48 protein-coding genes and 1 other RNA gene (2 of these 49 running past the window's edge) are annotated in these 57,671 nt (G+C 66.2%); 20 read left to right on the forward strand and 29 right to left on the reverse strand.

The window, feature by feature from the left end; genetic code table 11:
• The 14 genes from ftsW to IB243_RS14720 form a co-directional block, all read right to left on the reverse strand.
• Positions 1–555, reverse strand: partial view of a putative lipid II flippase FtsW gene (gene ftsW / locus IB243_RS14655; protein WP_010462341.1) — the beginning only. The gene continues 720 nt to the left of window position 1, outside the view; 555 of the gene's 1,275 nt are visible here — the first part of the coding sequence; its start codon is at positions 553–555; its stop codon lies off the left edge, out of view.
• Complete coding sequence (gene murD, locus IB243_RS14660; protein ID WP_192427917.1) at positions 552–2,561, reverse strand: UDP-N-acetylmuramoyl-L-alanine--D-glutamate ligase; 2,010 nt, start codon at positions 2,559–2,561, stop codon at positions 552–554. Before murD ends, ftsW begins: the two co-directional genes overlap by 4 nt.
• A complete protein-coding gene (gene mraY, locus IB243_RS14665; RefSeq protein WP_010462345.1) occupies positions 2,558–3,736 on the reverse strand; it encodes a phospho-N-acetylmuramoyl-pentapeptide-transferase in 1,179 nt (392 codons plus the stop codon). Before mraY ends, murD begins: the two co-directional genes overlap by 4 nt.
• Before the next feature lie 48 nt (positions 3,737–3,784).
• Positions 3,785–5,248, reverse strand: a complete 1,464-nt coding sequence (murF, locus tag IB243_RS14670) for a UDP-N-acetylmuramoyl-tripeptide--D-alanyl-D-alanine ligase (protein ID WP_192427919.1) — start codon at positions 5,246–5,248, stop codon at positions 3,785–3,787.
• Complete coding sequence (locus IB243_RS14675; protein ID WP_010462350.1) at positions 5,245–6,753, reverse strand: UDP-N-acetylmuramoyl-L-alanyl-D-glutamate--2,6-diaminopimelate ligase; 1,509 nt, start codon at positions 6,751–6,753, stop codon at positions 5,245–5,247. Before IB243_RS14675 ends, murF begins: the two co-directional genes overlap by 4 nt.
• Positions 6,750–8,495: a penicillin-binding protein 2 gene (locus tag IB243_RS14680; RefSeq protein ID WP_010462353.1), complete on the reverse strand. Its 1,746-nt coding sequence runs from the start codon at positions 8,493–8,495 to the stop codon at positions 6,750–6,752. The genes IB243_RS14675 and IB243_RS14680 overlap by 4 nt, the downstream gene beginning before the upstream one ends.
• Positions 8,492–8,818, reverse strand: a complete 327-nt coding sequence (gene ftsL, locus IB243_RS14685; protein ID WP_057229089.1) for a cell division protein FtsL — start codon at positions 8,816–8,818, stop codon at positions 8,492–8,494. Before ftsL ends, IB243_RS14680 begins: the two co-directional genes overlap by 4 nt.
• A gap of 1 nt (position 8,819) precedes the next feature.
• Positions 8,820–9,746, reverse strand: a complete 927-nt coding sequence (rsmH, locus tag IB243_RS14690; protein ID WP_010462357.1) for a 16S rRNA (cytosine(1402)-N(4))-methyltransferase RsmH — start codon at positions 9,744–9,746, stop codon at positions 8,820–8,822.
• 8 nt (positions 9,747–9,754) lie between these two features.
• On the reverse strand, positions 9,755–10,183 hold the full coding sequence (mraZ, locus tag IB243_RS14695) for a division/cell wall cluster transcriptional repressor MraZ (RefSeq protein ID WP_057271900.1): 429 nt from the start codon (positions 10,181–10,183) through the stop codon (positions 9,755–9,757).
• 253 nt (positions 10,184–10,436) lie between these two features.
• Positions 10,437–11,762 (reverse strand): ATP-dependent protease ATPase subunit HslU, encoded by a 1,326-nt coding sequence (gene hslU / locus IB243_RS14700; RefSeq protein WP_010462361.1) that lies wholly within the window; start codon positions 11,760–11,762, stop codon positions 10,437–10,439.
• A 106-nt stretch (positions 11,763–11,868) separates the two neighbouring features.
• Complete coding sequence (hslV, locus tag IB243_RS14705) at positions 11,869–12,435, reverse strand: ATP-dependent protease subunit HslV (protein ID WP_010462363.1); 567 nt, start codon at positions 12,433–12,435, stop codon at positions 11,869–11,871.
• A 272-nt stretch (positions 12,436–12,707) separates the two neighbouring features.
• The gene (locus IB243_RS14710) at positions 12,708–14,471 is read right to left on the reverse strand and encodes an STAS domain-containing protein (RefSeq protein ID WP_010462366.1); all 1,764 of its coding nucleotides are present in this window, start codon (positions 14,469–14,471) and stop codon (positions 12,708–12,710) included.
• Positions 14,472–14,514: 43 nt separating this feature from the next.
• Complete coding sequence (gene dksA, locus IB243_RS14715; protein ID WP_029413941.1) at positions 14,515–15,312, reverse strand: RNA polymerase-binding protein DksA; 798 nt, start codon at positions 15,310–15,312, stop codon at positions 14,515–14,517.
• Between the two features lie 177 nt (positions 15,313–15,489).
• A complete protein-coding gene (locus IB243_RS14720; RefSeq protein WP_057229093.1) occupies positions 15,490–16,554 on the reverse strand; it encodes a GTP-binding protein in 1,065 nt (354 codons plus the stop codon).
• Positions 16,555–16,767: 213 nt separating this feature from the next.
• On the opposite strand from IB243_RS14720, the gene IB243_RS14725 reads away from it, so the two are divergent.
• The 3 genes from IB243_RS14725 (at position 16,768) to IB243_RS14735 (ending at position 20,972) form a co-directional block, all read left to right on the forward strand.
• Positions 16,768–17,691 carry a helix-turn-helix domain-containing protein gene (locus IB243_RS14725; RefSeq protein ID WP_192427921.1) on the forward strand — a complete coding sequence of 308 codons (924 nt, stop codon included), beginning with the start codon at positions 16,768–16,770 and terminating at the stop codon, positions 17,689–17,691.
• 171 nt (positions 17,692–17,862) lie between these two features.
• Complete coding sequence (locus IB243_RS14730; RefSeq protein ID WP_192427923.1) at positions 17,863–18,846, forward strand: Bug family tripartite tricarboxylate transporter substrate binding protein; 984 nt, start codon at positions 17,863–17,865, stop codon at positions 18,844–18,846.
• Positions 18,847–18,866: 20 nt separating this feature from the next.
• Positions 18,867–20,972 carry an acetoacetate--CoA ligase gene (locus IB243_RS14735; RefSeq protein ID WP_192427925.1) on the forward strand — a complete coding sequence of 702 codons (2,106 nt, stop codon included), beginning with the start codon at positions 18,867–18,869 and terminating at the stop codon, positions 20,970–20,972.
• A 43-nt stretch (positions 20,973–21,015) separates the two neighbouring features.
• Here the strand turns inward: IB243_RS14735 and IB243_RS14740 are convergent, their stop codons facing one another.
• The 5 genes from IB243_RS14740 to dapF all read right to left on the reverse strand — a co-directional run bounded on the left by IB243_RS14740 (position 21,016) and on the right by dapF (position 25,916).
• Positions 21,016–22,251, reverse strand: coding sequence for a class I SAM-dependent rRNA methyltransferase (locus tag IB243_RS14740; RefSeq protein ID WP_192427927.1), 1,236 nt, complete (start codon positions 22,249–22,251; stop codon positions 21,016–21,018).
• A gap of 85 nt (positions 22,252–22,336) precedes the next feature.
• Positions 22,337–23,008 carry a signal peptidase I gene (gene lepB / locus IB243_RS14745; protein WP_192427929.1) on the reverse strand — a complete coding sequence of 224 codons (672 nt, stop codon included), beginning with the start codon at positions 23,006–23,008 and terminating at the stop codon, positions 22,337–22,339.
• 243 nt (positions 23,009–23,251) lie between these two features.
• A complete protein-coding gene (locus IB243_RS14750; protein ID WP_192428056.1) occupies positions 23,252–24,220 on the reverse strand; it encodes a tyrosine recombinase XerC in 969 nt (322 codons plus the stop codon).
• Between the two features lie 128 nt (positions 24,221–24,348).
• Positions 24,349–25,038 (reverse strand): DUF484 family protein, encoded by a 690-nt coding sequence (locus tag IB243_RS14755; protein ID WP_010462386.1) that lies wholly within the window; start codon positions 25,036–25,038, stop codon positions 24,349–24,351.
• On the reverse strand, positions 25,035–25,916 hold the full coding sequence (dapF, locus tag IB243_RS14760; protein WP_192427930.1) for a diaminopimelate epimerase: 882 nt from the start codon (positions 25,914–25,916) through the stop codon (positions 25,035–25,037). Before dapF ends, IB243_RS14755 begins: the two co-directional genes overlap by 4 nt.
• Positions 25,917–26,032: 116 nt before the next feature.
• Here dapF and IB243_RS14765 point away from each other — a divergent pair, with 116 nt between their 5' ends.
• Positions 26,033–26,737 carry a glutathione S-transferase N-terminal domain-containing protein gene (locus IB243_RS14765; protein ID WP_192427932.1) on the forward strand — a complete coding sequence of 235 codons (705 nt, stop codon included), beginning with the start codon at positions 26,033–26,035 and terminating at the stop codon, positions 26,735–26,737.
• On the opposite strand, the gene IB243_RS14770 is transcribed toward IB243_RS14765, so the two are convergent.
• A complete protein-coding gene (locus IB243_RS14770; protein ID WP_192427934.1) occupies positions 26,734–27,618 on the reverse strand; it encodes a LysR family transcriptional regulator in 885 nt (294 codons plus the stop codon). The two genes, IB243_RS14765 and IB243_RS14770, sit on opposite strands and share 4 nt — an antisense overlap.
• Positions 27,619–27,731: 113 nt before the next feature.
• On the opposite strand from IB243_RS14770, the gene IB243_RS14775 reads away from it, so the two are divergent.
• From IB243_RS14775 to IB243_RS14795, 5 genes are all read left to right on the forward strand, one after another.
• Positions 27,732–28,934 carry an MFS transporter gene (locus IB243_RS14775; RefSeq protein ID WP_192427936.1) on the forward strand — a complete coding sequence of 401 codons (1,203 nt, stop codon included), beginning with the start codon at positions 27,732–27,734 and terminating at the stop codon, positions 28,932–28,934.
• 90 nt (positions 28,935–29,024) lie between these two features.
• Positions 29,025–30,704, forward strand: a complete 1,680-nt coding sequence (locus IB243_RS14780; protein WP_192427938.1) for an MBL fold metallo-hydrolase — start codon at positions 29,025–29,027, stop codon at positions 30,702–30,704.
• 171 nt (positions 30,705–30,875) lie between these two features.
• Positions 30,876–31,661, forward strand: coding sequence for an rRNA pseudouridine synthase (locus tag IB243_RS14785; RefSeq protein WP_057271910.1), 786 nt, complete (start codon positions 30,876–30,878; stop codon positions 31,659–31,661).
• A 251-nt stretch (positions 31,662–31,912) separates the two neighbouring features.
• Positions 31,913–33,175, forward strand: coding sequence for a YjgN family protein (locus IB243_RS14790; RefSeq protein ID WP_029413947.1), 1,263 nt, complete (start codon positions 31,913–31,915; stop codon positions 33,173–33,175).
• Positions 33,176–33,177: 2 nt separating this feature from the next.
• Complete coding sequence (locus IB243_RS14795) at positions 33,178–34,407, forward strand: M48 family metallopeptidase (RefSeq protein WP_192427940.1); 1,230 nt, start codon at positions 33,178–33,180, stop codon at positions 34,405–34,407.
• Positions 34,408–34,482: 75 nt separating this feature from the next.
• Here the strand turns inward: IB243_RS14795 and rnpB are convergent.
• Positions 34,483–34,923, reverse strand: an RNA gene (gene rnpB, locus IB243_RS14800) — RNase P RNA component class A.
• A 10-nt stretch (positions 34,924–34,933) separates the two neighbouring features.
• On the reverse strand, positions 34,934–36,568 hold the full coding sequence (gene rtcR / locus IB243_RS14805; RefSeq protein WP_192427942.1) for an RNA repair transcriptional activator RtcR: 1,635 nt from the start codon (positions 36,566–36,568) through the stop codon (positions 34,934–34,936).
• Positions 36,569–37,292: 724 nt separating this feature from the next.
• On the opposite strand from rtcR, the gene IB243_RS14810 reads away from it, so the two are divergent.
• The 10 genes from IB243_RS14810 to IB243_RS14855 all read left to right on the forward strand — a co-directional run bounded on the left by IB243_RS14810 (position 37,293) and on the right by IB243_RS14855 (position 48,924).
• Positions 37,293–38,432, forward strand: coding sequence for a slipin family protein (locus IB243_RS14810; RefSeq protein WP_192428058.1), 1,140 nt, complete (start codon positions 37,293–37,295; stop codon positions 38,430–38,432).
• Positions 38,433–38,441: 9 nt separating this feature from the next.
• Positions 38,442–39,248 carry a hypothetical protein gene (locus tag IB243_RS14815; RefSeq protein WP_192427944.1) on the forward strand — a complete coding sequence of 269 codons (807 nt, stop codon included), beginning with the start codon at positions 38,442–38,444 and terminating at the stop codon, positions 39,246–39,248.
• Positions 39,249–39,275: 27 nt separating this feature from the next.
• A complete protein-coding gene (locus IB243_RS14820) occupies positions 39,276–40,496 on the forward strand; it encodes an RtcB family protein (RefSeq protein ID WP_192427946.1) in 1,221 nt (406 codons plus the stop codon).
• Between the two features lie 39 nt (positions 40,497–40,535).
• Positions 40,536–41,186: a hypothetical protein gene (locus IB243_RS14825; protein ID WP_225584956.1), complete on the forward strand. Its 651-nt coding sequence runs from the start codon at positions 40,536–40,538 to the stop codon at positions 41,184–41,186.
• A 7-nt stretch (positions 41,187–41,193) separates the two neighbouring features.
• Positions 41,194–42,279: an RNA 3'-terminal phosphate cyclase gene (rtcA, locus tag IB243_RS14830; protein ID WP_225584957.1), complete on the forward strand. Its 1,086-nt coding sequence runs from the start codon at positions 41,194–41,196 to the stop codon at positions 42,277–42,279.
• 169 nt (positions 42,280–42,448) lie between these two features.
• Complete coding sequence (gene cysK, locus IB243_RS14835) at positions 42,449–43,366, forward strand: cysteine synthase A (protein WP_010462416.1); 918 nt, start codon at positions 42,449–42,451, stop codon at positions 43,364–43,366.
• Between the two features lie 590 nt (positions 43,367–43,956).
• Positions 43,957–44,721 (forward strand): endonuclease/exonuclease/phosphatase family protein, encoded by a 765-nt coding sequence (locus tag IB243_RS14840; protein ID WP_057271916.1) that lies wholly within the window; start codon positions 43,957–43,959, stop codon positions 44,719–44,721.
• Positions 44,718–45,956, forward strand: coding sequence for a cardiolipin synthase ClsB (gene clsB, locus IB243_RS14845; protein ID WP_192427948.1), 1,239 nt, complete (start codon positions 44,718–44,720; stop codon positions 45,954–45,956). Before IB243_RS14840 ends, clsB begins: the two co-directional genes overlap by 4 nt.
• A 20-nt stretch (positions 45,957–45,976) precedes the next feature.
• Positions 45,977–47,026, forward strand: a complete 1,050-nt coding sequence (locus tag IB243_RS14850) for a lysylphosphatidylglycerol synthase domain-containing protein (protein WP_192427950.1) — start codon at positions 45,977–45,979, stop codon at positions 47,024–47,026.
• Between the two features lie 176 nt (positions 47,027–47,202).
• Positions 47,203–48,924: an NAD(P)/FAD-dependent oxidoreductase gene (locus tag IB243_RS14855; RefSeq protein WP_192427952.1), complete on the forward strand. Its 1,722-nt coding sequence runs from the start codon at positions 47,203–47,205 to the stop codon at positions 48,922–48,924.
• 34 nt (positions 48,925–48,958) lie between these two features.
• Here the strand turns inward: IB243_RS14855 and IB243_RS14860 are convergent, their stop codons facing one another.
• Positions 48,959–50,302, reverse strand: a complete 1,344-nt coding sequence (locus tag IB243_RS14860; protein ID WP_010462424.1) for an amidohydrolase — start codon at positions 50,300–50,302, stop codon at positions 48,959–48,961.
• 127 nt (positions 50,303–50,429) lie between these two features.
• On the opposite strand from IB243_RS14860, the gene IB243_RS14865 reads away from it, so the two are divergent.
• Positions 50,430–51,515: a GlxA family transcriptional regulator gene (locus IB243_RS14865; RefSeq protein WP_192427954.1), complete on the forward strand. Its 1,086-nt coding sequence runs from the start codon at positions 50,430–50,432 to the stop codon at positions 51,513–51,515.
• Between the two features lie 78 nt (positions 51,516–51,593).
• Here IB243_RS14865 and IB243_RS14870 read toward each other — a convergent pair whose 3' ends face one another.
• The 6 genes from IB243_RS14870 to IB243_RS14895 all read right to left on the reverse strand — a co-directional run.
• Positions 51,594–53,171 (reverse strand): methyl-accepting chemotaxis protein, encoded by a 1,578-nt coding sequence (locus IB243_RS14870; protein ID WP_010462428.1) that lies wholly within the window; start codon positions 53,169–53,171, stop codon positions 51,594–51,596.
• 203 nt (positions 53,172–53,374) lie between these two features.
• Entirely contained in the window at positions 53,375–54,256 is an 882-nt protein-coding gene (gene htpX / locus IB243_RS14875; RefSeq protein ID WP_010462430.1) for a protease HtpX, read from the reverse strand.
• A gap of 195 nt (positions 54,257–54,451) precedes the next feature.
• Positions 54,452–55,222: a DUF3025 domain-containing protein gene (locus IB243_RS14880; protein ID WP_192427956.1), complete on the reverse strand. Its 771-nt coding sequence runs from the start codon at positions 55,220–55,222 to the stop codon at positions 54,452–54,454.
• On the reverse strand, positions 55,207–56,259 hold the full coding sequence (pyrC, locus tag IB243_RS14885) for a dihydroorotase (protein WP_192427958.1): 1,053 nt from the start codon (positions 56,257–56,259) through the stop codon (positions 55,207–55,209). Before pyrC ends, IB243_RS14880 begins: the two co-directional genes overlap by 16 nt.
• A 107-nt stretch (positions 56,260–56,366) precedes the next feature.
• Positions 56,367–57,377, reverse strand: coding sequence for a tripartite tricarboxylate transporter substrate binding protein (locus IB243_RS14890; protein WP_192427960.1), 1,011 nt, complete (start codon positions 57,375–57,377; stop codon positions 56,367–56,369).
• A gap of 120 nt (positions 57,378–57,497) precedes the next feature.
• Positions 57,498–57,671: the 3' end of a M20 family metallopeptidase gene (locus IB243_RS14895; RefSeq protein ID WP_192427962.1), read on the reverse strand. It continues 996 nt past the right edge of the window; the window shows 174 of its 1,170 coding nt (coding positions 997–1,170); its start codon lies beyond the right edge, outside the window — the gene reads right to left on this strand; it ends in the stop codon at positions 57,498–57,500.

Consider the following 57,671-nt stretch of genomic DNA (forward strand, 5'->3'; position numbering starts at 1 on the left):
GCGCTCCTTCACCTCCATCTTGCGCACCATGTAGTCGGCCGCATAGATGAGCACCGCGAACTTGGCCACCTCGGACGGCTGGAAACCGATGGGCCCGATCGACAGCCAGCGCCGCGCGCCGTTGACGACCTTGCCCACACCGGGGATCAGCACCGCAATCAACAGCAGCAGCGCCACCACGAAAAGCCAGGGCGCCATGCGCTCCCACAGCGCCATGGGCACCTGGAAGGCCAGCAGCGCCACGACAAAACCCACCACGAGGTACATCATGTGGCGGGTCAGGAAATGGGTCGACGCGTAATTGGCAAAACGCGGGTTGTCCGGCATGGCGATGGAGGCCGAATACACCATCACCAGACCCCAGGCCAGCAGCGCGACCACCACCCACAGCAAGGCCTGGTCGAAGCCCAGCACACTGGCCGGCGTGCTGGACGACTGGCGGTACTCCGTGCCGCCAACGCGCACGGGCAATACATCCGCAGCCTTGCCAGGCAGGCCTCCAAACCAGCCGGTCACCCGCTGCAGCAACGTGGAATTGCGCACGTCGGCCGTCATGCCATACCTTCCGCGGACTGCCCGGCGTCGTCGGCCAGGGCGCGCACGGTGTCGCAGAACACCTGGGCGCGGTGCTCATAGCCCGTGAACATGTCAAAGCTGGCGCAGGCGGGCGACATCAGCACCGCATCGCCCGCATGGGCGCGCTGCGAGGCCAGCGCCACCGCCTGGGGCAGTGTCTCGGCATCCAGCAGTGCCACGCCGCAGTCCTGCAGCGCGGCGCGGATCTGCGGCGCATCGCGCCCGATGAGCACCACCGCACGTGCATAGCGCGACACCGGCGCTGCGAGCGGCGAAAAGTCCTGTCCCTTGCCATCGCCGCCCAGGATGACCACGATGCGGCGCTCTGCGCCCAGGCCGATGAGGGCCGCCACCGTGGCGCCCACGTTCGTGCCCTTGCTGTCGTCAAAGTATTCCACCCCGTGGATGATGGCCACGGGCTCCACCCGGTGTGGCTCGCCCCGGTACTCGCGCAGGCCGTACAGCAGCGGGGCCAAGGTGCAGCCTGCAGCCGAGGCCAAGGCCAGTGCGGCCAGCGCGTTCACCGCGTTGTGGCGGCCCCGGATGCGCAGGGCATCGGCCGGCATCAGGCGCTGGATGTGCAGGTCCTCGGCCACTTCATTGCGGCCGCGCTTGCGGGTTTCATCCGCATCCATGGCACGCACCAGCCAGGGCATGCCACTGACGACCTCGATACCGAAGTCGCCGGGGCGCTGGGGCATGTCGGCACCAAACGTCAGGTGCTCGCGCACCTGGGGCTTTTGCAACTTGACCTTCACTGGAGGTGGAAGCATGCGCATGACCTCGGCATCTTCGCGGTTCAGGACCATGAGCCCCGTCTGGCCAAAGATGCGTGCCTTGGCCGCCGCGTAGGCGGCCATGTCGCCATGCCAGTCCAGGTGGTCCTGCGTGATGTTGAGCACGGTGGCCGCCGTGGGTTCAAAGCCCGTGACACCATCGAGCTGGAAGCTCGACAGCTCCAGCACCCACACACCGGGCAGCGTGCCAGCGTCGATGTGGCCCGCCAGGGTATCAAGCAGCGTGGGGCCGATGTTGCCGGCCACGGCCACGCTTTGGCCCGAACGCTCCACCAGCTGGCCGGTGAGCGATGTGACCGTGGTCTTGCCATTGGTGCCCGTGATGGCCAGCACGGACGGTGCGTAGCCGTGCGAGGCACGCAGCGCGTCCAGCGCCATGGAATACAAGCTTAATTCACCTCCAGCGCTTACTCCACATGCGCTAGCAGCTACCAAAATAGGAGCAATTGTCTGAGGACTCAAACCCGGCGAGCGGTAGACCGCGTGCAGGTCTTTGCCTTCGACCAGACTGGCATCAAAGGCACCCGCGACAAAACGCGCCTGGGGCAGCTCTTGCTGCAGCGTGGGCAGCTGTGGCGGCGCGGCGCGGGTGTCGGCCACAGTGACCTCGGCACCGCAGCGCACACACCAGCGGGCCATGGCCAGGCCCGAGGCGCCCAGGCCCAGGATGAGGATGTTCTGGTCCTGCATCGGACGCAGGTCTTCACCGGGCCGGCCCAGGGGCTGGGCAGCTTCATCGGTCGCTACTGCCTCGGCGGTTTCTTCTTTGGCCTCATGCAGTGGGGCCGACGCAGCTTCGGGCGCGGCGACCTCGGCAAAAATCTGCGCCACGAAATCAGCGGCGGCCTTGGCGGCAGACACGGCCGGGGGCTTTTCTGGGTCCCAGGCATTCGCCGCCGCGTTGCCAGCGCGTGCGCCTGTGGCGGGCCCGGGTGCCACCGCCGTACCCTCGCTTGTGGCCGCAGGCTCCGTCATGTCGGTCGTGGCGTCCTGGGGTTCAAAGAAGGACTGCGTATCGGGCAGGGCAACGCCGGTCTCGTCAGGCACCACGCCCTCCATCGATTGCGCTGGTGGCATGTCCACATCCGGCTGCCCGGCAGGCGCATCCACACCCGCCGCCGCAACGGAAGACTCTGCCACCGGGGGAGCGGGTGGCGCAGCGGGGATGAGGGGATCGTCCGGGTTCATCGCAGCTTCAGGGTGGACAGGCCGACAAGGCACAGCAGCATGGTGATGATCCAGAAGCGCACGACCACCTGTGTTTCCTTCCAGCCGCTCTTTTCAAAGTGGTGATGCAGCGGCGCCATCTTCAGCAGGCGCCGGCCTTCGCCGTAGCGTTTCTTGGTGAACTTGAACCAGGTCACCTGCAGCATCACCGACAGCGCCTCGACCACGAAGATGCCGCCCATGATGGCCAGCACGATTTCCTGGCGCACGATGATGGCGATGGTGCCCAGGGCCGCGCCCAGCGCCAGCGCCCCCACGTCGCCCATGAAGACCTGGGCGGGGTGCGCGTTGAACCACAGGAAGGCCAGGCCCGCGCCCGCCATGGCCGCGCAGAAGATCAGCAGCTCGCCCGAGCCGGGGATGTGCGGGAAGAACAGGTACTTGGAATACACCGAGCTGCCTGTGACATAGGCGAACACGCCCAGGGCCGAGCCCACCATCACCACCGGCATGATGGCCAGGCCATCGAGCCCGTCGGTCAGGTTCACGGCGTTGCTGGAACCCACGATGACGAGGTAGGTGAGGATCACGAAGCCCAGCACGCCCAATGGGTAGCTCACTTCCTTGAAGAACGGCAATTGCAGGCCGGCCTTGGGCGGCAGGTCGAGCGAGAAACCCGACTGCACCCAGCCCACGAACAGCTCCCACACCTTGGCGTTGGAGCTCTCAGAGATGCTGAACACCAGGTACAGCGCGGCAATCAGGCCGATGACCGATTGCCAGAAATACTTCTCGCGCGAACGCATGCCCTCTGGGTCCTTGTTGACCACCTTGCGCCAGTCGTCCACCCAGCCGATGGCACCAAAGCCCAGCGTGACGATGAGCACGATCCACACGAATCGGTTGGACAGGTCAAACCACAGCAGCGTCGAAATCGCAATCGACAGCAGGATCAGCACGCCGCCCATGGTGGGCGTGCCGCTCTTGGACAGGTGCGATTGCATGGCGTAGCCACGGATCGGCTGTCCGATCTTGAGCGAGGTGAGCACGCGGATCACCTTGGGGCCTGCGATCAGGCCAATGAGCAACGCCGTCATCGCCGCCATCACCGCACGGAAGGTGAGGTACTGGAACACGCGGAAGAAGCCGAACTCGGGCGACAGGCCCTGCAGCCATTGCGACAGCATCAGCAGCATGAGGCCTCCCCGGCTTGCCCAACCTGCGATGTCGCCACGCGAGCGGTCTCAATGTGTTGCGCCATGGTGTCCCTCCAGTGCCCGGTTCTGCTTTTGTTGTTGTTCTTGCGGCTGCGCTGCGGCGGTCGCTGTGGCGGAAATGGCCTCCACCACCTGTTCCATCTTCATGAATCGAGACCCTTTGACCAGCACACTGCCCACGGTGGACAGGGCATCGCGCACGGCCGTCAGCAGCGCGCTCATATCGTTGAAATGCCGGGCACCGCCGTAGGCCGTGGCGGCATGCACCGACTGCGTGCCGAGCGCGAACAGCAGGGGGATGCCCGCAGCACGGGCATGGGCACCCGCCTCGGCGTGAAACTGCGGGCCCTGATCGCCCACCTCGCCCATGTCGCCCAGCACCAGCAGTTGCGGGCCGGGCAGCTCGGCCAGCACGTCGATGGCGGCACGCATGGAGTCGGGGTTGGCGTTGTAGGTGTCGTCCACCACGGTGATCTCCCGGCCAGCGCTGTGCACGCTGAAAGCACGCGAGCGGCCCTTGACCGGCACAAAATCGTTCAGCCCTTGCGCAATGGCGGCCAGGGGCGCGCCCGCTGCCAGCGTACAGGCCGCAGCCGCCAGTGCGTTGGTCACGTTGTGGCGCCCTGCAATATGCAGGTGGGTGGCCACTTCGCCTTGTGGCGTGGCCAGGGTCACCGCCCAGGCGCCCTGGCCCCACGCAGCCTGTGCGCAAGCCACATCGCCGCCATCGCCAAAGGTGACGGTGCGGCGCCCCGCTGCCAGCGAGCGCCAGAGGCCCGTGTAGGCATCGCCCGCAGGGAACACGGCCACGCCGTCGGCGGGAAGGCTGGCAAACACCGAGCCGTTCTCGCGGGCCACAGCTTCCACCGTGTGCATGAACTCCAGGTGCTCGCGCTGTGCGTTGTTGACCAGCGCCACCGTGGGCTGCGCCATGGCAGCCAGCAGGGCGATCTCGCCTGGGTGGTTCATACCCATTTCGATCACGGCGGCGGCATGGCTGGCGCGCAGGCGCAGCAGCATCAGCGGCACACCGATGTCGTTGTTGAAATTGCCCTGCGTGGCAAAGGCAGCTTCGCCCTTCCAGGCGCGCAGGATGGACGCGATCATCTGCGTCACCGTGGTCTTGCCATTGCTGCCCGTCACGCCGATCAACGGAAGACCCAACTGCGCACGCCAACCCGCAGCCAGCGCGCCCAACGCTGCGAGGCTGTCTGGCACCTCAATGCCCGGCAGGCCTGCGGCTTGAAGGCCACCGTGGGCGATGGCAGCGGCTGCGCCACCGGAGCGGGCGTCGGACAGGAAAGCGTTGGCGTCAAAACGCTCGCCCTTGAGCGCCACAAAAAGATCCCCCGCCTGCAGCGTCCGCGTGTCGGTATGCACACGCACCAGCGGCGTGGCGCCATCCCCCACCAAGCGTGCCGAAGGAATGCGCGAGGCAAGCAGCGCAAACGCTTGCTGCAAGGTCATCATCACACCTGGGGTGGCGGTCATGTGCGGGCTCCTCGGGCCTGCAACGCGCCCTGCGCGTGGGCCATGTCGGAGAACGGCAGGCGCACACCAGCCGTCTCCTGGGTGTCTTCGTGGCCCTTGCCAGCGATCAGCACCACATCGGCGGGCGCAGCCTCGGCCACGACCAAGGCAATGGCAGCGGCACGGTCGGGCTCGGCGCGCACCACGCTGCTGGCGATGGTGCCTTGCAAAATCTGGTGCAGGATGGCCGCGGGGTCTTCGCTGCGCGGGTTGTCGCTGGTCACCACCACACGGTCGGCCTGGTGCTGCGCCACAGCACCCATCAGCGGGCGCTTGCCTGCATCGCGGTCGCCACCGCAGCCGAACACACACCACAGCTCGCCGCCACGTTCCTGCGCGATCGGGCGCAGGGCCTGCAACGCCTTCTCCAGTGCGTCGGGCGTGTGCGCGTAGTCCACCGCCACCAGGGGTTGGCCAGGGCTGTGGATCTGCTCCATGCGGCCCGGCACGGGTGTGAGCTGGGCGCAGGCATACAGCGCGTGCTGGAGCGGCACGCCCAGCGCACGCAACCCGGCCAGCACACCCAGCAGGTTGGAGACGTTGTACTGCCCGATCACGCGCGTCTGCAGCACATGCGTGTGCACGCCTTCGGCCACCGTGAAGCGCAGCCCACCGTCCCCCATGCAGATGTCGCGCGCCGCCAGGCGGGCCGGGCCGGTGATGGAAACACTCCACAGGTCCAGCGGACGGTCCGCCAGCGTGGCATGCAACTCCGCGCCGCGCGCATCGTCGATGTTGACCACGGCAGCCTGCAGGCCAGGCCAGTCGAAGAGCATGCTCTTGGCCTGCCAGTAGGCCGCCATGCCGGAGTGGTAGTCCAGATGGTCCTGCGTGAAGTTGGTGAACAACGCGACACGGATGCGCGTGCCCGCCATGCGGTGCTCGGCCAAGCCAATGGACGAGGCCTCAATGGCGCAGGCCGTGCGGCCGGCATCGGTGAACTGCTGGAACGCACGCTGCAGCCGCACCGGGTCGGGCGTGGTCATGCCCGTGCTGGTGAGTGCGGGCGGTGTCCCCATCCCCAAAGTGCCTACCAGCGCGCATCCACCTTGCGGAATAAGCTCATTTTCTGATAGCACATTAAGTGCCTCGGCCAGCCACCAGCTCGTGCTGGTCTTGCCATTGGTACCCGTCACGGCTAACACATCCAGATGCTGCGTGGGTTGCTCGAACCAGTCGGCCGCAATGGGGCCGGTGGCGGCTTTCAGCCCATGGAGCGCCGCCACAGGCAAGCCTTCGAGCACAAACGCGTCGGCGCCCTCGTGCTCCACCAGGCAAGCCACAGCCCCCCGCGCAAACGCATCGCCGACGTGCGCGCGGCCGTCGGTGGCAGCACCCGGCCAGGCGATGAAACCATCGCCGGGGCGAATCTGGCGGCTGTCGGTCTGCAGCGTGCCGGTCACCCGTTCGCGCAGCCAGGTCACGGCGTCGCGCACCGAGGCGAGCAAAGGCAATGCCGTTGTCATAGCGATTCCTCCACCTCTTTGGCCACAATTTGCGGCTTGACCGCCATGTCCGGCTGCACGCCCATCATGCGCAAGGTCTGTTGCACGACTTCGCTGAACACCGGAGCAGCCACCGCGCCACCGTAATACACCCCGTTGTTGGGCTCGTCGATCATCACGGCCACGATGATGCGCGGCTTGTCGATGGGTGCCATGCCCGTGAACCACGCGCGGTATTTACCCGAGGCGTAGCTTTTGCCCACCTGCTTGCGCGCGGTGCCGGACTTGCCGCCCACCGAGTAGCCCAGCGTCTGCGCCTTCTGGCCCGTACCGCCCGGGCCTGCGGCCATCTGCAGCATCTTGCGCACCTGGTCGGCCGTGCGCTCCGAAAACACGGGCACGCCCACTGCGGGCTCAGCAGTCTTCAGCATCGTGGCCGGAATCACGCGGCCGCCATTGGCAAACACCGTGTACGACCGCGCCATCTGGAACAGGCTGGCCGACAGGCCATAGCCGTAGGACATGGTGGCCTGCTCCACCGGGCGCCAAGTCTTGTACGGGCGCAATCGGCCAGTGACCACACCGGGGAAATGCAGCTGCGGCTTCTGTCCAAAACCCGCAGCCGAGAAGGTTTCCCACATCTCGCGCGCAGGCATCTGCATGGCGATCTTGGTGGTGCCCACGTTGCTGGATTTCTGGATCACACCTTCCACCGTCAGCACCCCATGGTTGCTGGTGTCGGAGATGGTGGAGCCCGTGATGTTGATCCGGCCAGGGTTCGTGTCCACGATGGTGTCCGGGCGCACGCGGCCCGTCTCCAGCGCCAGGCCGATGGTGAACGGCTTCATGGTGGAACCGGGCTCGAACACGTCGGTCAACGCGCGGTTGCGCAGTTGTTCGCCGGTCAGGTTCTGGCGCTTGTCGGGCACATAGCTCGGGTAATTGGCCAGCGCCAACAGCTCGCCCGTGTGCGCATCAAGCACCACCACACTGCCCGCCTTGGCCTTGTGCGCGGCCACCTGGTCGCGCAGCTTCTGGTAGGCAAAAAACTGCACCTTGCTGTCGATGGAAAGCTGCATGTCCTTGCCATCCACGGGTGGCACAGTTTCCCCCACACCTTCGACCACCCGGCCCAGGCGGTCCTTGATCACACGGCGCGAGCCCGGCTTTCCTGCCAGATCCTTGTCGAAGGCCAGCTCCATGCCCTCCTGGCCATGGTCTTCCACGTTGGTGAATCCCACCACGTGCGCCGCCGCCTCACCCTCGGGGTACTGGCGCTTGTATTCCTTGCGCTGGTAGATGCCCTTGATGTCCAGGGCCGCAATCTGCTGGCCCACATCCCAGTCGAGCTGGCGCTTGATCCAGACAAAGGTCTTGTCCTCATCGGCCAGCTTTTTCTGCAGCTCCGCCTGGGGCATGTCGAGCAGCTTGGCCAGCTGCTTGAGCTTGGCGCGCACTTCTGGCTTGTCCTGGTCCACGTCTTCCGGAATGGCCCAGATGCTGGAGGCCGGCACGCTGGATGCGAGGATCAACCCATTGCGGTCCACAATCTTGCCGCGGTTTGCGGGCAGCTCCAGCGTGCGCGCAAAACGCACTTCACCCTGGCGCTGAAAAAACGCGTTGCCAAACACTTGCACATAGGCGGCGCGCCCCGCAAGCCCCAGAAAGCCCAACGCAATCACGGCTACGATGAACTTGCTGCGCCAGACGGGCGTCTTGCTGGCCAGCAACGGGCTGGAGGTGTAGAGCACACTGCGGCTCATGGCTGCGCCCCCTCGGACCGGGGCGGAACACCGCTGGCAGCCGCTGCGGCCGCCACCCCCTGTGGGTCAGACACATACTGCGTGATGGCCGGCGTGGCCGTGCGCATGTTGAGTTGAGCGCGGGCGATCTTCTCCACCCGCAGTGGCGTGGCCTGCGCGCGCTTTTCCACCTGCAGGCGCTGGTGCTCGGTCTCCAGGCGGCGGGCCTCGGCAATGGCACGGTCCAGCTCGGTGAACAGGCGGCGCGACTCGTACTGGGTGTGAACCAGATAGATCGCGCTGGCCAGTACCGCCAGCAGCAGGACCACGTTGAGCCGCGTCATGTCAGACCACCGCCGTGCGCTCAGCCACGCGCATGATCGCGCTGCGCGAGCGGGGGTTGCCGGCCACCTCGGTGGCGCTGGGCTTGATGCGGTCCAGCGCCACCAGTTTCATGGCCTGGGGGGCGGCAAAGGGCGCGCGGCGGTCGTAGACCTCCTTGGAGTGTTTGGCGATGAACTGCTTGACGATGCGGTCTTCCAGCGAATGAAAGCTGATCACCACCAGGCGCCCGCCCGGCTGCAGCACCGAGAGGCTGGCCTCTAGCGCCTGTTGCAGCTCTTCAAGCTCGGCGTTGATGAAAATCCGAAGAGCTTGAAATGTGCGCGTTGCAGGGTTCTGGCCCGGCTCGCGGGTTTTGACCGTGCCAGCCACGAGATCGGCCAGTTCTGAGGTGGTTGAAAGAGGACCCCGTTCTTCGCGCCGAGCAACAATCGCCTTTGCAATGGGGCCAGCAAACCGTTCTTCACCGTAGTCACGTATCACCTCCGCAATCTGACCGACTTCGGCCGTGGCCAACCAATCGGCCACGCTTTCGCCGCGCGTGGTGTCCATGCGCATGTCCAGCGGGCCGTCAAAACGGAAACTGAAGCCCCGCTCGGGGCTGTCGATCTGGGGCGAGCTCACACCCAGGTCCATCAACACGCCAGCGGCGCTGCCAGCAGGCAGATCGGCCAAATGGCGAAAACCTTCGTGCCGAATGGAAAAACGCGCATCGGTGATGCGCGTTGCTTCGGCGATGGCTTCGGGGTCCTTGTCGAAGGCCACAAGGCGCCCCTGTGGCCCCAGCCTGAGCAGGATGAGACGAGAGTGCCCGCCACGGCCAAACGTCGCATCGACCCAGGTGCCTGCAGGCTCAGGGCCTGCGCCGCCCAGGAGAGAGTCCACAGCCTCGTTGAGCAGGACGGTGGTGTGTTGCAAGGAAGATGTCACGGTGCGCCTTAAAAGGAGAAGTCCTTGAAGACATCCGGCATATCGCCCTGCATGGCCTTGGCCTCCTGCTCGTCGTACGTGGCCTTGTCCCAAAGTTCGAAATGATTGCCCATGCCCAAAAGCATGGTGTCCTTGGAGATACCGGCCGCTTCACGCAGCTCGGGCGAAACCAGCACGCGGCCCGTGGCGTCCATGTCCACATCCATGGCATTGCCCAAAAAGATGCGCTTCCACCACTGGGCAGACATGGGCAACTGGGCAATGCGCTCGCGGAACTTCTCCCACTCGGGGCGGGGGAAGACCATGAGGCAACCGTGGGGGTGCTTGGTGATGGTGAGCTGACCGGATGCCGTGGCCGCGAGGACGTCACGATGCCGGGTCGGCACAGACAGCCGACCCTTCGCATCGAGACTCAGCGACGAGGCACCTTGAAACACGGACAGATTCCCAATTCGGTTTTGCGCCTCGCGGGTCCGTGCAATGGACCTTGAGGGCACTTTTCACCACTTAATTGCACTTTTTTGCACTGTAGCAGGAAAAGCACACCGAACAAGGGGGTGTCCAACAAACTTTTGCAATGAAATCAACAACTTAGACGCGACTTTGCAGCCACCAGAAAGCCAAAAGTCGTTGAAAAAGAAGCACTTAGAGAGGCCTATGAAAGTGACCTCTCAAGGCTTGACCGAGTGGTCACAGGATGTAGCGCGAAAGATCCTCGTCCTGGCTCAGTGTCTGCAGGCGGGCGTCCACATAGGCAGCGTCAATGGTGATGGTCTGACCCGATAGGCGGGTCGCATCAAAACTCACCTCATCCAGCAAGCGCTCCATGACGGTGGACAGGCGGCGCGCACCAATGTTTTCGGTGCGTTCATTCACCTCGAAGGCGATGTGCGCCAGGCGCGTGATGCCCTCGGGAGCAAATTCGAGCGTGACACCCTCGGTGGCGAGCAGGGCCTGGTACTGCTTGACCAGTGATGCGTGGGTCTGGGTCAGGATGGCCTCGAAGTCCTTGACCGACAGGGATTCCAGCTCGACCCGGATGGGGAACCGTCCCTGGAGCTCCGGGATCAGGTCGCTGGGCTTGGACAGGTGGAACGCCCCCGACGCAATGAACAGGATGTGGTCCGTTTTGATCATGCCGTATTTGGTGGACACCGTGGTGCCCTCCACCAGCGGCAGCAGGTCGCGCTGCACGCCCTGGCGGGACACATCGGCACCGCTGGTTTCCTGGCGCGCAGCCACCTTGTCGATCTCGTCGATGAAGACGATGCCGTTCTGCTCGGCATTGGCGATGGCCCGGGCCTTGATCTCTTCCTCGTTGACGAGTTTTCCGGCCTCCTCGTCGGCGAGGAGCTTCAGGGCCTCGGCAATCTTGAGCTTGCGGGTCTTGCGTTTGTCCTGCCCCATCTGGCTGAACATGCCACGCAGCTGCTCGGTCATCTCTTCCATGCCCTGGGGCCCCATGATTTCCAGCGAGGGGCGGCCTTCGGCCACGTCGATCTCGATCTCCTTGTCGGCCAGCAGCCCTTCGCGCAGCTTCTTGCGAAACACCTGCCGGGCCGTATTGTCGGCGGCGGGCTCGGTGCCTGCCGCCGCCCGGGCCGGGGGAATCAGCACGTCGAGGATCCGCTCTTCTGCGGCATCTTCGGCCCGGGCACGCACTTTCTTCATCTCGGACTCGCGGGTCTGCTTCACGGCCATCTCCGCCAGGTCACGGATGATGGAATCCACATCCTTGCCCACATAGCCCACCTCGGTGAACTTGGTGGCCTCGACCTTGATGAAGGGCGCGTCCGCCAACTTGGCCAAGCGGCGCGCAATCTCCGTCTTGCCCACGCCGGTCGGGCCGATCATGAGGATGTTCTTGGGCGTGATCTCCTGGCGCAGGCTGCCTTCGACCTGCTGGCGGCGCCAGCGGTTGCGCAGTGCAATGGCCACGGCACGCTTGGCGCTGGCCTGGCCCACGATGTGGTGGTCCAGTTCGGAGACGATTTCCTGGGGGGTCATGGACGACATGGCGAAAATTCCAGTCAAATTTGGCTCTAGCGCTTATCTATCAAGCGCTAGCAGCTATCAAAAACGTATCAAATGCGGTGAAAACCGCCTTGCAAAACCAACCGACCTACAAGGTCTCGATGGTGTGGTTCATGTTGGTGTAGATGCACAACTCGCCCGCAATCTCCAGCGACTTTTTGACGATGTCCTGCGCAGAGAGGTCGGTGTGGCTGAGCAGCGCCTTGGCGGCCGAGTGCGCGTAGGCACCGCCCGATCCAATCGCCACGATGCCCTGCTCGGGCTCCAGCACGTCGCCGTTGCCGGTGATGATGAGCGAGGCTTCGAGATCGGCCACGGCGAGCATGGCTTCGAGGCGGCGCAGCACGCGGTCGGTGCGCCAGTCCTTGGTGAGTTCAATGGCGGCCCGCACCAGGTGGCCCTGGTGTTTTTCGAGCTTGGCTTCAAAGCGCTCGAACAGGGTGAATGCATCGGCCGTGGCGCCTGCAAAACCCGCCAGCACCTTGCCGTGGTGCAGCTTGCGCACCTTGCGCGCCGTGCCCTTGACCACGATGTTGCCCAAGGTGACCTGGCCGTCCCCGCCAATCGCCACTTGCACGCCCTGGGGCGTCTGGCGGCGTACGCTCAGGATGGTGGTGCCGTGGAACACCGGGTGGTTGTCGTTTGATGAGTCCATAGCTGCGGCAGTTGAGGGCGCGTGCACTGCTTTCAAGCCAAGGCGGAGCTGCGTGTTACCAGCACATCCACACCACTGCACGCAGGCCATGAAATCGAAGCGGCCCAGGCCAGCACCGCCGCGCAGGAGCCGCCAAGCCGCGTATGAGGCGCTTCGCTTGCGTGCACTTGGGGCATCCCCCTACCACGCAGCGAGAGAGGCACGAAGAGGCGCAACTCCAAGGGCCACAGCCCCAGCCGGAGGCGCCGAGGCGCAAAGCGACTCCAGGGGAGTCAATTCTTCCGGGGCACCACCCAGGCGTGCTCGTTGATACCGATCACGTTGAAGAAAATCGCCACCAGCCTCTGCAGGTTGTGGAACTGGATCACATGGCCATGGCCCTGCTGCTCGGCCGCCCAGTTGAGCACCGAGCCCGCAGCGGCAAAGTCCACACGGATCAGCTTGTCGCAGGCGATCGTCAGGGGCACCCCTGGGCGCAGGAAAGCCTGGAAAGCCTCCAGCAGCGGCGTGGCATCACCATCGATGTGCCCGCTGAGCTGGGCCACGGGGCCCGTCTCCAGCGGAGCTGGGGCCGATGCATCCCCCAGATCGGAGGCCATGAAATCGCTGTCTGCCGCCAGCGGCGCCGAACCCGAGGACGCCCCCTCGTTGTCCGAATACCCGCAGCGCGGAGACACCCAAGAAGGCGGCGAGACTTCATAGGTCACGCAGTAGTCAAGCGCAACCAGCTCGAACTCATCCGGTTTGCCCATGAGCCGCAGCGCCGCCATGCGCAGGCTCCACCACTCGGGGCTGGTGGAGCGGTCCCCGGACTGGGTTTTGGCGTCGAGCAGGGCATTGAGCTTTTCAACCCCCGAAAACACCAGTTGCCCATCACGCTCGGCCCACCGCGTGAACTGCTCCGCCAGCAAAGGCACTGCAGCTTCGTCGATGGCCCCCAGGCGTGCCCAGGACAAGGTCCAGGGCGACGCGGAACGTGCCAGGGAGGCCTGGAGCGCGGCCACCGAAGACACAGCCAGGGTGGGCGGAGCATTCCAGCTGAAATCACGGCGCACCGCGCCCACCGGTGCGGCCGCTGGGGCGCCGGGTGCCGCCGCAGCGGGCGGTGGCGCCATGCCCAACTGCTCCAGCATGGAGAACCACAGTGGTGCCGAACGGCTGTACTGGGCCGCAAAGTCGATGGCCAGGGTGTCAAACCGGTCGTGCTGGCCGGTCGCACGGTACAGGTCGAACAGCGTCATCCAGATTTCAAGCTGGTCGTCGGGCGCGTCCTGCTGGTGCTGCGCCAGCACATCAAGCAGGCCGGACTCGGCCCCGGCATGGTCGCCATTGGCAAACCGGATGGCGGCTTCTTCTAGATCGGGTTCGTGCACGAATTCCTCCGGTTCGGATGCGGGCGCTGGCGTTGCCGCAGTAGCTGCCGCAGGGCTGAAGGACGCTTCGCCAGGGCCTTCGCCCGGGAGCATTTGCGCATCGGTGCCGCCAAACCGGCCAATGGCCATGCTGTCATCGGCAAACAGCGGCTGGACACCGGGCTTGTTTTCGAGAGGTGCGGGCAGGCTGCCGGGCGCCGTGGGTGCATACGCCCGCGCATGCTCGGAGTCGGACGTCGCGGCGCCGCTGGCAGCAGCCGGCATCGCACCGGGCTGGGTGGGCGCCTCAGCACCTTGCTTGCTCTTCCACCACTGCTGCGACATCTGCGCTTCGATCTCGTCGATCTTCTTGAGCGTGACCGCGCGGTCGTCGGGCGAAGCCATGCTGCTTTGAAAGAACGAGGGGCGCCCCGCCGCATCTTCCACGCGCTGGCCCTGCAGCACCTCGCGCTGGCGCAGCTTGCGCAGCTGATCGAACTCACGGCGCCGCACAAAATCGTTGCGGCGTTTGCGCTCGATCATCTCCTTGAGCATCTGCTTGCTGTACTGGCTCTCCCGGTCGTCCTGGATGGAGTCGAGCTCGGTCCAGTTCACCGTCGGGTTCTTCACAAACCGAACCACCTTCGATAGCAGGCCGCCGGGGGTGGTTTCTTCCTTGCTCATGGCTCAGGGTGCGCTTGGGGATGGATCAGGCCCGGTGGCCCGGTCAATCACCAAACATCTTCTGCTTGAGTTCGCGGCGTTGTTGGGCTTCCAGGGACAACGTGGCAGTGGGGCGAGCGATCAGGCGGCCCACACCGATGGGTTCGCCGGTTTCGTCGCAGTAGCCATAGTCACCCGCGTCGATGCGGGCGATGGACTGCTCGATCTTCTTGAGCAGCTTGCGCTCGCGGTCACGGGTGCGCAGTTCCAGGGCGTGTTCTTCTTCGATCGTCGCGCGGTCGGCGGGATCGGGCACCACCACGGTGTCTTCCCGCAGGTGTTCGGTGGTTTCACCGGCGCTGTTGTGGATGTCCTGCTTGAGTTGCACCAGCTTGAGGCGGAAGAACGCCATCTGCTTGTCGTTCATGTACTCGCTGTCAGGCATGGCCATGACTTCTGCGTCGGTCAACTCAGCGGCGGACTTGGTTTTCCAGTTGTTCGCCAGCTTGGGGTCTTTTTTGGCAGCCGTGTAGGTGGGCTGCGCTTGCGCGGTCGTGGGCATGGTGTGTAAATAACTGGCTTTGGCAGCGGTCGACGCCACTGTCTGTGCCATGGATGGTACGGTCAATTGGGCCAATCGGGAAGAAGGCCGGGTCGTGCGCACGGGTACCTGCGAACCGGCTTGCAGCACGGGGGCTGGAGCAGGTGCTGCCACTGCGGGAGGTGCGGCCACTTTGGGCGCCGCAGCAGCCTTGGCAGGGGCCTTCGCAGCAACTTTAGGTGCCGCTGGGGCGGCGGCGCTTTTCGCCGCGGCAGGGGTTGCCTTGGTGGCCCCCTTGGATTTGCTGGTGTCGGCTTTCACTTCCTGGTCTCCTCGCAATACGGGCGGGCCCTAGCTGCATTCACAGCCAAGGGCGGGTGGCAAGCCTTCCGGGGTTTTACCGGGGCGCGATTGTATCGACCTGGGCTGACGCAAACGGAAACGTTGCAGATACAACACAAACCGGCAGCCTTCCGGCCTCTCCAGCACCTTCCCGCATCACACCAGGCTTTGTTCCAGTCCCTGCAGAAAGATGTCCTTGGGCAGGTCAATGCCAATAAAGACCATCTTGCTGGTGCGCGGCTCGCCTTCCGCCCACTGTGGCCCCAGATCGCTGCCCATGAGCTGGTGCACCCCCTGGAAAATCACCTTGCGTTCGGTGCCCTTCATATTAAGCACCCCTTTGTAGCGCAGCATGCGCGGGCCGTAAATATTCACGATGGCCCCCAGGAAGTCCTCCAGCTTGGCCGGGTCGAACGGCCGGTCGGAGCGGTAGACAAAGCTCTTCACATCGTCGTCATGGTGATGGTGGTGGCCATGCCCATGGTCATGCTGGTGCGAGGGGTGGTCGCAATGCTCGCCATGCGCGTGATCGTGGTCGTGGTGCTCATGGCCGTGCGCCTCTTCTTCCTTGAGGAAGTCCGGGTCGATGTCGAGCTTGGCATTGAGGTTGAAGCCCCGCAGGTCCAGCACTTCCTGGAGCGGCACCTCGCCAAAGTGCACGGCCTTGATGGGTGCGCGCGGGTTCATGTGCTTGAGGCGGTGGATCAGCGCATCGGTTTCTTCGGCGCTGACGAGGTCGGTCTTGGACAGGAAGATCTGGTCGGCAAAACCCACCTGGCGGCGCGCCTCCTGGCGGTCGTTGAGCTGCTGCGGCGCATGCTTGGCATCGACCAGCGTGATGATGGAGTCGATCAGGTAGGTCTCGGCGATCTCTTCGTCCATGAAGAAGGTTTGCGCGACGGGGCCAGGGTCGGCCACGCCGGTGGTTTCGATCACGATGCGCTCGAAGTCCAGCAGCCCCTTGCGCCGCTTGGCGCCCAGCAATTGCAGCGTCTCGCGCAGGTCTTCGCGGATGGTGCAGCAGATGCAACCATTGCTCATCTGCACGATCTGCTCCTTGGACTCGGTCACGAGGATGTCGTTATCGATGTTCTCTTCGCCGAATTCGTTCTCGATCACGGCGATCTTCTGGCCATGGGCTTCGCTCAGCAGGCGTTTGAGCAAGGTCGTTTTGCCAGCGCCCAGAAAGCCGGTGAGGATGGTGACGGGGATGAGGGACATGGAAGAAGGCCTTGTGGATTGCAAAGGGCACCGCAGGCAAGACAGCCCGGGCCGGAGCCGCAAAGGTGGGGAGTTTAGCGGCGGAATCAAGCCCTTGTTCGTGCACGGTCACGCCCCCTGCCACCCCCGCTCCACCCCGGGAAACGCGGGTGAGCAGCGAGCCGGAACGCTCTACGATAGGCTCCTGGAGGCGCTTTTTGGGTCTCCTTCACCATGACGCCACCCACGCCCACCCGCCACACGCCACCCTCCATCGAAGGTTTCGACACGGCGCACTGGCGGGCGCTGGCCGACAAGCGCTTGGACCACCCCTGGCAGGCGCTGCCGGACCACGTCCACCGCTCCAGCGCCGGGCGCCCCTGGCAGGGCCTCGCGGTGTGGCACCAGGTGGGCCCCGTGGGCGACCTGTACGTGCCCGCCCACAGCAACTGCGTCATCCTGGTGCGCCGGGGCAACCCCACGCAGCTGTTGCAACGCCATGGAGAGCTGGTGGGAGAGAGGCTCTGGCAGCGCGGCGAGGCCGTGATCCTGCCCGGCGACACCCCGAGCTTCTGGCGCAGCTCGGCCGTGCGCGACAACATCCACATCGACCTGGCCCCCGCCTGGCTGCAGCGTGCCGCAGGCGGCGATGTGGCGCTGGGCCAGTGTTTTGGCCGCAAGGACCCGGTGCTCGCAGCCTTTGCCGACCTGCTACTGGCATCGCTGGACAACAACGCCTCACTGCAACCCGCGTTTGGCGAACACATCGCGATGGGCATTGCCATCCACCTCGTCGAAAACTACGCACTGCCCGGCGAGCGCCCGCGCACCGGCGCCACACTCACCTCGCGGCAGATGCGCCAGCTGACCGAGGCCGTGATGGCCGGCCTGCACGAACCCTGGCCGGTGGCCCGCCTGGCGGACATCGCGGGGCTCAGCCCGTTTCACTTTGCGCGCGCCTTCAAGGTGTCGTTTGGCGCCACGCCCCACGCCTGGGTGCACTTTCAGCGCATGGAGCTGGCCGCACGGCTGGTGCGCGATTCGCGCAAGCCCCTGCTGGAGATCGCCTTGCTCACCGGCCACCCCTCGGCGGCCCACTTCAGCCATGCGTTTCGCCGCCACTGGGGCGTGACGCCTTCGGACTACCGCCGCTCGTAGCGTGCCCAGTCGCCCCGGGGGTCTCACCCCACCGCGCGCGACGCCCAGGTTTTCCCCTAGGTCCGCAGCTTTGCGATACCCACCGCAGTAATTGGAAAGCAGCCCCTGCGCCCTTGCGGCACAGTCGCACCGCACCACCGCAGTGGCACACCAAAAACCAGGAGACAAACCATGACTACCCGCCGACAGTTCGCTGTCCAACTCGCCAGCCTGGCCGCGCTGGGCACGGGCATCGTCCCGGCCGCACAGGCACAGCAACAGTCCGACCTGGCCCGCCTGCTGGTGGGCTTTCCGCCTGGGGGCAGCACCGACAACGTGGCCCGGCGCCTGGCCGAGAAGCTGCGCGGCACCTATGCCGCCAACGTGCTTGTGGACAACAAGCCCGGCGCGGGCACCCAGATTGCCGTGAGCGCGCTCAAGGACGCCGTGCCCGACGGCACCACGCTGCTGCTGTCGCCGCCCTCCCCGTTCACCGTCTACCCCTACACCTACCGCAAGCTGCCCTATGCGCTGGAAGATGTGGCGCCCGTGTCCATGGCCTGCACCTTCCCGTTTGCGCTGGCGGTGGGGCCGGCCGTGCCCGACAGCGTGCGCACGCTGCAGGACTTTGTCGCCTGGGCCAAGGCCAACCCCGGCAAGGCCAGCTTCGGCTCGCCCGCGTCGGGCTCCACGCCGCATCTGGTGGGCAGCGTGCTGGGCAAGATGGCGGGCATCGACTTCACCCACATTGCCTACCGCGGCGATGCACCCGGGCTGCAGGACCTGATGGGGGGCCAGGTGCCGGCCTATTCGACGGTGCTGGGGAGCTACCTGCCGCACCTCAAATCCGGCCGCCTGCGCCTGCTGGCCGTTTCGGGCACCGAGCGCAGTGCCTTCGCGCCCGACCTGCCCACTTACCGCGAACAGGGCTTTGCGCTGGACATGACCGAATGGTTTGGTGTCTTCGTGCCCGCGCGCACGCCCGCCGCCACGGTGCAGCGCGTTGCCGACGCCATGCGCGCTGCCGTGGCCCAGCCGGACTTCGTGCGCGGCCTGGCGGAATTCGGCATGACGGCACGCTCGTCCACGCCGCAAGAGCTGGTCACGCGGCTGCGCGCCGAGGCCGAGCAATGGCGGGTGCACGTGAAAAACATCGGTTTCACTGCGGACACCTGAGAAGGCGAAAGAACCGTCCCATGACCACCCTGACAGCCCTGCCCCCAACAGCCTCGGCCCCCAACGAAACCCCGGACACCCTGCTCTGGCAACCCAGTACCGCACGCCGCGAGCGCGCCCTCATCACTGCCTTCGAGGCCTGGCTCGCGCGCGAGCGCAGCCTGCGTTTTGGCGGCTACGAAGCCCTGTGGCAGTGGTCGGTGGACGAACCCGAAGCGTTCTGGAGCGCCCTGCTGGGCTTCTTCGACGTGCCCATGGCGCAGGCACCGCGCCGCATGCGCTCGGACGACCCCATGCCCGCCACCCAATGGTTTGAGGGCGCGCGCCTGAACCTGGTGGACACCGTGATGCGCCACGCGCACCCGGACTCGCCACTGAACACACCGGCCATCGTTTTCGAGGACGAGTCCGGCGGTGCCGGAGAAATCTCGTGGCCCGAACTGCGCCGCCAGGTGGGCGCGCTGGCGCACACGCTGCGCACGCTGGGCGTGCAGCCGGGCGACCGTGTGATGGGCTACCTGCCCAACATTCCGCAAGCGGTGGTGGCCTTCCTTGCGGCCGCCAGCATCGGTGCGGTGTGGGCGCTGTGCGCGCCCGACATGGGCCCCGTGAGCGTGGGCGACCGCTACCGCCAGATCGAACCCAAGGTGCTGGTCGCCGTAGACGGCTACCGCTATGCGGGCAAGCCGTTTGACCGCCGCGCCGCGCTGGGCGACATCCTCGACCAGCTGCCCACCGTGAGCCATGTGGTCTGGGTACCCTGCCTCGACCCGGCGGCGGCGCCCCCCGCGCAGGCGCAGGCCCGCACCGTGGTGCCCTGGGCCGCGGCCGTGGCGGGCAATGCCCCGCTTGAGCCGGTCGCGCTTGCGCCTGACCACCCGCTGTGGACGCTGTACTCGTCCGGCACCACGGGCCTGCCCAAGGCCATCGTGCACGGCCATGGCGGTGTGCTGGCCAACAGCCTGGTGGCGATGGTGCTGCACAACGACCTGCATCCCGAAGACCGGGTGCTGTGGGCGGTCAACACCTCGTGGATGGTGTGGAACGCGCATGTGATGGGACTGCTGGGCGGCGCCACCATCGTGCTCTACGACGGCTGCGTGACCGGCGCGGGCAGCGCCGGCGCCGAACCCGACTGGGCTTTCCTGTGGCGCCTGGTAGGCCGCCTACGCGTCACCACCTTCGGCGTAGGGGCCGCCATCCACCACGCCTGCCTCAAGGCGGGCGTGGTGCCCCGGCAGGTGGCCGACCTGTCGGCACTGCACACCGTGTGCTCCACCGGATCACCGCTGTCGCCCGAGGCCTACCGCTGGCTCTACCGCGAGGTCAAGAACGACTTCTGGCTCAACGTGGTTTCCGGCGGCACCGACATCGCAGGCGGTTTCATCGTGGGCCTGCCCACACTGCCCGTGCGCCTGGGCGAGATGCAGTGCCGCGCGCTGGGCGCCAGCGTGCAGGCCTGGAACGACGCGGGCCAGCCGGTCTTGGACGCAGTGGGCGAGCTGGTCTGCACCCGGCCCATCCCGTCGATGCCGCTGTACTTCTGGGGCGACACCGGCGGCACGCGCTACAAGGAGAGCTACTTCGACACCTTTCACGACGCCGAACAGCGCCCCGTGTGGCGCCAGGGCGACTGGCTGCGGCTGGTGGCCCGGCCCGAGGCCGTGGGCGGCATCATCTACGGCCGCTCGGACGCCACCATCAACCGCCAGGGCGTGCGCATGGGCACGGCCGAGCTGTACCGCGTGGTCGAGGGGCTGGATGACGTGCTCGACAGCCTGGTGGTGGATCTGGAATACCTGGGCCGGCCGTCGTACCTGGCGCTGTTCGTGCAGCTGCGCGCAGGCGCCATGCTCGACGAGCCGCTGCGCCAGCGCATTCGCCAGGCGCTGCGCAACGCGCTGTCGGTGCGCCACGTGCCCGACGAGATCCTGCAGGTGCCGGTGATCCCCAAGACCGTGACGGGCAAGAAGCTGGAGCTACCGGTCAAGAAGCTGCTGCTGGGCCACCCGGCCGAGCGGGTGCTCCACCGCGACGCGCTGGCGCAGCCCGAGAGCATCGACTGGTTTGTGCAGTTCGCCGCAGATTACCTGGCACGCACTGCACCGCAAAAACTGCTAATTTGATAGCTATCAGCGCATGATGGATAAGCGCTAGCAGCCAAAATCATCAGGATTTTCGCATCACCACCAGTCCCTTGAGGTACTCGCCCTCCGGGAACTCCAGCGTCATGGGGTGGTCGGGCGCGCCGCCCAGGCGCTCCAGGATGAAGCCATCCACGCCCGCATCCGCGCCCGCCGACGCCACGATCTTGTGGAACAGGTCGGCGCTGATGCCGCCCGAACACGAGAAGGTAAACAGCACCCCGCCCGGGGTCAGCAGTTGCAGCGCCAGCCGGTTGATGTCCTTGTAGGCGCGAGCCGCGCGTTCGGCGTGCGCTGCGGTCGGCGCAAACTTGGGCGGGTCGAGCACGATGGCATCAAACCGCTGGCCTTCCTTGAGGAACTGGCGCAGCGAGGCGTTCACGTCCGCATCCAGGAAGCTCGCGCGGTTCAGATCGAAGCCGTTGAGCGCCACGTGGGCACGTGCGCGCTCCAGTGCAGGGCCGGACGAGTCGATGGAGGTCACATGCCCTTCCGCGGATGCGCCCGCCGCCCGCATGCCCGCCAGCGCGGCCACGCTGAAACCGCCGGTGTAGCAAAAGCAGTTGAGCACATGCTTGAAGCCCAGTCGCTGCGCGTAGTCGGCAAAACGCTTGCGGCTGTCGCGCTGGTCCAGGTAGAAGCCGGTCTTGTGGCCCTCGGCGATGTTCAGCGTCAGGCGCCACTGGTGTTCGTGGATGGCGAGTTCGAGCGGTGGCCCCTCGCTGTCGCCGCCCGCGCCCATGGGCCCGCCGCGCAGCCAGCCGGTGGCGGGCTCCAGGCCTTCGAGGGTGCGCACGCTGGCGTCCGAGCGTTCATACAGCTTGGTCAGACCCGTCTCGCGCAACAGGGCGTCGGCAATCACATCCTTCCAGCGCTCGGTGCCCGCGCTGGTGAACTGAGCCACCAAGGTATCGCCATAACGGTCCACGATAAGCCCGGGAAGGCCGTCGGATTCGCCGTGCACCAGGCGCACGCCATCACTTTGCACATCAAAACGGGCTCTGGCGATGATGGAACGTGCGCAAGCAGCTATGAAAAACGGAGCATCAATGCGCTGCGCCTCGTCAAAGCTCCACACCCGCGCGCGGATGCGCGAGCTGGGGCTGTAAGCGGCCCAGGCCAGGAACTGGCCTTCGTGCGACTCCACACGCACGGTCTCGCCGCTGTCGCCACCGCCCTTGGCGATGGCCGATTCAAAGATCCAGGGGTGGCGGCGCAAGAGCGAGCGCTCTTTGCCAGGGCGAAGGCGAAGGGTTTTCATGATGGAGCGATTGTCGCGTGAATGCGCCCCACGCTGACCCTGCAAGTGCGACGCTGCCCTACGCCGCGCGCACTGAATGCCGCCGTCAGAGGGGATGCCCGATGCGGCCCAGGCGCGGCGCCCAGCTCGCAAGGATGTCCGCCGACACCAGCACCCGGCGCGCCTGCCCGATGAGCAGGTGGCGCGGCACAAAACCGATGTAGCGCGAGTCGGCGCTGTTGTCGCGGTTGTCGCCCAGCACCAGGTATTCGCCCTCGGGCACCGTCACCGGGCCGAAGCTGCGGTGTGCCGTCACGCCCTGCAGCCACTGCACGCGCCGCTCGTGGCCCTGCACATGCTCCGTCCAGCGGGTGGCAGGCACCTGCGCTCCCAGCTCGGCCAGGTGTTCGGTCACGGCCTCGGGTGCGTCATAGCGTGCGGCCTCGCCGTTGAGGTACAGCACCTCGTCGCGCATCTCCACGGTGTCGCCGGGCAGCGCCGCAATGCGCTTGATCAGCCGCGTGCCATCGCGCGGAGACGAGAAGGTGACCACGTCGCCCCGCTCGGGCTCGCCCAGGCGGGCGAGCACCACATCGGTCAGCGGCAGTTTCAGGTCGTAGGCCAGGCGGTTGACGAACACCACATCGCCTTCGAGCAGCGTGGGCCGCATGGAGCCCGAAGGGATAGGGTTCCAGTCGGCCACCGCCGTGCGAAAGATGCCGAAGCACAGCAGCAGCACGATGAACCCACGGTTTGATTTGATCCAGTTCAGCAGCATGACGAGAACTCCACGGCGCTCTACAGCAAGCGCCCTCTGCTCGGATGCCGCGGCTTGCGGCTTGGTTCCGTGACACCAAACAACGCGGACAGCCCCGGGGCCGCCGGCATGCCCAACCAACGTCAGGAGCCGTCCACACGCCACCAACGCCTGCTGCGCGCGCCATCCCGACCAGTGCACCCGTGGAACTGGCTTTGCCAGGCCACCGGGTGCGTCCCCCTCCGGGGGAAGGCGCGAAGCGCCTCAGGGGGGCTTCTTTCTAGCGCGAGGATGCGCCGCGTCATACACCTTGGCCAGGTGCTGAAAATCGAGCCGCGTGTAGACCTGCGTGGTGGTGATGTTGGCGTGGCCCAGCAGCTCCTGCACCGCGCGCAGGTCGCCGCTGCTTTGCAGCAGGTGGCTGGCGAACGAGTGGCGCAGCATGTGCGGGTGCACCGGCGTGGTCAGCCCCGCCTGCTGGCTGCGCTGGCGCAGGCGCAGCCAGATCGACTGCGCAGTGAGCCGCTTGCCACGCTGGCCCACAAACAATGCCGTGTCGAGCCGCGCAGACCCCTCGCCGCCGAACGGTGTGGCCCGGAGCTGCAGCCAGGTCTGCAGCGCCTCGGTGGCCGCACGCCCCACGGGCACGCTGCGGCGCTTGCTGCCCTTGCCGAACACATGGGCCTCTCCCGCCTGCAGATCGACCCAGCCACGGCCCTGGCGCTGGGTGTCGGCATTGGGGATGGCGTCGAGCCCAGCCAACTCGCCCACGCGCAGGCCACAGCCGTACAGCAGCTCGACCATGGCCGCATCGCGCGCCTCCAGCCACGGGTCGGCGCCCTTGTTGTCGAATTCGGCCAGCCGCACGGCGTCGTCCACACCCAGCGCCTTGGGCAGAGGCTTGGGCGCCTTGGGGGCACGCACGTCCTGCACAGGGTTGTGCGGAATCAGCCCCTGCCGCCCCGCCCAGATGAAAAACCCGCGCCAGCCAGAGAGGATGAGCGCAATCCCCCGCCCGCTGCGCCCGCCGCTGTGCATCTGCGCCACAAAACGGCGGATGTGCGCGGTCTGCAGCTGCAGCAGGGGCACGCTGACCCCCGCCGCAAACTGCGCGAGCTTTTCAAGGTCCAGGGTGTAGAGCGTGAGCGTGCGCGCCGCCAGCCGCTTTTCGACGCGCACATGCTCCAGGTAGCGCAGGACGTGCGGGTCCGGGGGAATCTGTGTGGCCAGCATGTCGGACACGGGGCACTACCCAGGCAACTGGCGCGCACCAAGGCCAACGCCACCGTGGAACCGGCTTTGCCGGGCCGGGGGTGGCGTCCCCCCGCAGGGGGGAAGCGGCGCAGCCGCACAGGGGGGCATCACTTCAGCCGCAGCAGCGCGGCACTGGCGAGTTCTGCCATGCGCGACAGAAATTCCGTGCCCATGGTGGCATCAAAACGCTGCGGATCTTGCGAGCCCAGCACCAGCAGGCCAAAGGCGGGCGTGGCGCTGTCGATGGCGCCTTCGCGCAGCGGCAGCAGGGCCAGCGACTGGGCCGGCTCGCCCGCCTCGTTGGCCAGCCAGGCTGCGGGCTCAAAACCCAGGTTGGGGCCGCAGAACGGCATGGTGAGCGATGAGGCAAACGCGCGGGCGTCATCACTGGCGCCCTGGGTGAAGTCGGCGTCGATGTACGGCGCGGCCACCTCCCACACACGCACCGCAGCCTGGGGCACGTCGAACAGGGTGCGCACGCCATCGACCACGGCCTGGGGCAGGTCGAACGGGTCGCGCACTTGCAGCAGCGCGCTCGTCCACTGGTGCACCTTGTTGGCGATCGCCGCGTTTTCGGTGCTGTTGCGCACCATTTCCATGATGCGCTGCTCCAGGCCCTTGATCTTTTCGCGCAGCATTTCGGCCTGGCGCTCCTGCAAGCTCACGGCGCGGGCACCGTGGGGGCTGGTGATCTGCACACTCGCCAGCACCTCGGCATGGCGCTCGAAAAAGCCCGGCGTGTTGGTGAGGAACTGGGCGATGTCGTCTTCGGTGATCGGTGGGATGTGGGACGTCATAGGGGGGTGTCAGGAATGTCGATCTGGCCTTCGAACACCGTGGTGGCGGGGCCGGTCATAAAAACGGAATCGGTGCCGGCACCGCTCCACGCAATGGTGAGGCGGCCGCCGCGCGTGTCCACATGCACCTCTTTATCAAGCAGACCCAGGCGGATGCCAGCCGCCACGGCCGCGCAGGCGCCTGAGCCGCAGGCCAGGGTTTCGCCCACGCCGCGCTCGAACACACGCAGCCGCACATGGGTGCGGTCCACGATCTGTAAAAAACCCGCATTCACGCGCTGCGGAAAACGCGCATGGCGCTCGACCAACGGGCCGGCTTCCAGCACAGGGGCGGTGTCCACGTTGTCCACCAGTTGCACGGCGTGCGGGTTCCCCATGGAGACCACCGCTACCAAAACAGTAGCTGTCAGCGCTTTACCATCCAGCGCCAGCGGCCATTTTTGTCCTGAACCTTGTGCCACGGCGGTCAAACCGCTGGCATCAAACGGCACCTGGGCAGGCTCGAACAACGGGCAGCCCATGTCCACAGTGACACGGCCATCGGGCGTGAGGCGGGGGGCGATCACGCCACTTTTGGTCTGCACCCGCAAGGTGTCTTTACCCGACAGGCCCTTGTCGTGCACAAAGCGCGCAAAGCAGCGGGCGCCGTTGCCACACTGCTCCACCTCGCCGCCGTCGGCGTTGTGGATCACGTATTCAAAGTCGATGCCGTCCGCTGGCGAAGGCCGCACGGTGAGGATCTGGTCGGCCCCCACGCCGAAGTGGCGGTCGGCCAGAAAACGGTATTGGGCGGTGCTGAGCCCCAGACGGCCCTGGGTTTCGTCGAGCACCACGAAATCGTTGCCCGCGCCCTGCATTTTGGTGAAGCGAATCTGCATCCGCCGGATTATCGTCGTTGGTGCCTGAATAACCTCGGACTGCACCGGTTTCACCACCCCATTAGGCTTGCGCTCTTTTGGCGCCGCTGTGGCCGCCACCAGCCAAGGATCCCTCCATGCCCGAACTTTCCACCTTCACCATCACCCACAAATGGCCCGCACAGCACCCGGATCGCCTCCAGCTGTATTCGTTGCCCACGCCCAACGGCGTGAAGGTATCGATTGCACTCGAAGAGTTGGGCCTGCCCTACGAGCCGCACCTGGTGAGCTTTGAAACCAACGACCAGACCTCGCCCGAGTTCCTGTCGCTCAACCCCAACAACAAGATTCCGGCCATCCTCGACCCTCACGGGCCCGGCGGCCAGCCGCTGGCGTTGTTCGAGTCGGGCGCCATCCTGTTGTACCTTGCCGACAAGACCGGCCAGCTGATCCCGCAGGACGCCGCCGCGCGCTACGAAACCATCCAGTGGGTGATGTGGCAGATGGGCGGCGTCGGCCCCATGTTTGGCCAGCTCGGGTTCTTCCACAAATTTGCGGGCAAGGACTATGAAGACAAGCGCCCGCGTGACCGCTACGTGGCCGAATCGAAACGCCTGCTGGGCGTGCTGAACCAGCGCCTGGCGGGCCGCCAATGGGTGATGGGCGACCAGTACACCATTGCCGACATCGCCATCCTGCCATGGGTGCGCAACCTGATCGGTTTCTACGGCGCGGGTTACCTGGTGGAATTCAGTCAATTCACCGAAGTGCAGCGCGTGCTGGACGTCTTTGTGGCCCGCCCGGCAGTGATCAAGGGCCTGAACATCCCGGCACGCGGCTAGCCCATGCGCTCCTGCAAAAAATCCAGAAAACACGCAATGCGCGCGGCCAACTGCGTGTTGCGGTAGTACACCGCGTTGATGGGCTGGCGCACGTCCACCGTGTCGCGCGCCAGCACCTGCACCAGGCGGCCAGCCTCGCGGTCGCCTGCGGTCATGAAGTCCGACAGGCATACCAGCCCCACATGCGCGAGCGCCAGCTGCCGCAGGGTTTCACCGCTCGACGCCGTGAGGCTGGGCACGATGGGCCACGCGTCCCCATGCACGCCCCGCAGCGGCCAATGGTTAAGCGACTCTGGCTGGTTGAAGCCCAGCAGCGTGTGGCTGGCCAGGTCGACCACGCTTTTGGGCTTGCCCGCACGCGCCAGGTAATCCGGGCTGGCCAACACCCGCAAGCGGCTGGTGCACAGGGGGCGCGCGTGCAGGGTCGAGTCCTGCAACGGGCCGATGCGGATCGCCACGTCCGTGCGTCGCTCCAGCAGGTCGATGTACGCCTCGTCTGTGTCCAGTTGCAGCGTGATCTGCGGGTAGGCCTTGCGAAACGCTGGCACCAGCGGCACCACGGCGTGCAGCATGAAGGGTGTGGCCGCGTTCACGCGCAGGCGGCCTGCGGGCTGCTGGCGGCGCGCAGCCATGCTTTCTTCGGCATCCTCAATGGAGGCCAGGATGGCGCGCGTGCGCAGCAGGAAGGCCTGCCCCTCCTCGGTCAGCTCGGTGCGGCGGGTGGTGCGGCGCAGCAGCGTGGTGTCGAGCTTTTTCTCCAGCCGCGCCAGCGCCCGGCTGATGCCCGAGACCGTCTGGCCCAGCTGGTCGGCGGCGGCAGTGATCGAACTGCCATCCACCACGGCGACAAAGGCCTGCAGCTCTTCCAGCGTGGTTTTCATGGATTTCTCCATTCTTGATTGTTGATTCACAGTCAACTATCTATCGAGCGTAACCGTCTTTTTCTGCAAGACTGAAAACCCCACACTCCGTCCCATTCCACAGGAGTGTTCCCATGCCCATTGCCTTGCTCGCGCTGACGCTCAGCGCTTTTGCCGTCGGCACGACCGAGTTCGTGATCGTTGGCCTGCTGCCCACCGTGGCGGCAGACCTTTCCATCAGCATCCCCTCGGCGGGCCTGCTGGTCAGCCTGTATGCCCTGGGGGTCGCCGTGGGCGCCCCGGTGCTCACCGCACTCACCGGCAAGCTCCCGCGCAAGGCGCTGCTGCTGTCGCTGATGGCCTTGTTCACCGCCGGCAACCTGCTGGCCTGGCGGGCGCCCAGCTACGAGACGCTGGTGGCCGCACGCATCCTCACCGGCCTCGCGCACGGCGTGTTCTTTTCCATCGGCTCGACCATCGCCACCGGCCTCGTGCCGCGCGAAAAGGCGGCCAGCGCGATTGCCATCATGTTCACCGGCCTCACGGTGGCGCTGGTCACCGGCGTGCCACTGGGCACCTTCATCGGCCAGCACTTCGGCTGGCGCGAGACCTTCCTGGCCGTCTCGGCCCTGGGCGTGGTCGCCTTCATCGGCAGCGCGATTTTTGTGCCACGCAACATCGCCCACACCGCACCCGCCTCGCTGCTGCAACAGGCCAGGGTGCTGGCCGAGCCGCGCCTGCTGCTGGTGTATGCCAAGACGGCCATCGGCTATGGCGGCACGTTCATTCCGTTCACCTTTCTCGCGCCCATCCTCACGGACATCTCGGGCTTCAGCGCGGGCGCCGTGGGCTGGGTGATGCTGGTGTACGGTGTTTCGGTGGCCGTGGGCAACCTGTGGGGTGGCCGGCTGGCCGACCGGCTGGGGCCCATCCCGGCGCTGCGCATCATCTTTGCGCTGCTGGCGGCCGTGTTGTTGTTGCTGCAGTTCACCGCGCCCTACCCCTGGCTGGCGCTGGGCACCGTGCTGTTGTGGGGCGCCGTGGCGTTTGGCAATGTGCCGGGGCTGCAGGTGTATGTGGTCAAGCAGGCCGAGCGCTTCACGCCGCAGGCGGTGGACGTGGCCTCGGGCCTGAACATCGCAGCGTTCAACCTGGGCATTGCAGGTGCTGCCTGGGCCGGGGGCCTGATCGTGACGCACCTGGGCCTGCACCACACGCCGTGGATTGGTGCGCTGGTGGTGCTGGTGTCGCTCGCCCTCACGCAATGGAGCGGCGTGCTCGACCGGCGCAGCGGCATCCCCGTGCGCAGCAGCGGGCCGGTGCCTGTGGGGCACTGAAGCACCGCCCCACGCCGCAGAGGCGGGGCCAGGGCCGTTCTCCAAGGCGGCGGGCGAGCACCAACGGCGCGCCACCTCGATAATGGCCCGATGCCCCGCATCTCCCAACAACTGCACCCCCACCGCGAACCTGTGGCCACGCGCCCGGCAGCCACCGTGCTGTTGCTGCGCGATACCCCGCATGAAGGAGGGTTCGAAGTCCTCATGACCCGGCGCTCCGACAAGGCCAGCTTTGCACCGGGCGCCTATGTGTTCCCGGGCGGTGGCATCGATGCGCTGGATGCGCAATCGCACGCCTGCGCCGACCGCCGCCCCACACAAAGCGACCAGCACCTCACCCAGGCCATCGCCGCCATCCGCGAGAGTTTTGAAGAGCTGGGCGTGCTGCTGGCCCGCCATGCCGATGGCCCCCGCAAGGGTTGGATGGCCGATGCGCAGGACATCGCCGGCATCGACCGCCACCAGCCTTTTGCCGCGCAGTGCCAGGCCCGAGGCCTGCGCCTGGCGGCCGACAGCGTTTTCCTGCTGGCCCACTGGACCACCGACCGCGACCTGCCACGCCGCTTCGAGGTGCCTTTTCTCGTGGCGCGCATGCCCGAGGGCCAGGAGCCCGTGGCCGACGAAGCCGAGCAATTCGAGCCCGTGTGGGTGCGCCCGGCCGATGCGCTGGCGCGGCATGAGGCGGGGCAATTCTTCATGATCTTCCCGACCATCCGCACGTTGCAGCGGCTGGCATCTTTTGCCACCACGCAGGCCGTGTTCGACGCTCTGGCCGACGAGTTGCCCCTGTGGACCAGCTGCCCGCGCGCGGGCACCTTGGCCGGCAAGGAGGCGCGCTACATGGAAAGCGACACACCCTACGGCGAGCTGGCGCTGGTGTGCCCCGACGGGCAGATCGTGCACCTGCTGGACTGGCAGACCGAGCGCCCCGTGCCGCTGCTGCGCAACGTGCAGCGGTTGACCGCGCCGAACCCCGGCGTGATGACCGGCCCCGGCACCAACAGCTACCTGGTGGGCGACCCGGCCACGGGCTTCATCGCCATCGACCCGGGCCCGGCAGATACCGAACACCTGGACAAGCTCTGGCGCGCCGCCGGGGGCGACATCCACATGATCGTGTGCACCCATTCGCACCCCGACCACTCGCCCGGCGCCGCGCCGCTGCAGGCACTGTGTGTGCAGGCGGGCAAAGCCCGCCCGCCCATCCTGGGCCTGCCCTCGGCGCCCACTGCCCGCGCGGCCAGCGCCTTTGCGCCCGATCAGTCGCTACAAAATAATGAGCTGCTCGCGCTTGATGGACAAACGCCAGAGGGCAAAAAAACCCATACCCTGCGGGTGATTCACACCCCCGGCCACGCGGCCAACCACCTGTGCCTGCTGCTGGTGGAAGACGCCCTGCTCTTCAGCGGCGACCACATCCTGAACGGCAGCACCACGGTGGTGGACCCGCCCGACGGCAACATGGCCGACTACCTCGATTCGCTGGACCGGCTCGACGCGGTGTGCGCCGAACACGGCGTGGAATTCATCCTGCCCGCGCACGGCTATGTTCTGGGTGATGCACGCGGCGCGATTGCCAAGCTGAAGGCCCACCGCCTGGCCCGCGAGGCCAAGGTGCTGGCCGCCATGCAGGCGCTGCCCCAGGGCAGCATGGATGACTGGGTACGGCACGCGTATGACGACGTGCCCCCGCGCATGTGGCCCGTGGCCCAGCGCTCGCTGCTGGCCCATGTAGAACGCCTCCGTTCGCAGCAGCCCGGGAATGATTGATGCCCCCTGAGGCGCTGAGCGCCTTCCCCCTCAGGGGACGCCACCGGTGGCCCGGCAAAGCCGGTTCCACGGTGGCACTGGCATGCGGCAGCGCCCGTTTTGAAGGCACCGCCGACAATCACGCATTTGCCCCTTCGATTCCCATAGGCGCATGCCGACCCTCCTCATCCCATGACCGACAAGAACCCTGATCCCACCCACATCCGCCTGGCCAAACGCGTGGCCGACCAACTGAACTGCTCGCGCAGCACGGCCGAGCAGTTCATCGAAGGCGGCTTCGTGAGCGTGGACGGCCAGGTGGTGGAAGCGCCCGGCGCCCGCGTGCGCCCCGACCAGGCCGTGACGGTGGCAAAAGACGCCAGCCTGCTGGAGCTGACCCCGGTGACCTTGCTGCTGCACAAGCCGGTGGGGTTTGAAGCGGGCCTGGGTCTGCCCGCCGGGCAAGCGGCCCACGCCAGCCGCAGCCAGGGTGCCGCTGCAGCCGCCACGCTGCTGGGGCCTGCATCCCACCTGGCCGAAGACGCCTCGGGCATCCGCGTGCTGCAGCGCCATTTCAAGCAGCTGGAATGTTTCACGCCGCTGCCCACCGAGGCCAGCGGGCTGGTGGTTTACACCCAGGACAAGCGCATCGCGCGCAAGCTGGCCGAAGACATTGAGTCGCTGGAGCAGGAATGCATCGTGGAGGTGAAAGGCGACATCGCATCGAACGGACTGCAGCGCCTGTGCCACGGCCTCTCGTTCAATGGCCGCCCGCTGCCGCCCATCAAGGTGAGCTGGCAAAGCGAGACCAAGCTGCGGTTTGCACTCAAGGGCATCCGCCCCGGCCAGATCCCGGCCATGTGCGATGCCGTGGGCCTGGCCGTGGTCGCCTTGAAGCGCATCCGCATCGGCCGCGTGCCGCTGGCCAAGGTGCCCGAGGGGCAGTGGCGGTATTTGCAGCCGTGGGAGAGGTTCTGACTCCCCCTGGGTCACCTTCGGCGCCATCCCCCTGAGGGGGACGCACCCGGTGGCCTGGCAAAGCCAGTTCCACGGGTGCGCTGGCGGGGCCGCGCCAGTTGCTAACGACGGGATTGGTAGCGCCATCGCGGGCCAATTTGCTACCAAAAACATAGCTTCCAGCGCTCATTAATAAAGCGCTAGGAGCCGATTTTGCTTGAACTTTCCTCCCTAAGCCGCTGCTACACTGCGCGGCAAACAGGAGGGAGTTCATGAGCCAACCACCATCAGACAGCACAGCGGGACCGATGTCCACGTTCATGCCGCAGAACATCGACGCGCATCCGCTTGAATTCACGGGCAGCGGGGGCGAATATTTCCGGGTGTGGATCGTCAACGTGCTGCTGTCCATCGTCACCCTGGGCATCTACACCCCCTGGGCCCGGCGCCGCACTGCGCAGTATTTCTACAGCCACACGCTGGTGGCAGGCAGCCCCCTCGAATTCACTGCGCAGCAACGCAAGATGGTGATGGGTTTTGTACTGCTGATGCTGATCACCCTGGCCTACAACATCGCGGCCAACACGGGCCAGGATGCTGCCGTGGGCGTCTTGCTGCTGACGGGCGCCGTGCTCTCGCCCCTGATCTGGGGCAGTGCCATGCGTTTTCGCCTGGGCGCCACGCGCTGGCGCGGCCTGCGCCTGCAGTTCACCGCCCACTGGAAAGAGGTCTACCTCGCCAGCTGGCCCCTTTTTGCGCTGGCGCTGGTGTGGTTTGGGGTGTTCTTCGGCATGCAGATCCTGTCGCCCGAACTGGCCGACGTCTTGCAGGAGGTCGAAGATGAAGCAGCCAACCCCAAGATGCCATCGTTCACCCCTGCCATGGGCGGCCTGCTGCTGCTGGGCCTGGTGCTGACGGTGCTGTGTTTCATCCGCCTTGAATACAACTACAAGAGCCTGCTGGTGCTCAAGGCCCAGGTGGGCGCCGAAAAAGGCCGCTGGAAGCCGGTGTACATGGACTTCGTCAAGGTGTGGCTGGCCACGGTGGCCGTGTTCATCCTGTGTGTGGTGGGCTTCGCGGCGCTGATCGGCATCCTGGCAGGCAGCTCCATCGCCCTGGTGGCCAGCCAGAGCGACCGCCTGGGCCTGTGGATGTTTGTGGTGATCATCGTGTCCATCGTGGCGGGCATCTTCATGCTGATCCTGGCATCGGCCCCCGCCCGGGCGTACCGCGAGGCACGCATGTTCCAGCTGATGTGGAACAACATCGGCGTGAGCCACGTGGCGCGGTTCAAGTGCCACCTGAAGAGTGGTCGCTACGTGGGGCTGCGCATCAAGAACATGCTGTTCACCCTGCTCACGCTGGGGCTGTACCGCCCGTTTGCGCGGGTGAGTGAATACCGCATGAAACTCGAATCCGTCACCCTGCATGTCAAGGGCGGCGTGGAACAGGTGGCGGGCGCGATGGTGCGCCAGCAGCAAAACGGCCTGGGCGATGCGCTGGCGGATGCTGCGGGCCTGGACCTCATCGGTTGAGCATGCCCGTCCCAGTGAACACAGACCTGATCCAAGGACGCTGGTTCGACGGCCAGAGCAGCAGAGCCCGCCCCGTGATGGTGAGCCTGCGGCCCACGCCGCAGGGCCCGTCGCTGGTGCTGCACCCGCTATCCCAGCCCGGCACCGAGCCGGTTGTGTTCGCCTGGAAGGACGTGGGCTGGCCGGAGGCCTGGAACGAACACAAGCCCCAACCCCGGGTGGTCGTGGACCTGCGGGACCACGGTAGCCTGGAGATCGATGCCGTCAGCGAATGGCGCGCCGCCCTGGCCGCCGCTGGTGAACGCCCGGGCCTGGCCCAGCGCATGCAGACCCGCTGGCCCGTGCTGCTGGGTGTGACGGCTGCAGCCGTCATCGGCCTCACGCTGTTCTACCGCTATGGCACGCCCTGGGCAGCCACCCAACTCACCCGCTTTGTGCCCCTGGGCTGGGAAACCAGCGTGGCCGAGAACGTGCTGCGCCAGATGGACGATGGCACGCTCAAGCCCAGCAAGCTGCCCAAGGAGCGGCAGGATCAGCTCAAGGCGCGCTTTGACGCCCTGGTGCAGCACACGCCCCCCGCCCTGCAGCGCTACCCCGGCTACCAGCCCCCTTTGAGCCTGGAGTTCCGCTCCGGCATGGGTGCCAATGCCTTTGCCCTGCCCGGCGGCAAGATCGTGATGACCGACGGCATCGTGAAAGCAGCCACCGACAAGGGCCTGCCCGATGACGCGCTGGTGGGCGTGCTGGCCCACGAGATCGGCCATGTGGTGTACCGCCACACTACCCGCATGGTGGTGGAGCAAGGGGTGCTCAACATGGGACTGGGCCTTGCGCTCGGAGACGTATCGGCGATTGTGTCCACCGGTGCCTCGGTGCTCACCGGCCTGGCCTACAGCCGCAGCCACGAACGCGAAGCCGACTGCTACGCCATCGCCGTGATGGGCCAGGCAGCCCTGCCCACGGCGCCCATGGGCAAGCTGCTGCTGGCCATTGCGCAGGATGAAGAGGAAGAAGACAACAAAAAGAAGAAAGAAGAGAAAGAAAGCCAGGACAAGGCGGCGGCACCAGCGGCCGCGCCCGGCGCGAGCAGCCCCGAACGCCCGCGCAAGCGCAAGATGGCGGAAGACATGGCTTCGCACCCTGTCTGGTCACTGCTGAGCAGCCACCCCGACACCGTGGAGCGGGCCACGGAGCTGGAAAAGGGACACGCGCCCCACTGCGCGAAAAGCTGAATAGCCGTGGCGTGCTCCGCGCTGGGCATGGCCGACACCGCTGGCGCCCGCTCCAGGCAGGGAGAAGAAAATAAAATGTGAAGCGCGCCGATAAGCCGGATTCTGTGCACCACGGTTGCCCGCAGTGTGACCGCCATTAATCTGGGCCGGGTGTCGCCACCACGGCTCGGTGCTACCTACCCGCCAACTCTGCGGAACCACATCAACGTTGGCCTACTTGGTATTGCTGCGCGTAGAGATTGCCCGTTTCACCCGAAGCGGGCGCCGCCCGCTTCGGGTGACTATGGTCTTTGCGGCTTGCGCCGCAAACCGTCTGGCTTGCGCCAGCCGTACCCGCTCGCGCGGGTGACCGATAGAACACCTTCGGTGGCTTGCTGCCTGCTCCGACTCGTCTCTGTTGCTCTGATCCTCACCTCACGGTGGGCAGCCGTTAGCTGCTACGCTGTCCTGTGCAGTCCGGACGTTCCTCCAGTGCCTGGTTTCCCAGATTGCACCAGCGGCGGTCTGGCGCGCTTCACGGGCGGGATTATCGCCCAGCGGCAGCGACACGATCCCAGTCCAGCCCAAAACGCGCCAGGTACTTGCGCAGCCGGTCCGCATCATTGACCACCGTGCGCTGGGTGCGCGAGGCCTGGAACAGCTGGCGCCCCGCGTCGGACAGGGTGCGGGCCTGGCGGCACACCTGCAGCACGGCCGCCAGTTGCAGCTGGTCGAACAGGTCCATGGCTTCCACCGTTTCTTCACCCAGCAGGACCGCAAGATCGTCGCGACCCAATGCGCCGTGCGTGGACGCCAAACCGTTGCGCGCGTCGCTGGCGGGCTGCCACAACCAGCGCAGTCGGGCCATTTCGGCCTCGACCAGGGGCAGGCCAATGCGGCCGCTGTCGGCCAGTGTGGCCAGGCGTGTCACGCTGGCCGAGAGGTCGCGGAAGTTGCCGGTCCACAGCGCCTCGGGCGACTGGGCATAGCGCAGGTAGGCGGCGCGCGCCTCATTGGAAAAGCGCACGCTGCGGCCCAGCTCGGCGCCTGCGCGGGCCAGCTGGTGGTCTACATTGGGCTCGATGTCTTCAGGCCGCTGCGCCAGGCCCGGCAGCACATAGCTCCAGAGGTTGATGCGCGCGTACAGGTCTTCACGAAAGCGCCCTGCCGCCACCTCGGTGCGCAGGTCGCGGTTGGTGCCGGCGATCAGCTCGAAGTCACTGGCCACTTCCCGGTCGCTGCCCATGGGGTAGAAGCGCTTTTCCTCCACCGCCTTGAGCAGCATGGCCTGCTCGTCCAGGCCCAGTTCGCCAATCTCGTCGAGGAACAGCACGCCCTTGTGTGCCGTGCGCAGCAGGCCCGCACGGTCGGCCGCTGCGCCGGTGAAGGCGCCCTTTTTGTGGCCAAACAGCGTGGACGCTGCGCCGTCGCCATGCAGCGTGGCGCAGTTCACTTCCACGAACTCGCCCTCCACCTGGTGGCGCGACTTTTTCAGCTCGAACATGCGCCGCGCCAGGTGAGACTTGCCCGCACCCGTGGGCCCGGTGAACAGGATGGGCGCACGCGAGCGCACCGCCACGCGCTCCACTTCGTCGATCAGCGCGTTGAAGCGCGCATTGCGCGTGGCAATGCCGCTCTTGAGGAATTGCACTGCATCGCGCTGCTCGGCGCCGAAGCGCTGGGCGATCACGTCATAACGCGACAGGTCCAGGTCGATCAGCGCATAGCTGCCGGGGTCGCCCATCTGCTGGCGTTTGGGAGGCGAGGTTTGCGCCAGCACGCCCGGAATGCGGCGCGATTCCACCAGCAAAAACAGGCAAATCTGCGCCACGTGGGTGCCGGTGGTGATGTGGGTCCAGTATTCCTCGCGCTCGGTGTCAAAGCGGTAGGTCTGGGTCCAGTCAAACAGCTTGGCATACACCTCGCCAAAGTCCCACGGGTCGGCAATGGGCAGGGGCACCAGGTTGACCGTGGTCTCGGGCGAAGCGGTGGCCATGTCCGCGCGCACCTGCTGGGCCAGCTCGCGGTGCGGCGGGGTGTACAGCAGCTCCAGCCGCTCGATCACCACGTCTTCATGCTGCACCAGCGACACCGTGGGGCGCCACTTCTCCCACCGCCCTGCGCCCCTGCCGGAGTCGAGCTGGGTGCCCAGGAAACCGATCACGACCTTGTGTTTGCGCATCCCATTTGTCTATTTAGCTAGCTTTCATTCTAGTTAATCCAAATATGCAGACAAAACCTATCCAATGCCTTCGAGAATTTCTCCATATAAATCAACAGCTTAAAAATTTTTCGCTCACAACACACTGGCTGGCACACATCTGGCAATAAGGAAGACATCCAGTGCAAGCGGTGACCGCTCACAGGCCGGGGTTAGGACCAACGTTCGCCCCGCCGGTGCAGGGAATCCGGGCCATCAAGGCCTTGTCGATTCCCCGCATGCCGCACACACCGCAAACGCTGGGTAACGGCAAGGTCGGGTGACGCCTCGCAAGAGGACGTGCCGGGTTCGACTCCCGGCTTGCCACCACTGGTAGCTCAGTCTGGTAGAGCCCCCCGAAAGGGGTTGTCGCAGGTTCGATTCCTGCCCATGGCCGCAAGGCCAGCACTTGGAAGTACCGGTCGAAAGACCACCCGCCGAACGCGGGGAGTTGCCCCAAGGTGGCGTTTTTGGACGCAACCGCAAGGCAAGGCCCCGTCAGCCGGTGGCGGTTTGTGCCAGCACCCGGCACAGCCCGCGCCCGCAGCCAGCCACGCTGCCGCCCTGCTTGCAGGGCAGCAACCACGGCGCACTGCAGGGCCCTGGCTGCGCCCGCTGACACCCCGCCATCGCTGTAACGGCACCCTGATTGCCATGACAACAACGAAGAAGCAACGACAACGAAAGAACGAGGAGAAGAAAAATGATGAAGTTGATCCAACGCACCACCGTGAAGAAGAACGAACGCGCACTGCTTCTGCGCAACGGCAGCTTTGACCGCTTGCTCCAAAGCGGCACCTACTGGCTGTTTGCGGGCATGGACCAGCTGCGCGTAGAGACCTTCGCCCTCGAACAACCCGCCTTCACCCACGGCCTGGCCGACTACCTGATGGCGCAGGAACCCGCCGTGGTGGCAGCAGAGTTTGTGCAAGTGAACCTGTCGGAACAGCAAGTGGGCCTGCGCAGCGAGAACGGCGTGCTGGTCGAGGTGCTGCCGCCCGGCACCCGCCGCCTTTATTGGAAAGGCCTGGTGGAGGTGAATGTGCAGGTGATCGACCTGGAGGCAGGCCCCGAGCTGCCCGCCGCCCTGGTGGCGCGCCTGACACACACACAACTGCGCCAGCGCAGCGTGACCGGATTGACTGGCGTGCTGCAGGTGCAGGTGCCCGAGGGCCAGTGCGCGCTGCTCACCATCGACGGCAAAGTGGATCGGCTGCTGCCTGCGGGCGCCTACGCGTTCTGGAGGTACGGCCGCACCATCGCCGTGGAGCTGGTGGACCTGCGCCTGCAGACCGTAGAGGTCTCTGGCCAGGACATCATGACCCGCGACAAGGTGAGCCTGCGGCTGAACCTGTCTGCCACCTTTCGCTACACCGATGTGCTGCGCGCCTTTGCCCAGTTGCAAAAGCCTACCGATCACCTGTACCGCGAACTGCAGTTTGCGCTGCGCGCCGCCGTGGGCACCCGCACGCTCGATGAGCTGCTGGAGAACAAGACGGTGATCGACGACGTGGTGACCGCTCACATGGCCGCCAAATTGCAGCCCTTCGGCATGCTGCTGGAGAGCGTGGGTGTGAAGGACATCGTGCTGCCTGGCGAGATGAAGACCATCCTGACGCAGGTGGTGCAAGCGGAGAAGCAGGCCCAGGCCAACGTGATCCGCCGCCGCGAGGAAACCGCCGCAACGCGCTCGCTGCTCAACACGGCGAAAGTGATGGAGGACAACCCCGTCGCCCTGCGCATGAAGGAGCTGGAGACGCTGGAGCGCGTGGCTGAACGCATCGACAAGATCTCGGTGTTTGGTGGCCTGGACCAGGTGCTCAATGGCCTGGTGAAAATGCGATGAAAGAGAACCATGAAAAAGAAACCAACGACTGCCGCGACGCCTCTGGAAGTCGCCACACAAGCTGTCTACCAGACCTTTGCGAAATACCAGGCACCGCATGGGCTGCTGGACGTCTGCACCGGCTGCTGCATGGATGCCGAGCTGGAGCGCGAGATGCGCCGCCTGCCTCTGCGCCTGCTGACCCGGGAGCATTTCTACCAGTACAACGACTCGGCCAAGAGCGCCGTACAACCCGCTGACGAGATTAAGTACTACCTGCCTCGCATGCTGGAATTGCTAGCGCAAGGCGCCCGTCTGCACCACTCCACCGAGCTGTACCTGGACCGGCTGGGGCGTTGCGAGGCCGGTGCATATTCCGCTGACGAGGCAGCGGCACTGCAGAGCTATGCGCGGTCATTCTTTTCCGAGGGCCTGGCGCACTGGGAGCCTGACAGTGAGGGGCTTTTCCAGGGAGAGTACGCATTCAGCATCTTGCTCATGTGGGACTATGCCGGCGTCCCCCTGGCGCCCTTGCTGGACGACTGGTTGGCAGACGACCGCGAAGCGGCGACGCTGAACTTTGTAGATTCCTACTACTGGGAATACTGGACGAATGGCGGAGCGATCTCCAACGCGTTTGCCGAAGCGCCCTTTCATGCCGCCATGCAGGCATGGCTGAATGATCCGCAAGTCAAAGCCGCGTGGGCACACAAGCTATTAAAGCTGGCAGAGGACGGGCCACCCGCCGATTGGCGCCCGGCATGCGCCAAATGCGGCCAGATCCACTACCCGCTGACCGAACGCATTGCAGCTGTCTTTGATGCAACGGCCAGCTGAAGATGAACGACAGAACAGGAAAAAGATATGAACAACTACGAACAATATGAAGTCCCCAACGGCGTGCCCGTGAAGATGTGGACGAACGGCGTGCCCGTGGAGGAAGAAGCCCGGAACCAGCTACGCAACATTGCACGCCTGCCCGTCGTGTTCAAGCACGTGGCGGTGATGCCCGACGTGCACCTGGGAATCGGCGCCACCATCGGCTCGGTCGTGCCCACACTCAAGGCCATCATCCCCGCTGCGGTGGGCGTGGACCTGGGGTGCGGAATGATGGCGTGCAAGACCACGCTCACTGCCAGCGACCTGCCCGACAACCTGTCCGGCGTGCGCGCCGCCATCGAGCGCGCGGTGCCAGTGGGGATGACGCCCAAGCGCTTTGGCCGCGATAAGGGGAGCTGGGATACGCCGCCCGCCGAGACCGACCGCGCCTGGGCAGGTCTGGTGGATGAGTTCGATGAGATTTGCGAAGCGCACCCCCGCATCAAGAACACCAACAACTACAAGCACCTGGGAACGCTGGGCACGGGTAACCACTTCATCGAGATCTGCCTGGACGAACACCAGTCCGTGTGGGTGATGCTGCACTCGGGCTCGCGTGGGGTGGGTAACGCCATCGGCACCCACTTCATCGAGCTGGCCAAGAAGGACGCCGAGATGAACCAGCGCAACCTGCCGGACAAGGACCTGGCGTACTTCGAGGAAGGCGCGCAGTACTTCGGTGACTACGTGAAGGCCGTGGGGTGGGCGCAGAAGTTTGCCGCCGCCAACCGCGAGGTGATGATGGGCCGCGTGATTGCCGCGCTGCGCAAGGTCATCACCAAGCCCTTCGAGACGCACGTGGAAGCCGTGAACTGCCACCACAACTACGTGCAGCGCGAAACGCACTTCGGGCAAGACGTGTTCGTGACCCGCAAGGGCGCGGTGAGTGCCGAGCAGGGCAAGCTGGGGATCATCCCGGGGAGCATGGGGGCCAAGAGCTTCATCGTGCGCGGAAAAGGCAACCCCGAGAGCTTCAACAGCTGCAGCCACGGCGCTGGCCGCACCATGAGCCGTACCAAGGCCAAGAAGATGTTCACCGTGGAAGACCAGATCAAAGCGACCGAAGGTGTGGAATGCCGAAAAGACGCGGACGTGATCGACGAGATTCCGATGGCGTACAAGAACATCGACGCGGTGATGGCTGCGCAGCAGGACCTGGTGGAGGTGGTGTACACGCTTAAGCAGGTGGTTTGTGTGAAGGGATGAAAACTGCCGATTCACTACAACTTTGATAGCACCTGGCGCTTGTCGATCAAGCGCCAGGGGCCATTTTTACCCACAACGAAAAACAAGAATGCTGCTTTCTATCCATCCGATGGACGGCTCGCAGCTGGGGAGAGAGGCGAAATGATTTCCGCCCAACTGATTCGTCAAGCCGAAACGGATATGAATGGACTCCATTCAGCCTGTCGTGCAGCGGCTTCGCGGAGGAATGGAAGCGCCGCGTTGCGCAAGGAGCATCTGCGCGCCGCAGAAGAGTTTCGAAAATACCAAAGCCCGTTGTTGGAACTATGGAGTGCACAAGCCCAGCGCGACATCGTGGCAGGTAGCGGTGGATGGCGCGGCACGGCCATTCTGTACTTGCAAATCAGCCCACGGTTCTTCCGCTCAGGCTATTTGCGCGATGTGGTCTGCACCAGACTCAAGCAAGCCTCGCTAACCCACTCCGAGCGCAAGGACGTGCAAGACGCTCTACTGACATCCATCGTTCGCCGCCCTTCCACGGGCAGCTTCCGATACGACTGCCGGCTGGCCATCAAAGTCGCAGACAGGTCATTTCTGCAAGAGCTACGCGCCCTGTGTAAGACCCGCAACCCGTGGATATCCGGCAGAGCGCAGCGCATGGAGCAAGTCATCCTGCGCCATGCCCCACCCTCTTTTCCAACCGACATCTGAGGTCAACTTGAGCGAGACACTTATCCGCCTCGGCAACGCAATTCACAGCCCCCTCACCCTCGACGGCTCCACCGGCGAAGGCGGCGGCCAGATCCTGCGCACCGGCCTGGCCCTCTCGATGGTCACCGGCCGCCCGTTGCACATCACACGCATCCGCGCGGGGCGACCCAAGCCGGGGCTGATGCGCCAGCACCTGGCCTGTGTGCAGGCGGCGGTGGCCGTGTGCGGCGGGCAGGCGGACGGCGCCGAGCTGGGCTCGCAAACGCTGGTGTTCACGCCTGGCGCAGTGTGTGCGGGCGACTACCGCTTTCAGATCGCCACGGCGGGCAGCTGCCTGCTGGTGCTGCAGACCGTGCTGCCCGCGCTGATGCTGGCGGGAGGCGAAAGCCGAGTGCAGCTGTCGGGCGGCACGCACAACCCGATGGCGCCGCCGTTTGATTTCCTGGAGCGGGCGTTTGCGCCGCTGTTGCGGCGGCTGGGTGTGGGGCTGGATCTGCAACTGCAGCGGCGCGGGTTCTACCCCGCTGGAGGTGGTGAGGTGCTGGCGCACATCACGCCTGCAGCGCTGCCGTTGACGCCAGTGGATGTACTGGAGCGCGGCCCGCTGCAAGACGCCTGGGGCGAAGCGCTGGTGCCGGGCCTGGCGCGCAACATCGCCACGCGTGAGCTGGACGCCCTGGGCCAGCGCATGGGCTGGACCTTTGAATCCGGCCGACTGCGCCAGCCCCCTGCGCGCCAGAACGAAGGCCCGGGCAATGCACTGCTTGCCACGCTGGAGTACGAACACATCACCGAGGTGTTCTGCCAGCTGGGCGAGCGCAGTGTATCGGCCGAGCAGGTCGCCAAACGGCTGGTGGACGAGCTACGCGGCTACCAGTGCAGCACGGGCGCCTTGGGCCCGCACTTGGCCGACCAGTGGATGCTGCCGCTGGCCCTGGCGGTGTGGCGCAGCGGGCGGGCCGCGCGCTACACCTGCACCGAGGTGACGCAGCACACGGCCACCAACGCGCAGACCATCGCGCTGGGCCTGCCGGTGCGGGTGCAGATCACGCCGGTGGACGGGGCCATGCGGGTCGATATCGCACCGGTGTAGCCCGCAGCCCGAACCAATGCACGGGCCGGTTCCGCAGGCAGGGGCTGGGGGCAGTCCCTGCTGGCCGGCCTGCAACCCACAGGCCCCGGCATATCCATATCACCCAGACAGCAGAACAAGTGGTTCAGAATGCGCGTCACACCCCTCTTTGCACCTCACAGGAGACGCCATGAAAGTTGACAACATTCTGCAGACCATCGGCAACACGCCCCACGTGCGCATCAACCGCCTGTTTGGCCCAGCGGCCAACGTGTGGGTGAAGTCCGAGCGCAGCAACCCCGGCGGCTCGATCAAGGACCGCATTGCGCTGTCGATGGTGGAAGACGCCGAGAAGTCGGGCGCGCTCCAGCCCGGCGGCACGATCATCGAGCCCACCTCGGGCAACACCGGCATTGGCCTGGCGCTGGTGGCGGCCGTCAAGGGCTACAAGCTCGTCCTCGTGATGCCCGACAGCATGAGCATCGAGCGCCGCCGCCTGATGCTGGCCTATGGTGCGCAGTTCGACCTGACCCCGCGCGAAAAAGGCATGAAGGGCGCGATCGCCCGCGCGCAGGAGTTGCAGGCCCAGACGCCCGGCTCGTGGATTCCGCAGCAGTTCGAGAACCCGGCCAACATCGACGTGCACGTGCGCACCACGGCGCAGGAGATCCTGGCGGACTTCCCTGATGGCATTGATGTGCTGATCACCGGCGTGGGCACGGGTGGCCACATCACCGGCGTGGCGCGGGTGCTCAAAGCCAAGTTCCCTCAGCTCAAGGTGTTTGCTGTGGAGCCCACGGCCTCGCCAGTGATCTCGGGTGGCGCACCGTCGCCCCACCCCATCCAGGGCATTGGCGCAGGGTTCATCCCCAAGAACCTCGACACCAGCCTACTCGACGGCGTGATCCAGGTCGATGCCGAACCGGCCCGGGAATACGCACGCCGCTCTGCGCGCGAAGAAGGCATCCTGGTGGGTATTTCGTCGGGCGCCACGCTGGCCGCCATTGCGCAGAAGCTGCCCGAGCTGCCCGCGGGCGCCAAGGTGCTGGGTTTCAACTACGACACGGGCGAGCGTTACCTGTCGGTGGAGGGGTTCCTGCCTGCATAAGTTGCCCCCTGAGGCGCGTCGCACCCTCCCCCCAAGGGGACGCACCCGGTAGCCTGGCAGAGCCAGTTCCACGGGTGCAATGGCCTGGGGTGCGCCAGTTTCCAAGGTGCGGGGGTGGCTAGCCCCTGGTGCCAGCCCTGAACCCGGCACGCAGCTAAGAACGTGTTCACGATCTCGCAGGAGTCACGTTGGAGCGCAATCGGGATGAGTGGATGCTTCGGATGCGCCGCATGGGCTCATGCCCATGCAAGCAGCCGGGGCGTCCAATCGCCCGATTTCGCTCCAACCCTTCGGGCAGCGGTCTTGGCCGGCGGTCTGCGGCGTTGCGGCGCTTGCCAATAGCCGAGCTATTGGCTGCGCACCGCGCCTAGCATCCCATCCCGCCAAGGCCGCTGCGCGACTCCTGGGAGATCGTGAACACGTTCTAAGACACGGGGTCAGGCGCCGAAAGCCTTTTTCGGCCAGCGCAGCACAAACCCACGGCCAGCCGTCCTACAGCGGCGGCGCACTGCGGCCCCAACAATCGTTTCACCCTTCGGCCCGCCCCTGGCGGCGCCCACGCCGAAGGGCACCACAACGATTGTTTGCCCATGGATACCATCCCATCACAGCCCATTGCGTTCAAGGTGCTCACCGTGAACGTGCACAAGGGCTTCACCACCTTCAACCGGCGCTTCATGCTGCACGAACTGCGCGAGGCCGTGCGGGGCGTCGCGGCAGACCTGGTCTTTCTGCAGGAAGTGCTGGGCACCCACCACCGGCACGCCAGCCGGTTCGCCAACTTTCCGCAGGTGCCCCACTACGAGTTCCTGGCCGACACCATCTGGTCGCAATACGCCTACGGCCGCAATGCGGTGTATGACAACGGCGACCACGGCAACGCCCTGCTGTCCAAGTTTCCGATCACGCACTACGAGAACCACGACATCTCGATCAGTGGGCCCGAGCGGCGCGGCATGCTGCATTGCGTGCTGCAGCCGCCCGGACACCATCTGCCGGTGCATGCAGTCTGCGTGCACCTGGGCCTGCAGGAATCCCACCGGCAGCGGCAGCTGATGCATGTGTGCGATCTGCTGCGCAGCTTTCCGGCCAACGAGCCCGTGGTGCTGGCCGGTGATTTCAACGACTGGCGCAACCGGGCACACGACATCCTGCACCGCGAGGCGGGCTTGCAGGAAGTCTTTGTGCAGGCCTTTGGCCGCCCGGTTCGCACCTTTCCGGCTGCCATGCCGCTGCTGGCACTGGACCGCATCTATGTGCGCAACGCCGCCGTGCATTCCCCCCTGGCGCTGCCCAAAAAGCCCTGGGACAAGCTCTCGGACCATGCGCCACTGGCGGCGGAGATCCTGCTATGAAACGCCCTGCCTTCAGCCTGCCGCGCTCGTCCCGCTGGGTGCCGGGGAACCAGTTCGAGTTGCTGGAAAACGGCGAGGATTTTTTCCCCCGCGTGTTCAACGCCATCACCAAGGCCCGGCGCGAAGTGATGCTGGAGACTTTCATCCTGTTCGACGACAAGATCGGGCAGGAACTGCACGCGGCCCTGCTGGCCGCAGCCCAGCGCGGCGTGGAGGTGCACGTGCTGGTGGATGGCTTTGGCTCGCCCGATCTGCCAGACACGTTTGTGGGCAGCCTGGTCGATGCGGGCGTGCGCTTTCGCATCTTTGACCCGGGCCGCCGCTTCCTGGGGCAGCGCCTGAACATGCTGCGCCGCATGCACCGCAAGATTGTGGTGGTGGACGGCGAGCTGGGGTTCATCGGCGGCATCAACTATTCGGCCGACCACGTGGCGGACTTTGGCCCCGAGGCCAAGCAGGACTATGCCGTGCAGGTGCGCGGGCCCATCGTGGCGCAGATGCAGCATTTCACACGCGAGGCGGTGCTCCACCGCAATGAGCGCAAGCGCCATCCAGCCTTAGACGCCGCCAGCCAGTCCCACGCGGGCACCGCACACGCCATTTTTGTGACCCGCGACAACCATGACCACCAGAGCGACATAGAGCGCCACTACCGCGTTGCCCTGCGGTCTGCGCGCCACCGGGTAGTGATTGCGAACGCCTACTTCTTCCCCGGATACCGCTTCATCCGCGAGATGCGGCGCGCCGCAAAACGTGGTGCGGATGTGCGGCTGATCCTGCAAGGCCAGCCCGACATGCCCATCGTGAAAACGGCGGCCGGCCTGCTTTACGACCATCTCCTGCGCGCGGGTGTCCGCATTTATGAATACTGCGACCGGCCGCTGCACGGCAAGGTGGCGCTGGTGGACGACGACTGGTCCACCGTGGGCTCGAGCAACCTCGACCCGCTGAGCCTGTCGCTGAACCTCGAAGCCAACGTGATCATCCGCGACCGTGCCTTCAACGACCACCTGTATGGCCGTCTCTCGCACCTGATGGAGAACAGCTGCAAGCAGATTGAAGCTGTCGCACCCGGCCGATGGAATGGCCTGCGTCTGCTGCGTAGCTATGCCGTCTTCCACCTCATGCGCTGGTTCCCGGCATGGGCGGGCTGGCTGCCCAAGCACCAGCCCACGATCACGCTGGCCAACCCGGGCACTGCGGCCGCAGAACCCACCGGCAGCGCAACCGCTTGACAACACCGGGCGTCCCCACCATGGCCACCCCCACGCTGCTCGCCGACACCGACGCCATGGAGGCGCCACGGCGCAAAACCAGCCAGCACGGCTGGCGCAACTGGCCGCGGCAGGCCTGGTGGCCCTGGGCCACCCGGGGGGTCGCCGCCGCTTTTTTTGCGACGGTGGCCTGGCTGATCTTTCGGCAAGCGCGCACGGTGGACTGGCCCGCCGTGCTGCAAGCCCTGCGCGACCTGCCCAGCACCGCACTGGCCATGGGCGGTGCACTGGCGTTGCTGAGCCACTTCACTTACGGCAGCTTTGACTGGGTGGGCCGCCATTGCAGCGGCCACCGGCTACCGCGCGCCACCACGCTGGGCATTGCCATGACCAGCTACCCGTTCACGCTCAACCTGGGTTCGCTGATTGGCGGTGTCGGCGTGCGCTACCGGCTGTATGCAAGGCGCGGCGTGGACCCGGGCACCATCGGCCAGGTGGTGGGCACCAGCATCCTGACGAACTGGGTGGGCTACCTGCTGCTCGCGGGTGTGCTGGCCTGGCTGTGGCAGCCGCCTGCGGTGGCGGGTTGGACGGTGGAGCCCTGGCAGTGGCGCCTGGGCGGGACGGTGCTGGGCAGCCTGCCCGTGGCCTACATGGCGCTGTGTGCGCTGCGCAGCGGGCGCGCACTCACGCTGCGCGGTCACGCGTTTCCGCTGCCCCGCTGGCCCGTGGCGCTGTGGCAGGTGGCCGCGTCGGCCACCAACTGGATGCTGATGGGTGCCGCGCTATGGACGGTGCTGCAACACCAGGTGAGTTACCCCGCCGCGCTGGCCACTGTGCTCCTGGGGGCCGTGGCCGGGCTGGTGTTGCGCGTGCCCGCCGGCCTGGGTGTGCTGGAGGCCGTGGGCGTGGCGCTGCTGGCCACCGACACGCTGGGGCAAGAAGAAGTGCTGGCGGCGCTGCTGGCCTACCGGGCGCTGTATTACTTTGGGCCGCTGGTGCTGGCGGCCGCAGCGTTCGGCGTGGCAGAGCTGCGTTGGCGCCAGCAGGCAGACCCGGACGCTGAAAGCACTTCAAACCAAAAAATATGAGTCAAATATGCCTCCAGCGCTTATCTATAAAGCGCGAAAAGCTATTAATTTGATAGTTTTTAGGCAAACGGCTCCACGCAACTTTCCCACCCGGGATTCCATCCGCAGCACACACCCCGTATCATCGCGGCCCCACGCCATTGCAACCCGCCCGATCGACACGGGCCCGCAAGAACATGATCCGACTCTCCGAAATCCGGCTGCCCTTCACCGTGGCCGAAGCCCCCGAGGCGCCCCTGCGCGCCGCTGCCACCCACATTCTGGGCCTGGCAGATGCCGATATCGCCCATCTGCATGTCTTCAAGCGCAGCTTTGATGCGCGCAAGGTAGACCTGCTGGCGGTGTACATCGTGGACATCACCCTGGTCCAGCCCGCGCGCGAAGCCGCGCTGCTGGCCCAATTTGCGGGCAACCCGCACATTCAGCCCACGCCCGACATGGCCTGGCACCCCGTGGGCCAGGCGCCTGCCAACCTACCCCTGCGCCCCGTGGTGGTGGGCTTTGGCCCCTGCGGCATCTTTGCGGCACTGGTACTGGCGCAGATGGGTTTCAAGCCCATCGTGCTGGAGCGCGGCAAGCCCGTGCGCGAACGCACCAAGGACACCTGGGGCCTGTGGCGCAAGCGCGAGCTGCATGCCGAAAGCAATGTGCAGTTTGGTGAAGGCGGCGCAGGCACCTTCAGCGACGGCAAGCTCTACAGCCAGATCAAGGACCCGCGCCACCTGGGCCGCAAGGTGATGAACGAGTTCGTGAAGGCGGGCGCCCCAGAAGAAATCCTGTACGTCGCCCACCCGCACATCGGCACCTTCAAGCTGGTGAAGGTGGTGGAGAACCTGCGCGAGCAGATCATTGCGCTGGGTGGCGAGATCCGCTTTGAGCAGCGCGTGACGGATGTGATCGTGGAGAACGATGCCCAAGGCCAGCGCCACCTGCGTGGCCTGAAGGTGCTGAACCAGGCCACGGGCGAGACCACCGACTTGCGCGCCGACCACGTGGTGATGGCCCTGGGCCACAGCTCACGCGACACCTTTGCCATGCTGTACGAGCGCGGCGTGGCCATGGAGGCTAAGCCCTTTTCCATCGGCTTTCGCATCGAGCACCCGCAGGGCGTGATCGACCGCGCCCGCTGGGGCCGCCACGCGGGCCACCCGCTGCTGGGTGCGGCCGACTACAAGCTGGTGCACCACGCGGCCAATGGGCGCGCGGTGTACAGCTTTTGCATGTGCCCCGGCGGCACCGTGGTGGCCGCCACCAGTGAGCCGAACCGTGTGGTCACCAACGGCATGAGCCAGTATTCGCGCAACGAGCGCAACGCCAACGCGGGCATGGTGGTGGGCATCGACCCGCGCGACTACCCCACCGACCCCGCAGCGTTTGAAACGCACCTGGGCCAGACCTACGGTGTGGAGCGTCTGGCTGTCGGGCAATTTCACCCGCTGTCGGGCAGCGTGCTGCAGCGCCAACTCGAATCGAATGCTTTTGTGCTGGGCGGGCGTGACTACAGCGCGCCGGGCCAGCTGGTGGGCGACTTCATCCAGGGCACGCCGTCCAGGCAGCTCGGCGATGTGGAACCGTCGTACAAGCCCGGCGTGGCGCTGGGTGACCTGCACGCCGCCCTGCCCGCCTACGCCATCGAGGCGCTGCGCGAGGCGCTGCCGGTGTTCGGCCGCAAGATCAAGGGCTTTGACATGCACGACGCGGTGCTGACGGGCGTGGAAACGCGCACCTCGTCGCCGCTCAAGATCGGCCGGGGCGAGAACCTGCAAAGCCTGAACACCGCCGGGCTGTACCCGGCGGGTGAAGGGGCGAGCTACGCGGGCGGGATTCTGTCGGCCGGGGTGGACGGCATCAAGGTCGGCGAAGCCGTCGCCCGGAGCCTGCTGGGCGTAGCGGGCTGACCTGCCTCCTGGCGGTGCAGGCCAGTGGCATCGCTTACTTGCGCTGCAAAAAGTCCACGGCCAGCGCCGCCAGCGAGCGGGCCCCCACGGGCAGTTGGTCTTCGTCGATGTCAAACAGCGGCGAATGGTTGGACGGGGCCTTGTTGAAGTCCGCACCCTTGGGCGGTGCGCCCAGGAAGTAGAAGAAGCCCGGCGCCACCTTCTGGAATTCCGAGAAGTCTTCCGAGCCACTGACCTTGGGGATGATCATGGCCTTGCCACCCATGGCGAGCTTGAGTGCTGGCAGCGAGGCTGCCGTCAATTCGGCAGGGTTGCTGGTGACCGGGTAGGCCACGGGGCCGAACACCACCTTGGCCTTGGCGCCGCTCGACAGGGCAATGGACTCGGCCGTGGTGGTGATGCGCTTCAAGGCTTCCTGCCGCATTTCCTCGTCAAAGGTGCGCAGGGTGCCCATCATCTCGACGTTGTCGGGAATGATGTTGTAGCGCGTACCGCCCTGGATGGAGCCGATGGTGATGACGGCCGGCTCCTTGCTGATATTGAGCTGGCGGCTGACCACCGTCTGCAAACCCAGCACCACCTGGCTCGCGGCCACCACGGGGTCCACCGCGTTCCAGGGGGATGAACCGTGGCCGCCACGGCCTTCGATCAGGATCTTCAGGCTGTCGGAGCCCGCCATCAGCGGTCCGCTGCGGTAGCCCACCACACCCGCAGGCAGGTTGGCCGTGATGTGCAGGCCGTAGATGGCCTGCACGTCCTTCATCGCGCCTTCCTCCACCATGGCTTTGGCGCCAAAGCTGGGCACCTTGCCGGTCGCATCGGGCTCCACCGGCGCGCCTTCCTCGGCAGGCTGGAAGATGAACTTGATGGTGCCCGGCAGCTTGGCTTTCATGCCGGCCAGCGCCTCGGCCGCGCCCATGAGCATGGCCACGTGGGCATCGTGGCCGCAAGCGTGCATCACGGGCACTTCCTTGCCCAGGTAGTTGGCCTTCACCTTCGACGCGAAGGGCAGGCCGGTGTTCTCGGGCACGGGCAGCGCATCCATGTCGGCACGCAGCGCCACCACCTTGCCCGGCAGGCCACCACGCAGCGTGCCCACCACGCCGGTGCCACCCACGTTGGTCTGCACTTCCATGCCCAGTTTCTTCAAGTGTTCGGCCACCAGCTTGGCGGTGCGCACTTCCTGGCCCGAGAGTTCGGGGTGTGCGTGGATGTCGCGGCGCCAGCCGACCATCTTGGGGGCCACGGCGTTCACGGCCGCATCAATGGCCTGCAGGCCGGCGGCATCCAGCGCCTGGGCGTGGGCCGAAGAAACGGCGCTCAGCCCGCTGGCGGCAAGGCCTGCGGCAAGTGCGATGGCGGAAAGGGGTTTGTGCATGGGGCAGATCCGTAGGGTGGGTGACAGCTTGCAAGGCCGGGGCGGGGAGCAAAAAGCACGTTCATGCTAAAAGCCGGCACGGCCTTGGTGACAAGCGAAAATGGCCATCCAACGAGCCAATACCGCCATGCCATCGCCATCTTTGTCCTCGCCTTCGGGCGATTCCAGGCCCCCGGTCTTTCGCGTGGACATTCCGCTGCTGCCCGAGTCCGCCGTGGGCAACGCGCTGCAGTTCATCGACCTGCTGCGCGGCGCCAACCTTCTGGCCGGCTTGCGCATGGGGGCAACGGCGCCGCGCATGGCCTGGCGGTTGCTGGATGCCCAGGGGCTGCCCCTGCCACCCTTGCCTGGGCCCCTGGCCGCCTACACCCCAGCGGAAGACTCGGCAGCAGACACCGCCCCCGCCCACGCGCTGTTCATTGCGTCGATCCACGCCGCCGACATTCCGAGCATTCGCACGGTGGCAGGCCGGCACGGCACGCTGTCGCGGCAGTTGGGCATTGCGCTCGATGCCGGGCAAAAGCTGCTCACCGTGGGCAATGGCGCGTGGCTGGCGGCGCAAAGCGGTCGGCTCAACGGGCGCAAGGCCAGCCTGCCCTGGTTCTACATCGCAGGGTTTGAGCGGGACTTTCCGGAGGTGGGCCTGAGCCTGGGCCAGGACCTGTCGGACGACGGCCCCTGGATCAGCTGCGCGCTGCCGCAGAGCGTGAACCTGCTGGCCGTCGCCCTGGTGCGGCATGCACTGGGCGAAGAGCTGGCCGCCGCCTGCGAGAGCGTGATGGCACCCGACCACCAGCGCGCCCGCGCGGCCCTGCAGGCCAATGCACAGCAGCACATCCCGGCCACCCGCGACAGCACGCTGGCGCGCGCCATTGCCTGGATGGAGGCCCACCTGGACCAGCCCTACTCGCTGGCCCGGCTGGCCGAAGCCGCCTCGGTGAGCCCCCGCACGCTGCTGCGGCACTTTCAGCAGGAGCTGTCGCAGTCACCGCTCGATTACCTGCACGGCCTGCGATGCCACCGCGCCAAGGTGATGCTGGAAGTGACACTGGAGAGCGTGCCCAGCGTTGCCGTGGCGTGCGGCTACGCCGACCCGGCGGCTTTCAGGCGCATCTTTGCGCGCTACACCGGCATGGCGCCGACCGAATACCGCAAGCGCCATGCGCTGCGCGCGCCGCGCAGGCGCTGGCGGGTGGATGTGGCTGCGCGCTGAGCACAGAGCACAGAGCGGGCTGGCCCACACCGCTCCTAAGGCCATTGCGTCGCGCAGTGTGGCGGCGGCAGCACCCAGCTAGCGCAGCGCCACTGCCGAGGACCCCGAGGGCAACCGGAACGCCTCCACCAGTTCGGCCAACTGCTGCGCCTGCACCCGCAGGCCCTGCGCGGCGGCGGACGATTCTTCGACCAGCGCGGCGTTCTGCTGCGTCATCTGGTCAAGCTGCGAGACCGCCTCGCCCACCTGGCTCAGGCCCGTGGTCTGCTCGCGTGCCGCGGTGCTGATCTCGCCAATGATGGTGGCCACCTGCTGCACCGAGTTCACGATCTCGCCCATGGTGCCGCCTGCTGCGTGGACCAGCTTGGTGCCTTCGTCCACCTGCCGCACGCTGTCACTGATGAGGCCCCCAATCTCCTTGGCCGCCGTGGCGGAACGCTGCGCCAGGCTGCGCACCTCGCTGGCGACCACGGCAAAACCCCGGCCCTGCTCACCCGCGCGCGCCGCTTCCACGGCGGCGTTCAGCGCAAGGATGTTGGTCTGGAAGGCAATGCCATCGATCACGCTGGTGATGTCGGCAATGCGGCGCGACGACAGCGCGATGCCGTCCATGGTGCCCACCACGCGGTCCACGGCCTCACGCCCGCGCTGGGCCACGCCACTGGCACCGGTGGCCAGGGTGCTGGCCTGCGCGGCGGCGTCGGCGCTGTGGCGCACGGTGGCCAGCAGTTCCTCCATGCTGGCGGCAATTTCTTCGAGGTTGGAGGCCGTGTGTTCGGTGCGGGCCGACAGGTCGGCGTTGCCCGCCGCGATTTCACTGCTGGCACCGGCCACCGAGGTGCTGGCCTGGCGCATGCCCACCACCAGTTCCGCCAGCCGTGCCTGCATGCCAGCGAGGCGCGCCAGCAAGGCCTGCAGTTCGTCGCGGCTGCCCGCCTGCAGCGCTGGCACCGGTGAGGTGAGGTCGCCCTCGGCAATACGGTCGGTGACTTCGGACGCATGGGCCAGCGGCTGCAGGATGGAGCGCGACAACAGCCAGGCGCAGGCCAGGCTCAACAGCAACCCGACCACGGAGCCCGCCGCCAGCAGGGTGATGCCCTGGCGCTCGCTGCGGGCGGCGGCCTCGCGGGCCTCGGCCACGCGCTGGCGCTGGAAATCGGCCAGCTTGTTCACCGAGGCGGCGTAGGCGTCGGCCGCCGGGCGCAGGCGCGTGGCAATGGCGTCGGGCGGCAGGGCCTCGCCGTCCTTGCGGCGTTTGACGAGGTCGTCCCGCACGGTGCGAAAACCATTGCCTGCCTTGTCAATGGCATCGAACAGGGCCTGGGACTCCGGGTCCGCCGCCAGTTCGTCCAGCCGCTTGCGCACTTCGGACGACCGGGCCGACGTGACCTTGCGGTCGGCATCGATGCGCGCAGCGTAGGCGGGGTTGTCGATTTCCAGCAGGGTTTCGGCGCGCACCGAGCTGAGCACCACGATGGCGTGCAGCTCGCGCGCCAATAGCGCCCGTTCGGACGATGCGCCGCCCAGGTCGTCGGCGATGTCCTGCAACCCCGCCAGCCGCCAGATACCGACGGCGGCCGAAAGCGACATGACCAGGCAGACAACGCCAAAGGCCAGGGCCAGGCGGACCGCAACACGTGCGTGGGAAATGGACATGAAGTGCTCTCGTGGGAATGATGATCAGTGATGCAGCTGCGCGCCGCACAGCATGCGGGCCCAGGTCACCACCAGCTTATCGACAAAAGGTTACAAGCCCTTGAGCCTTCCCACAAGACCGCCGCTCCCTCCCCCCAATGAAAAGGCCGCTGCAGGAGCCCCTGCAGCGGCCTCAAAGGGCCAGGGCACAAAGCCCCACCGGATCAGCCTTGCTGCTGTGCGTTCTGCAGCGCGGCAATGCGCTCTTCGATGGGCGGGTGGGTGCTGAACAGCTTGCCAATGCCACCGGCAATGCCCATGGCGGCCATGCTCTTGGGCAGCTCAGCCGGGTGCATGCCGCCCAGGCGGGCCAGTGCGTTGATCATCGGCTGACGGCGGCCCATGAGCTGGGCGGCGCCCGCGTCGGCACGGAACTCGCGCTGGCGGCTGAACCAGGCCACGATCATCGCGGCCACAAAGCCCAGCAGGATGTCGAGCACGATGGTGGTCACGTAATAGCCAATGCCGGGGCCCGAGCTGCTCTCGTCGTTCTTGCGCAGGAAGCTGTCGACCGCGTAGCCGATGACACGCGACAGGAACACGACGAAGGTGTTCATCACGCCCTGGATCAGCGTCATGGTGACCATGTCGCCATTGGCGATGTGGGCCACCTCATGGCCGATCACGGCCTCGACCTCTTCCCGCGTCATGCCTTGCAGCAGGCCGGTGGACACCGCCACCAGGGCCGAGTTCTTGAACGCGCCCGTGGCAAACGCATTGGGGTCGCCCTCGAAGATGCCGACTTCGGGCATGCCGATCTTGGCTTCGGTGGCGAACTTGCGCACGGTCTCGACGATCCAGCGCTCGTCGGGCGAGCCGGAGCCGTCGATCACGCGCACGCCCGAGGTCCACTTGGCCATGGGCTTGCTGATAAGCAGCGAGATGATCGCGCCACCAAAGCCCATGACGAGCGCGAAGCCCAGCAACGCGCCCAGGTTCAGCCCGTTGGCCGTGAGGTAGCGGTTGACGCCCAGCAGGCTGGCCACCACCCCCAGCACGACAACGACGGCCAGGTTGGTCATCACAAACAAAAGGATCCGCTTCATGGAATGGGTTCTCCGTGGGGTAAACAACAACAAGTGTTTGCTGGCTCAGATGGGGCTCGGCGGCTGCGCTTCAAGCGCCGCCGCCGGCCTGCGGGGCCACTGCGAGCCCCGGGCAGCCCCCATGGCCGCGATTTCATCGCGCTATGGTAGGTGCAAACCCCGGCCAGGGCCTTATCACACAAGCCTTGACGGGAATTAGGAAGAGGACGCTGCCCGCAAGGGCCGGAATACCTGCGCGTCGGCATAGAAGCCCGGCGCTTCGTTGGCGGGCCACCAGCCGGGTACGCCCAGCACGGGAAGCGGCGTGAAGGGCTTGGTGGCCCATGCAGTTGCCTCAACCGCCCCTGCCAGCCAAACATCCACATTCGCTATGAATTCGATAGCTATTGGCGCTTTGAATACGTGCGCCACCATCGGTTTTCGCGGGAAAACCAGCTTTTCGAGCAGCGCATGGCCGAACAGCACCAGCCGGGCCTGGCCCCACAGCGGGCGCAGGTCGATGAACAGGCGCTGCCAGTCTCGCGCATTGAGCGCATCCCACAGGGCATCCGGCGCCTGCAACAGCGCACCGTTTTCATCGAACACCGTGAGCGCATCGCGCAGCGGCCCACGCACGGCCTGCACGCCGTCGGCAGCGATGGCCTGGGCCTGCAACTGGTTCAGGCGGCGCTTGGTGTGCGGAAACTGCAGCCAGGCCAGGCCGTTGAAGAAGTCGTGCAGGTTGTCACGGGTGGGGACACGGCGGGTGTCCCAGATGTACTGCTCGTAGGCCGTGCCGTCCGGCAGTTGGTCTTGCGGCGCGAAGCCTACAGGCCCGCCCAGCGGCGCGGTGGCCTGCAACGCCTGGTGCACAGACTGACCGCCCCGCGCCTGCTGCGCCACGGGCTGGCCCAGGCTGCGCCACGGCGCCAGCCAGGGAGCGCTCCAGTCGATGGCGTCGAAAGGCTGACTTACACCAGCCGCCACGGCAGGGCTTCACCCGCGCGCAGGGGCTTGAGCTGGCCCTCGCCAAACGCAAAGCTGTCGGGCGGTGTCCACGATTCGCGGCGCAGGGTGACAGTGGTGGTGTTGCGCGGCAAGCTGTAGAAGTCCGGGCCGTGGAAGCTCGCAAACCCTTCGAGCTTGTCCAGCGCACCAGCGTTGTCAAACGCCTCGGCATACATCTCGATGGCGGCGTGGGCCGTGTAGCAGCCGGCACAGCCGCTGGCGTGTTCCTTAAGGTGCGCGGGGTGTGGTGCGCTGTCGGTGCCCAGGAAAAACTTGTTGGACCCACTGGTGGCGGCCTGCACCAAAGCCACGCGGTGCGTTTCGCGCTTGAGCACGGGCAGGCAGTAGTAGTGCGGGCGCACGCCGCCGATGAAGATGGCGTTGCGGTTGTACAGCAGGTGGTGCGCGGTGATGGTGGCGGCGGTGAAGCGGTCGGCGTCTGCCACGTAGTCGGCCGCGTCCTTGGTGGTGATGTGCTCGAAGACGATCTTCAACTCAGGGAAGTCGCGACGCAGCGGGATCAGCTGCTGCTCGATGAACACGGCCTCGCGGTCGAACAGGTCGATATCGCTGCTGGTCACCTCGCCGTGCACCAGCAGCAGCATCCCTGCCTTCTGCATGGCTTCGAGCGTCTTGTAGGTCTTGCGCAGGTCGGTCACGCCCGCGTCGCTGTTGGTGGTGGCGCCGGCGGGATAGAGCTTGCAGGCCACCACGCCCGCGTCCTTGGCGCGCGCGATCTCGTCGGCGGGCAGGTTGTCGGTGAGGTACAGCGTCATCAGCGGCTCGAACTGCACACCGGCAGGCACGGCGGCCAGGATGCGCTGTTTGTAGGCCAGGGCCTGCTCGGCCGTGGTCACGGGCGGGCGCAGGTTGGGCATGATGATCGCGCGGCCAAACTGGGCGGCCGTGTGCGGCACCACAGTGTGCAGCGGCTCGCCGTCACGCACGTGCAGGTGCCAGTCGTCGGGGCGGGTGATGGTGAGGGTGTCGATGGGGGTGGGGTGTGCGGCTGTCATGGGCAGCATTGTCCCATCGGCTTGAAAACTATCATTTTTATAGCTACCAGCGCCCACCAGATAAGCGCTAGCAGCCCAAAATACTCAAAAACCAAGCGTCCCGGCACTCATTCGGCCGTGATGCCCGCCTTGCGCACCACCTCGCCGAATTTCACCAGGCGATCGGACATCATCTTCTCGAACGCGGCCGGCGCCATCTCTTCCGGCACGATCACGCCGCGGTCCTTGAGGTTGGCCACCATGGCGGGTGACGTGGCGACCTGGCGCACGGCCTTGTACAAGGTCTGCACGACGGCGTCGGGCGTGCCGCCGGGCGCGGCCAGGCCGGTCCACGACGTGAGGTTGAGCTCGGGGTAGCCGACCTCGGCCATGGTGGGGACATCGGGCAGCTGCGGCAGGCGCTGGTCGGCGGCCACTGCCAGGGCGCGCACCTTGCCCGCCTGGACGTGGGGCAGCATGATGACCAGGTTGTCGAGGATGAACTGCACCTCGTTGGCCAGCACCGCCGTGATCAGCGGCGTGCCGCCGCGGTACGGGATGTGCGTGGTGAAGGCACCGGTCGCGGCCTTGAACATCTCCACGTTGAGCTGGCCCATGCTGCCCACGCCGCCGCTGCCGTAGTTGAGCTTGCCGGGGTTCTTCTTGGCGTAGGCCACGAACTCGGCGAACGTCTTGAACGGCAGGCTGCTGTGCACCACCAGCGCGTTGGGCTGGCGGCCCAGGATGGCGATGTTCTCGAAATCCTTGACCGGGTCGTAGCCCACCTTGGGCTGGGTCAGCGGGTTGGCCAGGTGGCTGCTTTGCGAGGACACGACCAGCGTGTAGCCATCGGGCTTGGCGCGCGCCACGTACAGCGCGCCCACCGAGCCGCCCGCGCCGGCGCGGTTCTCCACCACGATGGGCACGCCCAGCACCTTGGACAGGGGCTCGGAATACTGGCGCGCCATGATGTCCACCGACCCGCCGGGCGGGAACGGCACCACGAGCGTGATCGGGCGCGAAGGGTATTTCTCGTCGGCCTGCGCGGCCAGCGGTGCCAGGCCGGCCATGGCCGCCAGGCCCAGCGCCAGGCTGGCGGAAAAAACGCGACGGCGTGGAGATTGCGAAGCAAAGGGCATGGGTCTACTTTCAGGACACTGGAAGGGAAATGGAGCGTGCGCGCAACGGCGTCGGCGTCGGCGTCGGCGTCGGCAGGGTCCGGTGGGTGCGGATGCGCGCCGGAGCGCGGAATGGAACGTTCAGGGGTGGTCGAGCACCGCCAGCGCCACCGCCTGCGCACGCGGCACGAAGGTGGACAGCTCGCAGTACTCGCGCTCGGTGTGCGGGTGGCCGCCCACGGGGCCGGTGCCGCACAGCGTGGGCGCGCCCACCGACGCGGTCAGGCCGCTGTCGGCCGCGCCGCCGGTGAATTC

Origin of the sequence: Acidovorax sp. ACV01 (assembly GCF_014851495.1) — a bacterium.
In the GTDB taxonomy this organism is placed as follows: domain Bacteria; phylum Pseudomonadota; class Gammaproteobacteria; order Burkholderiales; family Burkholderiaceae_C; genus Acidovorax; species Acidovorax radicis.

Bases quoted from the DNA above. Each gene is read 5' to 3' on its own strand.
- murD (WP_192427917.1), bottom strand. From the start codon at position 2,561: ATGAACCCGGACGATCCCCTCATCCCCGCTGCGCCACCCGCTCCCCCG.
- mraY (WP_010462345.1), bottom strand. From the start codon at position 3,736: ATGCTGCTGATGCTGTCGCAATGGCTGCAGGGCCTGTCGCCCGAGTTC.
- murF (WP_192427919.1), bottom strand. From the start codon at position 5,248: ATGACCGCCACCCCAGGTGTGATGATGACCTTGCAGCAAGCGTTTGCG.
- IB243_RS14675 (WP_010462350.1), bottom strand. From the start codon at position 6,753: ATGACAACGGCATTGCCTTTGCTCGCCTCGGTGCGCGACGCCGTGACC.
- IB243_RS14680 (WP_010462353.1), bottom strand. From the start codon at position 8,495: ATGAGCCGCAGTGTGCTCTACACCTCCAGCCCGTTGCTGGCCAGCAAG.
- ftsL (WP_057229089.1), bottom strand. From the start codon at position 8,818: ATGACGCGGCTCAACGTGGTCCTGCTGCTGGCGGTACTGGCCAGCGCG.
- hslU (WP_010462361.1), bottom strand. From the start codon at position 11,762: ATGTCGTCCATGACCCCCCAGGAAATCGTCTCCGAACTGGACCACCAC.
- hslV (WP_010462363.1), bottom strand. From the start codon at position 12,435: ATGGACTCATCAAACGACAACCACCCGGTGTTCCACGGCACCACCATC.
- IB243_RS14710 (WP_010462366.1), bottom strand. From the start codon at position 14,471: ATGAGCAAGGAAGAAACCACCCCCGGCGGCCTGCTATCGAAGGTGGTT.
- IB243_RS14720 (WP_057229093.1), bottom strand. From the start codon at position 16,554: ATGTCCCTCATCCCCGTCACCATCCTCACCGGCTTTCTGGGCGCTGGC.
- IB243_RS14725 (WP_192427921.1), top strand. From the start codon at position 16,768: ATGACGCCACCCACGCCCACCCGCCACACGCCACCCTCCATCGAAGGT.
- IB243_RS14730 (WP_192427923.1), top strand. From the start codon at position 17,863: ATGACTACCCGCCGACAGTTCGCTGTCCAACTCGCCAGCCTGGCCGCG.
- IB243_RS14735 (WP_192427925.1), top strand. From the start codon at position 18,867: ATGACCACCCTGACAGCCCTGCCCCCAACAGCCTCGGCCCCCAACGAA.
- IB243_RS14740 (WP_192427927.1), bottom strand. From the start codon at position 22,251: ATGAAAACCCTTCGCCTTCGCCCTGGCAAAGAGCGCTCGCTCTTGCGC.
- lepB (WP_192427929.1), bottom strand. From the start codon at position 23,008: ATGCTGCTGAACTGGATCAAATCAAACCGTGGGTTCATCGTGCTGCTG.
- IB243_RS14750 (WP_192428056.1), bottom strand. From the start codon at position 24,220: ATGCTGGCCACACAGATTCCCCCGGACCCGCACGTCCTGCGCTACCTG.
- IB243_RS14755 (WP_010462386.1), bottom strand. From the start codon at position 25,038: ATGACGTCCCACATCCCACCGATCACCGAAGACGACATCGCCCAGTTC.
- dapF (WP_192427930.1), bottom strand. From the start codon at position 25,916: ATGCAGATTCGCTTCACCAAAATGCAGGGCGCGGGCAACGATTTCGTG.
- IB243_RS14765 (WP_192427932.1), top strand. From the start codon at position 26,033: ATGCCCGAACTTTCCACCTTCACCATCACCCACAAATGGCCCGCACAG.
- IB243_RS14770 (WP_192427934.1), bottom strand. From the start codon at position 27,618: ATGAAAACCACGCTGGAAGAGCTGCAGGCCTTTGTCGCCGTGGTGGAT.
- IB243_RS14775 (WP_192427936.1), top strand. From the start codon at position 27,732: ATGCCCATTGCCTTGCTCGCGCTGACGCTCAGCGCTTTTGCCGTCGGC.
- IB243_RS14780 (WP_192427938.1), top strand. From the start codon at position 29,025: ATGCCCCGCATCTCCCAACAACTGCACCCCCACCGCGAACCTGTGGCC.
- IB243_RS14785 (WP_057271910.1), top strand. From the start codon at position 30,876: ATGACCGACAAGAACCCTGATCCCACCCACATCCGCCTGGCCAAACGC.
- IB243_RS14790 (WP_029413947.1), top strand. From the start codon at position 31,913: ATGAGCCAACCACCATCAGACAGCACAGCGGGACCGATGTCCACGTTC.
- IB243_RS14795 (WP_192427940.1), top strand. From the start codon at position 33,178: ATGCCCGTCCCAGTGAACACAGACCTGATCCAAGGACGCTGGTTCGAC.
- rtcR (WP_192427942.1), bottom strand. From the start codon at position 36,568: ATGCGCAAACACAAGGTCGTGATCGGTTTCCTGGGCACCCAGCTCGAC.
- IB243_RS14810 (WP_192428058.1), top strand. From the start codon at position 37,293: ATGAAGTTGATCCAACGCACCACCGTGAAGAAGAACGAACGCGCACTG.
- IB243_RS14815 (WP_192427944.1), top strand. From the start codon at position 38,442: ATGAAAAAGAAACCAACGACTGCCGCGACGCCTCTGGAAGTCGCCACA.
- IB243_RS14820 (WP_192427946.1), top strand. From the start codon at position 39,276: ATGAACAACTACGAACAATATGAAGTCCCCAACGGCGTGCCCGTGAAG.
- cysK (WP_010462416.1), top strand. From the start codon at position 42,449: ATGAAAGTTGACAACATTCTGCAGACCATCGGCAACACGCCCCACGTG.
- IB243_RS14840 (WP_057271916.1), top strand. From the start codon at position 43,957: ATGGATACCATCCCATCACAGCCCATTGCGTTCAAGGTGCTCACCGTG.
- clsB (WP_192427948.1), top strand. From the start codon at position 44,718: ATGAAACGCCCTGCCTTCAGCCTGCCGCGCTCGTCCCGCTGGGTGCCG.
- IB243_RS14850 (WP_192427950.1), top strand. From the start codon at position 45,977: ATGGCCACCCCCACGCTGCTCGCCGACACCGACGCCATGGAGGCGCCA.
- IB243_RS14855 (WP_192427952.1), top strand. From the start codon at position 47,203: ATGATCCGACTCTCCGAAATCCGGCTGCCCTTCACCGTGGCCGAAGCC.
- IB243_RS14860 (WP_010462424.1), bottom strand. From the start codon at position 50,302: ATGCACAAACCCCTTTCCGCCATCGCACTTGCCGCAGGCCTTGCCGCC.
- IB243_RS14865 (WP_192427954.1), top strand. From the start codon at position 50,430: ATGCCATCGCCATCTTTGTCCTCGCCTTCGGGCGATTCCAGGCCCCCG.
- IB243_RS14870 (WP_010462428.1), bottom strand. From the start codon at position 53,171: ATGTCCATTTCCCACGCACGTGTTGCGGTCCGCCTGGCCCTGGCCTTT.
- htpX (WP_010462430.1), bottom strand. From the start codon at position 54,256: ATGAAGCGGATCCTTTTGTTTGTGATGACCAACCTGGCCGTCGTTGTC.
- pyrC (WP_192427958.1), bottom strand. From the start codon at position 56,259: ATGACAGCCGCACACCCCACCCCCATCGACACCCTCACCATCACCCGC.
- IB243_RS14890 (WP_192427960.1), bottom strand. From the start codon at position 57,377: ATGCCCTTTGCTTCGCAATCTCCACGCCGTCGCGTTTTTTCCGCCAGC.